Source organism: Burkholderia sp. SJZ089, from assembly GCF_007828315.1.
In the GTDB taxonomy this organism is placed as follows: Bacteria; Pseudomonadota; Gammaproteobacteria; order Burkholderiales; family Burkholderiaceae; genus Burkholderia; species Burkholderia gladioli.
Window position 1 is genome coordinate 110,284 of sequence record NZ_VIUM01000017.1, and the last position, 56,034, is coordinate 166,317.

The 56,034-nt window shown below is 68.8% G+C and carries 51 protein-coding genes (2 of these 51 cut by a window edge); 26 read left to right on the top strand and 25 right to left on the bottom strand.

Annotated elements, in window-relative coordinates; all coding sequences use genetic code 11:
- Positions 1-945, bottom strand: the 5' portion of a protein-coding gene (locus FB600_RS27805; protein WP_096749821.1) for a zinc-binding alcohol dehydrogenase family protein. 33 nt of this gene lie to the left of the window's left edge; only the first 945 of its 978 coding nucleotides appear in the window; its start codon is at positions 943-945; its stop codon lies beyond the left edge, outside the window.
- A gap of 142 nt (positions 946-1,087) precedes the next feature.
- On the opposite strand from FB600_RS27805, the gene FB600_RS27810 reads away from it, so the two are divergent.
- From FB600_RS27810 to FB600_RS27825, 4 genes are all read left to right on the top strand, one after another.
- Positions 1,088-2,017 carry a LysR family transcriptional regulator gene (locus tag FB600_RS27810; protein ID WP_096749820.1) on the top strand — a complete coding sequence of 310 codons (930 nt, stop codon included), beginning with the start codon at positions 1,088-1,090 and terminating at the stop codon, positions 2,015-2,017.
- Positions 2,018-2,117: 100 nt separating this feature from the next.
- A complete protein-coding gene (locus tag FB600_RS27815) occupies positions 2,118-2,600 on the top strand; it encodes an LEA type 2 family protein (RefSeq protein WP_017921200.1) in 483 nt (160 codons plus the stop codon).
- 198 nt (positions 2,601-2,798) lie between these two features.
- Positions 2,799-3,932, top strand: a complete 1,134-nt coding sequence (locus FB600_RS27820; RefSeq protein ID WP_145757703.1) for a methyltransferase — start codon at positions 2,799-2,801, stop codon at positions 3,930-3,932.
- 111 nt (positions 3,933-4,043) lie between these two features.
- On the top strand, positions 4,044-4,898 hold the full coding sequence (locus FB600_RS27825) for a class I SAM-dependent methyltransferase (RefSeq protein ID WP_098154606.1): 855 nt from the start codon (positions 4,044-4,046) through the stop codon (positions 4,896-4,898).
- Between the two features lie 69 nt (positions 4,899-4,967).
- Here the strand turns inward: FB600_RS27825 and FB600_RS27830 are convergent, their stop codons facing one another.
- Together FB600_RS27830 and FB600_RS27835 are read right to left on the bottom strand one after the other, a co-directional pair.
- Positions 4,968-5,546, bottom strand: coding sequence for a DUF1415 domain-containing protein (locus FB600_RS27830; RefSeq protein WP_013696483.1), 579 nt, complete (start codon positions 5,544-5,546; stop codon positions 4,968-4,970).
- Between the two features lie 101 nt (positions 5,547-5,647).
- Entirely contained in the window at positions 5,648-6,265 is a 618-nt protein-coding gene (locus FB600_RS27835) for a TetR/AcrR family transcriptional regulator (protein ID WP_013696484.1), read from the bottom strand.
- A 178-nt stretch (positions 6,266-6,443) separates the two neighbouring features.
- Here FB600_RS27835 and FB600_RS27840 point away from each other — a divergent pair, with 178 nt between their 5' ends.
- The 3 genes from FB600_RS27840 to FB600_RS27850 all read left to right on the top strand — a co-directional run bounded on the left by FB600_RS27840 (position 6,444) and on the right by FB600_RS27850 (position 10,177).
- Complete coding sequence (locus FB600_RS27840) at positions 6,444-7,727, top strand: MFS transporter (protein WP_013696485.1); 1,284 nt, start codon at positions 6,444-6,446, stop codon at positions 7,725-7,727.
- A gap of 243 nt (positions 7,728-7,970) precedes the next feature.
- On the top strand, positions 7,971-8,573 hold the full coding sequence (locus FB600_RS27845; protein WP_017921196.1) for a nitroreductase family protein: 603 nt from the start codon (positions 7,971-7,973) through the stop codon (positions 8,571-8,573).
- 344 nt (positions 8,574-8,917) lie between these two features.
- A complete protein-coding gene (locus FB600_RS27850) occupies positions 8,918-10,177 on the top strand; it encodes an Hsp70 family protein (protein ID WP_096749817.1) in 1,260 nt (419 codons plus the stop codon).
- A 282-nt stretch (positions 10,178-10,459) separates the two neighbouring features.
- Here FB600_RS27850 and FB600_RS27855 read toward each other — a convergent pair whose 3' ends face one another.
- Positions 10,460-10,663 carry a cold-shock protein gene (locus FB600_RS27855; protein WP_012734504.1) on the bottom strand — a complete coding sequence of 68 codons (204 nt, stop codon included), beginning with the start codon at positions 10,661-10,663 and terminating at the stop codon, positions 10,460-10,462.
- Positions 10,664-11,097: 434 nt separating this feature from the next.
- On the opposite strand from FB600_RS27855, the gene FB600_RS27865 reads away from it, so the two are divergent.
- Complete coding sequence (locus FB600_RS27865; protein WP_098181344.1) at positions 11,098-12,696, top strand: APC family permease; 1,599 nt, start codon at positions 11,098-11,100, stop codon at positions 12,694-12,696.
- A gap of 130 nt (positions 12,697-12,826) precedes the next feature.
- Here FB600_RS27865 and FB600_RS27870 read toward each other — a convergent pair whose 3' ends face one another.
- From FB600_RS27870 to hemA, 6 genes are all read right to left on the bottom strand, one after another.
- Complete coding sequence (locus FB600_RS27870) at positions 12,827-13,636, bottom strand: DODA-type extradiol aromatic ring-opening family dioxygenase (protein ID WP_025100898.1); 810 nt, start codon at positions 13,634-13,636, stop codon at positions 12,827-12,829.
- 133 nt (positions 13,637-13,769) lie between these two features.
- Entirely contained in the window at positions 13,770-14,369 is a 600-nt protein-coding gene (locus FB600_RS27875; protein WP_025100899.1) for a UbiX family flavin prenyltransferase, read from the bottom strand.
- Between the two features lie 13 nt (positions 14,370-14,382).
- Positions 14,383-14,694, bottom strand: a complete 312-nt coding sequence (gene grxD, locus FB600_RS27880; protein ID WP_012734508.1) for a Grx4 family monothiol glutaredoxin — start codon at positions 14,692-14,694, stop codon at positions 14,383-14,385.
- A gap of 164 nt (positions 14,695-14,858) precedes the next feature.
- Positions 14,859-15,707, bottom strand: a complete 849-nt coding sequence (gene prmC, locus FB600_RS27885; RefSeq protein WP_098154604.1) for a peptide chain release factor N(5)-glutamine methyltransferase — start codon at positions 15,705-15,707, stop codon at positions 14,859-14,861.
- A 14-nt stretch (positions 15,708-15,721) separates the two neighbouring features.
- Positions 15,722-16,804: a peptide chain release factor 1 gene (prfA, locus tag FB600_RS27890; RefSeq protein WP_013696492.1), complete on the bottom strand. Its 1,083-nt coding sequence runs from the start codon at positions 16,802-16,804 to the stop codon at positions 15,722-15,724.
- A gap of 92 nt (positions 16,805-16,896) precedes the next feature.
- Complete coding sequence (hemA, locus tag FB600_RS27895) at positions 16,897-18,183, bottom strand: glutamyl-tRNA reductase (RefSeq protein ID WP_036048432.1); 1,287 nt, start codon at positions 18,181-18,183, stop codon at positions 16,897-16,899.
- Between the two features lie 548 nt (positions 18,184-18,731).
- Here hemA and FB600_RS27900 point away from each other — a divergent pair.
- Genes FB600_RS27900 through FB600_RS27910 form a run of 3 tightly spaced genes read left to right on the top strand, consistent with a single transcriptional unit; the run spans position 18,732 to position 21,505 of the window.
- Positions 18,732-18,983: a hypothetical protein gene (locus FB600_RS27900; protein ID WP_096749815.1), complete on the top strand. Its 252-nt coding sequence runs from the start codon at positions 18,732-18,734 to the stop codon at positions 18,981-18,983.
- 27 nt (positions 18,984-19,010) lie between these two features.
- Positions 19,011-20,825, top strand: coding sequence for an aminopeptidase P family protein (locus FB600_RS27905; protein ID WP_145757702.1), 1,815 nt, complete (start codon positions 19,011-19,013; stop codon positions 20,823-20,825).
- Between the two features lie 56 nt (positions 20,826-20,881).
- Positions 20,882-21,505 carry an HAD family hydrolase gene (locus FB600_RS27910; protein WP_098154602.1) on the top strand — a complete coding sequence of 208 codons (624 nt, stop codon included), beginning with the start codon at positions 20,882-20,884 and terminating at the stop codon, positions 21,503-21,505.
- A gap of 97 nt (positions 21,506-21,602) precedes the next feature.
- Here FB600_RS27910 and ettA read toward each other — a convergent pair whose 3' ends face one another.
- On the bottom strand, positions 21,603-23,270 hold the full coding sequence (ettA, locus tag FB600_RS27915) for an energy-dependent translational throttle protein EttA (RefSeq protein WP_013696497.1): 1,668 nt from the start codon (positions 23,268-23,270) through the stop codon (positions 21,603-21,605).
- A gap of 398 nt (positions 23,271-23,668) precedes the next feature.
- Here ettA and FB600_RS27920 point away from each other — a divergent pair, with 398 nt between their 5' ends.
- From FB600_RS27920 to FB600_RS27940, 5 genes are all read left to right on the top strand, one after another.
- Positions 23,669-24,013: an MmcQ/YjbR family DNA-binding protein gene (locus tag FB600_RS27920; protein ID WP_145757701.1), complete on the top strand. Its 345-nt coding sequence runs from the start codon at positions 23,669-23,671 to the stop codon at positions 24,011-24,013.
- Between the two features lie 312 nt (positions 24,014-24,325).
- Positions 24,326-25,729 carry a GABA permease gene (gene gabP, locus FB600_RS27925; protein ID WP_145757700.1) on the top strand — a complete coding sequence of 468 codons (1,404 nt, stop codon included), beginning with the start codon at positions 24,326-24,328 and terminating at the stop codon, positions 25,727-25,729.
- Between the two features lie 254 nt (positions 25,730-25,983).
- A complete protein-coding gene (locus FB600_RS27930; RefSeq protein ID WP_080562287.1) occupies positions 25,984-26,787 on the top strand; it encodes a glycosyltransferase family 2 protein in 804 nt (267 codons plus the stop codon).
- A gap of 96 nt (positions 26,788-26,883) precedes the next feature.
- Entirely contained in the window at positions 26,884-27,780 is an 897-nt protein-coding gene (locus FB600_RS27935; RefSeq protein ID WP_098181342.1) for a beta-1,4-mannosyl-glycoprotein beta-1,4-N-acetylglucosaminyltransferase, read from the top strand.
- Complete coding sequence (locus FB600_RS27940) at positions 27,780-29,123, top strand: O-antigen ligase family protein (protein WP_096749812.1); 1,344 nt, start codon at positions 27,780-27,782, stop codon at positions 29,121-29,123. The genes FB600_RS27935 and FB600_RS27940 overlap by 1 nt, the downstream gene beginning before the upstream one ends.
- Before the next feature lie 97 nt (positions 29,124-29,220).
- Here the strand turns inward: FB600_RS27940 and FB600_RS27945 are convergent, their stop codons facing one another.
- From FB600_RS27945 to FB600_RS27960, 4 genes are all read right to left on the bottom strand, one after another.
- Positions 29,221-30,708, bottom strand: a complete 1,488-nt coding sequence (locus FB600_RS27945; protein WP_098181341.1) for an efflux transporter outer membrane subunit — start codon at positions 30,706-30,708, stop codon at positions 29,221-29,223.
- A 65-nt stretch (positions 30,709-30,773) separates the two neighbouring features.
- Entirely contained in the window at positions 30,774-33,866 is a 3,093-nt protein-coding gene (locus tag FB600_RS27950; protein WP_145757699.1) for an efflux RND transporter permease subunit, read from the bottom strand.
- Entirely contained in the window at positions 33,863-35,002 is a 1,140-nt protein-coding gene (locus FB600_RS27955) for an efflux RND transporter periplasmic adaptor subunit (RefSeq protein WP_098154600.1), read from the bottom strand. The genes FB600_RS27950 and FB600_RS27955 overlap by 4 nt, the downstream gene beginning before the upstream one ends.
- Positions 35,003-35,041: 39 nt before the next feature.
- Positions 35,042-35,623: a DMT family transporter gene (locus FB600_RS27960; RefSeq protein ID WP_096749809.1), complete on the bottom strand. Its 582-nt coding sequence runs from the start codon at positions 35,621-35,623 to the stop codon at positions 35,042-35,044.
- Positions 35,624-35,718: 95 nt separating this feature from the next.
- On the opposite strand from FB600_RS27960, the gene FB600_RS27965 reads away from it, so the two are divergent.
- The 6 genes from FB600_RS27965 to ribD all read left to right on the top strand — a co-directional run bounded on the left by FB600_RS27965 (position 35,719) and on the right by ribD (position 42,649).
- Positions 35,719-36,624 (top strand): LysR family transcriptional regulator, encoded by a 906-nt coding sequence (locus FB600_RS27965; protein ID WP_025100566.1) that lies wholly within the window; start codon positions 35,719-35,721, stop codon positions 36,622-36,624.
- 585 nt (positions 36,625-37,209) lie between these two features.
- Positions 37,210-37,947, top strand: coding sequence for a class I SAM-dependent methyltransferase (locus tag FB600_RS27970; protein ID WP_096749808.1), 738 nt, complete (start codon positions 37,210-37,212; stop codon positions 37,945-37,947).
- Positions 37,948-38,068: 121 nt separating this feature from the next.
- Positions 38,069-38,707 (top strand): GTP cyclohydrolase II, encoded by a 639-nt coding sequence (ribA, locus tag FB600_RS27975; RefSeq protein ID WP_013696509.1) that lies wholly within the window; start codon positions 38,069-38,071, stop codon positions 38,705-38,707.
- Positions 38,704-40,395, top strand: a complete 1,692-nt coding sequence (locus FB600_RS27980; RefSeq protein WP_096749807.1) for a WD40 repeat domain-containing protein — start codon at positions 38,704-38,706, stop codon at positions 40,393-40,395. The genes ribA and FB600_RS27980 overlap by 4 nt, the downstream gene beginning before the upstream one ends.
- A gap of 119 nt (positions 40,396-40,514) precedes the next feature.
- Positions 40,515-41,498, top strand: a complete 984-nt coding sequence (locus FB600_RS27985; RefSeq protein WP_096749806.1) for a formylglycine-generating enzyme family protein — start codon at positions 40,515-40,517, stop codon at positions 41,496-41,498.
- Positions 41,495-42,649: a bifunctional diaminohydroxyphosphoribosylaminopyrimidine deaminase/5-amino-6-(5-phosphoribosylamino)uracil reductase RibD gene (ribD, locus tag FB600_RS27990; protein ID WP_373421859.1), complete on the top strand. Its 1,155-nt coding sequence runs from the start codon at positions 41,495-41,497 to the stop codon at positions 42,647-42,649. Before FB600_RS27985 ends, ribD begins: the two co-directional genes overlap by 4 nt.
- 31 nt (positions 42,650-42,680) lie before the next feature.
- On the opposite strand, the gene FB600_RS27995 is transcribed toward ribD, so the two are convergent.
- The 4 genes from FB600_RS27995 to FB600_RS37830 form a co-directional block, all read right to left on the bottom strand.
- Positions 42,681-43,079: a nucleotide pyrophosphohydrolase gene (locus FB600_RS27995; protein WP_096749805.1), complete on the bottom strand. Its 399-nt coding sequence runs from the start codon at positions 43,077-43,079 to the stop codon at positions 42,681-42,683.
- Between the two features lie 126 nt (positions 43,080-43,205).
- Positions 43,206-44,300, bottom strand: coding sequence for a redox-regulated ATPase YchF (gene ychF, locus FB600_RS28000; RefSeq protein ID WP_013696515.1), 1,095 nt, complete (start codon positions 44,298-44,300; stop codon positions 43,206-43,208).
- Between the two features lie 394 nt (positions 44,301-44,694).
- Positions 44,695-45,060: a hypothetical protein gene (locus tag FB600_RS28005; protein ID WP_096749803.1), complete on the bottom strand. Its 366-nt coding sequence runs from the start codon at positions 45,058-45,060 to the stop codon at positions 44,695-44,697.
- Positions 45,061-45,189: 129 nt separating this feature from the next.
- A complete protein-coding gene (locus FB600_RS37830) occupies positions 45,190-45,312 on the bottom strand; it encodes a hypothetical protein (protein ID WP_036030550.1) in 123 nt (40 codons plus the stop codon).
- A gap of 501 nt (positions 45,313-45,813) precedes the next feature.
- On the opposite strand from FB600_RS37830, the gene FB600_RS28015 reads away from it, so the two are divergent.
- The 4 genes from FB600_RS28015 to FB600_RS28030 all read left to right on the top strand — a co-directional run bounded on the left by FB600_RS28015 (position 45,814) and on the right by FB600_RS28030 (position 50,525).
- On the top strand, positions 45,814-46,995 hold the full coding sequence (locus FB600_RS28015) for a UbiH/UbiF family hydroxylase (protein ID WP_096749802.1): 1,182 nt from the start codon (positions 45,814-45,816) through the stop codon (positions 46,993-46,995).
- 127 nt (positions 46,996-47,122) lie between these two features.
- Entirely contained in the window at positions 47,123-47,848 is a 726-nt protein-coding gene (locus FB600_RS28020; protein WP_096749801.1) for a DsbC family protein, read from the top strand.
- A 142-nt stretch (positions 47,849-47,990) separates the two neighbouring features.
- The gene (locus FB600_RS28025; RefSeq protein WP_098154585.1) at positions 47,991-49,781 is read left to right on the top strand and encodes a M61 family metallopeptidase; all 1,791 of its coding nucleotides are present in this window, start codon (positions 47,991-47,993) and stop codon (positions 49,779-49,781) included.
- Between the two features lie 144 nt (positions 49,782-49,925).
- Positions 49,926-50,525, top strand: coding sequence for an FMN-dependent NADH-azoreductase (locus FB600_RS28030; RefSeq protein ID WP_145757698.1), 600 nt, complete (start codon positions 49,926-49,928; stop codon positions 50,523-50,525).
- A gap of 132 nt (positions 50,526-50,657) precedes the next feature.
- Here the strand turns inward: FB600_RS28030 and FB600_RS28035 are convergent, their stop codons facing one another.
- From FB600_RS28035 to trpE, 6 genes are all read right to left on the bottom strand, one after another.
- Positions 50,658-51,518, bottom strand: coding sequence for a uracil-DNA glycosylase (locus FB600_RS28035; RefSeq protein ID WP_145757697.1), 861 nt, complete (start codon positions 51,516-51,518; stop codon positions 50,658-50,660).
- A gap of 3 nt (positions 51,519-51,521) precedes the next feature.
- Complete coding sequence (locus tag FB600_RS28040; protein WP_025100552.1) at positions 51,522-52,148, bottom strand: CYTH domain-containing protein; 627 nt, start codon at positions 52,146-52,148, stop codon at positions 51,522-51,524.
- An 11-nt stretch (positions 52,149-52,159) separates the two neighbouring features.
- The gene (gene trpC / locus FB600_RS28045) at positions 52,160-52,945 is read right to left on the bottom strand and encodes an indole-3-glycerol phosphate synthase TrpC (RefSeq protein ID WP_096749797.1); all 786 of its coding nucleotides are present in this window, start codon (positions 52,943-52,945) and stop codon (positions 52,160-52,162) included.
- Positions 52,946-53,023: 78 nt separating this feature from the next.
- Entirely contained in the window at positions 53,024-54,055 is a 1,032-nt protein-coding gene (gene trpD, locus FB600_RS28050; protein WP_096750669.1) for an anthranilate phosphoribosyltransferase, read from the bottom strand.
- An 11-nt stretch (positions 54,056-54,066) separates the two neighbouring features.
- Positions 54,067-54,657 carry an anthranilate synthase component II gene (locus tag FB600_RS28055; protein ID WP_017919761.1) on the bottom strand — a complete coding sequence of 197 codons (591 nt, stop codon included), beginning with the start codon at positions 54,655-54,657 and terminating at the stop codon, positions 54,067-54,069.
- A gap of 13 nt (positions 54,658-54,670) precedes the next feature.
- On the bottom strand, positions 54,671-56,034 hold the 3' portion of the coding sequence (gene trpE, locus FB600_RS28060) for an anthranilate synthase component I (RefSeq protein ID WP_145757696.1). Its footprint extends 130 nt past the window's final position; the window shows 1,364 of its 1,494 coding nt (coding positions 131-1,494); its start codon lies off the right edge, out of view; the stop codon is at positions 54,671-54,673.

A 56,034-nucleotide genomic window follows, 5' to 3' on the forward strand; every position in this document is an offset into this window, starting at 1 on the left:
CGTCAATACCGCGCGATACGCGTCCTGCGCGCGGCCCAGCGCGTAGACGTGCTCGGGCGTGATCGGGAACGGCCGCAGCGTGCCGGTCTCGAAGGCGGGCGCCAGCTCGTCGAGGATGCGCGCGCAGGCCGTGCCGTCGAGCGCCAGCGAATCGACGCCGACAAAGGTGTGCTGGCCGCGGTAGAACGCGAAGATGTCGAAGGGCACGCTGCGCTCGATCGTGGAGATGAAGACCTGGCGCGCGCCGATCGCCATCGCCGCATTGGCTGCCGCGAAATAGGGGCTGCCGACCGTGTTGTAGACGATGTCGGCACCGCGCCCGCCGGTCATCTCGCGCACCGTGGCGGCGATGTCCTGGCTGGAGGCGTCGAGCACCGGCACCTCGGCGCTGGCATGGCCGCGATAGACGCCGGCGCTGCGCTCGACACCGATCACGCGCGCGCCGCGCGCGGTGGCGAGCTGGATGGCGGCCTGCCCGACCTTGCCGTTCGCGCCGAACACCAGCACCACTTCGTCCGCCTGAGGCATGCCGGCCCGGCGCAGGCCCTCGTAGGCGGTGATGAAGGGCACGCCCACGCCGGCTGCCTCGTCGAGCGTCATCGAGGCGGGCTTGCGGCGCACCTGGGCCGCTTCCACCAGCATCTGCTGAGCATGCGAGCCGTCGCGGCGGATTCCCAGTTCGCCGCCCGAACCCCAGACCGCCGCGCCGACCCAGTCGGCCGGGCCCAGGCGCACCACGCCGGCCCAGTCGCGGCCCGGGGTGCGCGGCCAGACCGCGTGCGGCATGTTGCCGAGCGCGGCCTTCACGTCGCTCGGGTTGACGCCGGCGGCGTGGATGTCGATCAGCATCTGGCCGTCGCCGACCACCGGCGAGGGGCTGTCTTGGATCGGCGCGAGCAGGGAATCGATGTCGCGGGCGGCGGTGTCGAGGACGATGCGTTGCATGGCGGAAACTCCTGTCAGTTGGGGCGATGACTGAATCGCTCAGTCGATGGATGCCAGTCTAGGCAGCCGCGATTGACGCGGAAATCCGCAAAGGTGCATCATCGCTTTGCGAAAAATGCAAAGCCAAACCCGGCTGCTTTCCATGGAATCGATCCTCTCCCCGCACCTGGCGCTGTTCGTCGACGTCGTCGAACTGCAGAGCTTCTCCGCTGTCGCGCGGCGTCACGACATGGCCGCCTCCTCGGTGGCGCGCCGCATCGACCAGCTCGAAGCCCAGCTCGGCCTGCGCGTGCTGCACCGGAGCACCCACGCGATGCGGCCGACCGAGGCCGGCCAGTTGCTCTACGAGCGCGCCAGGTCGCTGCTGGCCGGCATGCGCGGCCTGCAGGCCGAGCTGCACAAGCAGCGCGACGAGCCGGGCGGCCTGCTGCGCATCGACTGCCCGGCGCCGTTCGGCCGGCTGCACCTGATGCCGGCGCTGGCCGCCTTCATGCGGCGCCACCCGGCGATCGTGGTCGAGCTGGTGCTGACCGACAGCATGGTCGACCTGCCCGGCGAGCGGCTCGGCGCCGAGGTGGACCTGGCGCTGCGGATCGGGCCGGTGGCGGCGACCCGTTTCGTGGCCACCGTGCTCGCGCCGCAGCGCCGCGTGCTGTGCGCGAGCCCGGCCTATGTGGCCGCGCGCGGCGCGCCGCGCTCGCTCGAGGAACTGGCGCGCCACGACTGCCTGGCCTGGCACGGTTCGCCGCCGCCGGGCGCCTGGCGCTTCGGCGAGCATCGCCACGCACCCGACGCGCCGCGCTTTCGCAGCAATCATTCGGAAGCCCTGCTGGCGGCGGCGGTCGAGGGGCTCGGCATCGCCCATCTGCCGACCTGGCTGGCCGGCGTGGCGCTCGCCAACGGCGTGCTGGTGGCCCTCGAGGTCGGCGGCGCGGCGCCCGTGCTGGAGGACGCGACCATCCATCTGCTGCGCCAGCAATCGGGCGGCAGCGCGCGCACCCAGGTGCTGCTCGAATTCCTGCGCGACTGGTTCGCCGATCCGCCCTGGCAGCGCGTCGCGGCGGGGGCGTGAGGGTGTAAAGGCGGGCGGCCCGGGGCGGGCCGCGCCGGAACTACGCCGCCGCGCGGCGGTCCAGTCTGGATGCCGTTTCGATCGAAGGGAGGAGGGCTCCATGCAGCGTCGTGATGCGTTTCGTTGGCTGGCCGCCGGGGCGGCCTCGCTGCTGCTGGCCGGTTGCGCCACGCTGGGCCTGGATTCGCCGCGGATCGGCGTGGTCGGCCTGGAGCCGCTGCCGGGGCAGGGGCTGGAGATGCGCTTCAACCTGAAGCTGCGGGTGCAGAACCCCAACGACAGGCCGATCGACTACGACGGCATCGCCCTTTCGCTGGAACTGAACGGCCGCGCCTTCGCCAGCGGCGTGAGCGACGCGCGGGGCACGGTGCCGCGCTTCGGCGAGGCGGTGATCGCCGTGCCGATCACCGTCACCGCCTTCGCGGCCGCGCGCCAGGCTTTCGGCTTCGCCGACGCGGCGGCTTCGGGGCAGGTGCCCTACCGGTTGAGCGGCAAGCTCTCCTCGGGCATGCTCGGCGGCGTGCGCTTCAGCGATGCCGGTTCCCTGAGCCTGCCGGCGATGTCGGGCTACGGCGCTTATTGAATGCGAGTCGAGCAGGTCTCGAGCGCAAGCCGCGCGGCGCCCGATTCCGGCGTGCCGCGAGCCGAACCAGGGCCGCGCCGGCCGCCGTTGTCACACCGCCGCGCTTGGGCCATCCGGCGCGGCGGGCGATAATCCGGGCTGCCGCGAACCGGTCCCGCCCGGTTCGTGCCCGTTTTTCCCGCTTTCGCCCGAGTTGCCGTGACCGATTACCCGCCCCTCCACTTCATCGATGCAAACGGCGCCGAGCGCGCGCTGCGCTGGCGTTCCGAGGCCGGTGCGCCGCCGCCCAAGCGCGTCGTGGCGGCCGACGACACGACCACGGCGGACGCCGCCTACCGGCTCGCCTGCGAGGGCACCGCGCTGGTCTGGCAGGGCGATTTCCAGAACGCGCGCCAGTTGCTGCAGGCGCTGGCACGCCGCATCGACCGCCGCCACAAGAAGGCGCCCGAATCCTCGGTGGACGCCTTCAACCTGCATCGCCTCGCCCAATCGCAGCGCGCCCGCACGCTGGGCATGCTGCTGATCCCGCTGGAAGCCGATTACCAGATCGCGCTGCGCCGCGCGCCCGACCTGCGCGAGGCCTGCAGCGAGGCCTACGGGCCCGGCGGCGAGCCTTCGGTCGCCTCGCTGCGCGAGCTGCTGGGCCTGGTCGGCGCGCACGAATGGCGCAAGAAGGGCGTCGAGATCCCGGCCCTGGGCGCGCGCATCCATCCGCATTACGGGGTGTTCTCGCCGGTGCGCGGCGAGTACGTCGAGCTGGTCGCGCGCGCGCCGCTGCCGGCCGGTGCCGCCGCGCTCGCCTTCGATATCGGCACCGGCACCGGCGTGCTCGCGGCCCTGCTCGCGCAGCGCGGCGTGGCGCGCGTGACCGCCACCGACCAGGACCCGCGCGCGCTGGCCTGCGCCGCCGAGAATCTCGAGCGGCTCGGCCGCGACCGGCAGGTCGAGCTGCTGAGGACCGACCTGTTCCCGCCGGGCCGCGCGCCGCTGGTGGTCTGCAATCCGCCCTGGGTGCCGGCGCGGCCCAGCTCGCCGATCGAGTACGCCGTCTACGATCCCGACAGCCGAATGCTGAAGGGCTTCCTGGCTGGCCTGGCCGCCCATCTCGAGCCGGGCGGCGAGGGCTGGCTGATCCTCTCGGACTTCGCCGAGCACCTGGGCCTGCGCACGCGCGAGGCGCTGCTGGGCTGGATCGACGCGGCGGGGCTGGCGGTGCTGGGCCGCGACGACATCAAGCCGGTCCATCCCAAGGCCGGCGACGCCAGCGACCCGCTGCACCGCGCCCGCTCGGCCGAGATCACCTCGCTCTGGCGGCTCGGCGCGCGCGGCTGAGGCCGGCCTTCGGGCGAGTCGCGCGAATTTCGGTAAACTGCCGCCATTCCACCCGCATTCCTGCCGATGTCGCGCCGGTTTCACCGGTGCGGCCCCGGCCGTTCCCGCCCCATGTCGAACAAGACCTACGAAGTCCGTCCCGAGCAATCGGTCGAGCTGCTCAAGGAGCTGCACATCCTGACGCGCGACGGCAAGATGAATCAGGACAGCCGCCGCAAGCTCAAGCAGGTCTACCACCTGTACCAGTTCATCGAGCCGCTGCTGGAGAGCGTCGCCGCCGAGCGCGGCGGCGTGAGCCTGGTCGACCACGGCGCCGGCAAGTCCTATCTGGGCTTCATCCTCTACGACCTGTTCTTCAAGTCGCGTCCGGCGGCTGGCTCGCATATCTACGGCATCGAGACGCGCGAGGAACTGGTCGAGCGCTCCACCGCGCTGGCCGCGCGGCTCGGTTTCGGCGGGATGTCCTTCGAGACGCTGTCGGTGGCCGAGTCGATCGACTCGCCCAGGCTGCCTGCCAGCATCGACGTGGTGACGGCCCTGCATGCCTGCGATACCGCCACCGACGACGCGATCCGCTTCGCGCTCGCCAAGGAGGCGCGCCATATCGTGCTGGTGCCCTGCTGCCAGGCCGAGGTGGCCGGCGTGCTGCGCCGGAACAAGGGCAAGTCGCTGTCCAGCGCGCTGGCCGAGGTGTGGCGCCATCCCATCCACACGCGCGAGTTCGGCAGCCAGATCACCAATGTGCTGCGCTGCCTGCAGTTGGAGGCGCATGGCTACCAGGTCAGCGTCACCGAGCTGGTCGGCTGGGAGCATTCGATGAAGAACGAGCTGATCATCGCGCAGTACAAGAACCTGCCGCGCCGCAAGCCCAGCGAGCGCCTCGACGAGATCCTCGGGATGTTCGGCCTGGCCGAGCTGAACCAGCGTTTCTTCGCGCCGCGAGCCGGCGAGGCCGCCGGCGCCTGAGTCGCTAACTGAGTCGGTAATTGAGCCGGCAACCGAGTCGGCAACCGCGCCAGGCCTGCCGGGCCGCGCTCAGTTGCCTGCTTCGGGGCGGTCGTCCTGGCCGTCCTCCGTCATCCATTCCCGCCAGCCCGCGTGGCCGAGCCGCCGCAGCGTGGCCTGGTTGCGCTCGTAGATCTCGGCCGCGTCCGGGAAGGCCTCGACCGCGCGATCGATGCTGGCCTCGCGCAGCAGGTGCAGGATCGGATAGGGCGCGCGATTCGTGTAGTTCTCGATGTCCTCGGGCTCGCTGCCGTCGAACTGGTAGCGCGGGTGGAAGCTCGCGATCTGCAGCATGCCGTCGAGCCGCAGTTGTTGCAGCAATTGGTCGGCGAAGTGGATTGCGTCGCTGAAGTCGGCGAACTCGGCGAAGGCGAACGGGAAGATCACCAGGGTGGTGTCGATCGCCTCGGGATCGGCCTCGGCGAGCGCGCGCAGCTCGGTCTCCAGGTCGGCGAAGGCCTCCTCGAAGCGGCTCGCCCGGCTGAGCGCGTAACGCACCTGGCCCTTGACGTGCACGCTCTTGGCGAACGGGCACAGGTTCAGCCCGATCACGGCGCGCGTGAGCCAGTGGCGCGTGGCGGCGAGGATCTCGGCTTCGGATGGATTCATGGTCGGGGACGGTGGCGAGGCGGGGGCTGGCATTGTAGCGGGGCGGGCAGGGCGCGGCCGATCGTGCCGCCGCGCCCGCCACTCCCCCGCGCCGGCGGCCCTCAGGCGCAGGCCGCCTCGATCATCATCCGCACCACGCGCGGCGCGGCGCCGATCGGGCTGTCCTCGCCGCGATAGGTCTGGCTGGCCGCGTAGATGCCCTCGATCACCAGCGCGATGCCCTCGGCCAGCACGCGCGGCTCGCGCGCGCCGGCGCCCTGCGCGAGCGCCAGCAGCCGGCGCATCAGCTCGGCCTTGTTGTCGGCCACCGAGGCGCGCGCGGCATGGTTCGGATCGGGAAACTCGACAGCCACGTTGATGAACGGGCAGCCGCGGTAATCGGGCGCCGCCGCGCGCACCGCCAGCTCGTCGACGTACTTCAGCAACTGGGCCTTCGGATCGTCGGGCAGGCGCCGCGCGTCCTCGTCGAAGCGATCGAAATAGTGCTCGTTCTTGCGCTCGAGATAGGCCAGTACCAACTCGTCCTTCGAGGCGAACTGGCGATACAGGCTCATCTTGTTGACGCCGGCCTGCTCGACCACGGCATCCACGCCGACGGCCCGCACGCCTTCCCGGTAGAACAGCGTCTCGGCCGCGTCGAGCAGCTGGGCATGGGCGGTCGCGCCGGCCGTCGGCGAACGGCGCGAGGCGCTGGCGGATTTGGCGGAAGCTGCGCTCATGAACAATAACCTCGATTGATGCGGGTGAATTGAATTCGACGCTTGACATGTTACCGAGCGGTAACTACGATCGCAAGCTCTTGTGACTGAGCGGTAACGCCGCGGTCGCACCGTCAACGGGGTCAGTAAGCCGGCGCGCATCGCTCAGCCCGGCGCGGCCGCAACTGGAGTGGTTGGGATGAACTGGATTGCAGCGAGCGCTCGCGGGCGTTTCCATTACGGCTGGGTGGCGGCCGCGGTCGTGTTCCTGATCCTGCTCGCCGCAGCCGGCACGCGCGCCACGCCGAGCGTGCTGATGGTGCCGCTGGGCAACGAATTCGGCTGGAGCCGTGCCACGGTCTCGCTGGCGATCTCGATCAATATCGCGCTTTATGGCCTGACCGGGCCGTTCGCGGCGGCCGCGATGCAGCGCTTCGGCCTGCGTCCCACCATCCTCACCGCGCTGGTGGTGATGGGCACGGGCGTGGCCCTGTCGTCGATGATGACGGCCACCTGGCAGATGGTGCTGATCTGGGGCGTGATGGTCGGCAGCGCCACCGGCGTGGCCGCGCTGACGCTGTCGGCGACCTTCGTGAACCGCTGGTTCGTGGCGCGCCGCGGGCTGGTGATGGGCATGCTGACGGCCAGCTCGGCCACCGGCCAGATGGTGTTCCTGCCGATGCTGGCCTCGATCTCGGAGCATCACGGCTGGCGCCCGGTGGTGCTGGTGGTGGCGGTGGCGCTGGCGATCGTGGTGCCGCTGGTGATCTTCCTGCTGCCGGAGCGGCCCGCCGACGTACAGCTGCGCCCTTACGGCGAACCCGAGGATGCGCCGCGCGCGGCCGAGGCGGCGAAGCAGAATCCGCTCGCCACCGCCTTCGAGGCGCTGTTCAGCGCTGCGCGCCGTCGCGACTTCTGGCTGCTGTTCTTCAGCTTCTTCATCTGCGGCGCCAGCACCAACGGCTATATCGGCTCGCACCTGATCGCGATGTGCAGCGACTACGGCATGAGCGAGGTGCAGGGCGCCTCGCTGCTGGCGGCGATGGGCATCTTCGACCTGATCGGCACCACCGCCTCGGGCTGGCTGTCGGACCGCTACGACAGCCGGGTGCTGCTGTTCTGGTACTACGGGCTGCGCGGACTGTCGCTGATCTACCTGCCGCACGCCTTCGGCATCGACTTCTTCGGCCTGCCGCTGTTCGCGGTGTTCTACGGCCTGGACTGGATTGCCACCGTGCCGCCCACCGTGCGCCTGGCCACCGACATCTGGGGCAAGGAGCGCGCGCCGATCGTGTTCGGCTGGATCGTCGCGGGCCACCAGCTCGGCGCGGCCTTCGCCACGCTCGGCGCCGGCCTGCTGCGCGCGAGCCTGGGCACCTACACGCTGGCCTCGATGATCTCGGGCGGGCTGTGTATCGTCGGCGCGCTGATCGTGCTGCGCATCGGGCGCGGCCGTACGCGCAGCGTGCCGCAGGCGGCCTGAGGCGGGTGCGACGCGCGGGCAGAGGCTGGGAGCTGGGTTCCACAAGCAGGCCCGCGCAAGCAAGACCCGAGGCACGGCTCGCCAAGCCTCGCGCCGCCTGCATTTTCCGCCCGCGATGCGGCGCTGCCGCTCTCCCGCCCGCGCTGATTTGCAATCCCGAACCCCGACATACGCATCCGGCAGCGAACGGGTATCCTTGCGGTTCTCCGGGGCTTGTGCCCTTTTTCGACTATGAGGAACCGCATGTCCGTCAAACCTGCACCCACCGCTGTGTCGATCCACGAACTGATCGCGGGGCGCTGGAGCCCGCGTGCCTATTCGAACCAGCCGATCAGCGGCGAGCACCTGCATGCGCTGCTGGAGGCCGCGCGCTGGGCGCCGTCGGCCTATAACGCGCAGCCCTGGCGCTTCGTGGTGTTCGATCGCACGCGCGACGAGGCTGCCTTCAAGAAGGCCTTCGCCACGCTGGTGCCGTTCAACCAGGCCTGGAACGCGCCGGCCCCGGTGCTGATCGCGGTGACCTCGCATACGCTGACCTCGAAGGGCGAGCCGAGCACCACCGCGCTCTACGACGCGGGCGCGGCGGCGATGGCGCTGGTGCTGCAGGCGCATGCGCTGGGCCTGGCCGCCCACCAGATGAGCGGCTTCGATCCGAAGGCGTTTCGCGAGGCCTTCGCGGTGCCGGCCGACGTCGAGATCATCGCGATGATCTCGGTCGGCCACTACGGCGATGCCGACAAGCTCGACCCGGTGCTGCGCGATCGCGAGCGCGCGCCGCGCACGCGTAATGCGATTGGCGAGATCGCCTACCAGGGCGGCTGGAAGGTGCCTTTCGCGGGGGCCTGAGGCACCCGAGCTCCTGCGGCGGCTGGTAGCCCGCCCCTCAAGCCGGGCCGCGCCGCCGCAACCGGCCAGGACGCGCGCCGCGCCGTCATCACGACGGGCGGCGCGCGTTTTTCATGGTGCCGCGCGATGGCATCGCCGGGCGGCCGCGCTCGCGGCCCGCCGTGCCGCGGCCGCCGGGATCGTGCACCGGGCGCGGCAAGCCGCCGGCAGGGCCGGGCGCCGTTCGAACCGTCCCCGATTTCCCGCGTCGCGCACCCGCCGCAGCCCGTTGTAGGGCCGCGCGCTTCTGTGTTAAAAAGCCCCCCTTTCCGCTTCGCGCCCGTCCCGTCGGCGTTTCATTCCCCATGAGCTACTGCGCGATCGATTTCGGCACTTCCAACTCCGCCGTCGCCCTGCCGGACCCGGCGCGGGAGGGGGCGATGCGGCTCGCGCCCGTGGAAGGCGAGCACCGCACCCTGCCGACCTCCATCTTCTTCAACAACGACGAGGGCACGCGCGAGTTCGGCCGTGCCGCGCTGGCCTCCTACATCGACGGTTTCGACGGCCGGCTGATGCGCTCGATGAAGAGCATCCTCGGCTCGCCGCTGGCGGAAACCACCACCGACCTCGGCGACGGCAGCGGCATCGCCTATACCGAGGTGATCGCCATCTTCATGCAGCACCTGACGGGCAAGGCGCAGGCCTGCTCGGGCGGCACGATCGATCGCGCGGTGCTGGGCCGGCCGGTGTTCTTCGTCGACGACGATCCGCGCGCCGACCGCCTCGCCGAGCAGCAGCTCGCGGCGGCCGCGCAGTCGGTGGGCCTGAAGGAGGTGCACTTCCAGTACGAGCCGATCGCGGCCGCGTTCGACTACGAGTCGCGCCAGCCGGCCGAGACGCTGGTGCTGGTGGCCGACATCGGCGGCGGTACCTCGGACTTCTCGCTGGTGCGCGTCGGCCCCGAGCGCATGGCGCGGCTCGAGCGCAAGGACGACGTGCTCGCGCATCACGGCGTGCACGTGGCCGGCACCGACTACGACCGCCGCGTCGAGCTGGCCTCGATCATGCCGGCCTTCGGCTACCGCTCGCTGGACCCGGAAGGTCGCGAACTGCCGAACCGGATCTACTTCGACCTCGCCACCTGGCACCTGATCAACACCGTCTACACGCCCAAGCGGCTTGCCGAGCTCAAGCTGATGAAGCACCTGTATGTGGACACGCGCCAGTTCGAGCGGCTGGTGAGGGTGGTCGAGCAGCGCTTCGGCCACGCGCTGATGGCACGCGCCGAGGAGGCCAAGATCGGCGTGGCGGCGGGCGGGGAGACGATGATCGACCTGAACGAGATCGAGGAGGACCTGCAGATCGCCTTCGACGCGGCGCGCCTGGTGGAGGCCAGCGTCGACGACACGGCGCGCATCGTCGAGGCGGCGCGCGAGACAGTCCGGCTGGCCGGCATCGCGCCGCGCGATCTGGGCGCGCTCTACTTCACGGGCGGCTCGACCGGGCTGGCCTTCCTGTCGGGCGCGCTGGCGGCCGCCTTCCCCGATGCCGAGCCGGTGTTCGGCGATCGCCTCGCCAGCGTCGCCACGGGCCTCGGGATCCACGCGCGGCGGCTGTTCGGCTGAGCGCCGGCCGGCGCGCCTCGTGCGGGTCCGGACAGGGCTCGACATGGCTGCGCCGGGAGCGAGAATTGCATCCGGCGTCGAGCCGGCCCGCCAACCCGTCCAGCACGCCTCGATGACAAATCGGCGTGTCCGGCGCCGATTCCCTTGCCCCCGCGACGCGAACCACTGCACCACGATCGGAATCAATCCCGCCGGATCGCGGCCCGACACGAATTCGGGTCGGAAAAAACGAAAACCCCGCCGAGGCGGGGTTTTTTATTCAGGCGAAGATATCGCGCGAACTTACAGCGGCTTGATGTTCGCTGCTTGCAGACCCTTCGGGCCGGTCTTCACTTCGAATTCGACCTTCTGGTTTTCTTGCAGCGTCTTGAAACCGTCGACACGGATTTCCGAGAAGTGCGCGAACAGATCGTCGCCGCCGCCTTCCGGCGTGATGAAGCCAAAACCCTTAGCGTCGTTGAACCACTTGACGGTGCCGGTTGCCATAACTTGTTCCTAAAAATGTGAGACAGGGCGAAACGCCCGGGAGGTGCATGAAAATCAAGGAAGGGGGTAATGGGGCCGACCGGAGTACCGTTGATGGGCGAACTACGAAAGAACCTATTCACTCGCCACTTGAAATCCTGCTCGGCCGTTATACGTCCAAACGACCTTGCGGTCAACCTTCCACTGAGAATTCCTAGGGAAACTACTAGAAATACCACGAATAACGCTTACAAACCTTGCTGGGGCGCTCATTTTTTTGTAGGGGCTGATCGATTTTGCCGCCATCCGGGAGGTGCAACCGTATACACTACGCGCCGCACGGGCGGGTTGTCCTGGACCGGACAACCCGTCCCCCAAAGATGCCAGCGCGACCCCGGCCGAACGACCTTCGGCAGGCGTCCTGACAAGGCTTTTTGAGAGACATAGGAGAGGTTGTGAACAGTTCTATTCAACGGAACATCGGCCCGATCGCGCTCATGCTGACGGGCCTGGGGTCGATCATCGGCTCCGGCTGGCTTTTCGGGGCCTGGAAAGCAGCGAAGATCGCCGGCCCGGCCGCGATCTGCGCCTGGATCATCGGCGCGGTCGTGATTCTCGCGATCGCATTGACCTATGCCGAGCTCGGCGCGATGTTCCCGGAATCGGGCGGCATGGTGCGCTACGCGCGTTACTCGCACGGCTCCCTGGTGGGCTTCATCAGCGCCTGGGCCAACTGGATCGCGATCGTCTCGGTGATCCCGATCGAGGCCGAGGCATCGATCCAGTACATGAGCACCTGGCCCTATGCGTGGGCGCACAGCCTGTTCGTGGGCGGGGAGCTGACCACACCAGGCCTGTTGCTCTCGGCGGTGCTGGTGGTGATCTACTTCATGCTGAACTACTGGGGCGTGAAGCTGTTCGCGCGCGCCAACTCGGCGATCACGGTCTTCAAGTTCCTGATCCCGGGCCTGACCATCCTCGGCCTGATGCTCACCAGCTTCCACTCCGACAACCTCGGCATGACGAGCAACGACTCGTTCGCGCCGTATGGCTGGTCGGCGGTGCTCACGGCGGTCGCCACCAGCGGCATCGTGTTCGCGTTCAACGGCTTCCAGAGCCCGGTCAACCTCGCCGGCGAGGCGCGCAACCCGTCGCGCAGCGTGCCGTTCGCGGTGATCGCCTCGATCCTGATCGCGTTGGTGATCTACGTGCTGCTGCAGATCGCCTACATCGGCTCGGTCGATCCGGCCGAAGTCGCGAAGGGCTGGAAGCACTTCAACTTCGCCTCGCCGTTCGCGGAACTGGCGATCGCGCTGAACCTGAACTGGCTGGCCGTGCTGCTCTACGTCGACGCCTTCATCAGCCCGAGCGGCACCGGCACGACCTACATGGCGACCACCACGCGGATGATCTACGCGATGGAGCGCAACAACACGATGCCGAAGATGTTCGGCAACGTGCACCCGCTCTACGGCGTGCCGCGCAACGCGATGTGGTTCAATCTGCTGGTCTCCTTCGTCTTCCTGTTCTTCTTCCGCGGCTGGAGCTCGCTGGCGGCCGTGATCTCGGTGGCTACCGTGATCTCGTACCTGACGGGCCCGATCAGCCTGATGGCGCTGCGCCGCGCGGCCACCGACCTCGATCGTCCGCTGTCGATCCCGGGCATGAAGCTGATCGCGCCGTTTGCCTTCGTCTGCGCCTCGCTGATCCTGTACTGGGCGAAGTGGCCGCTGACGGGCGAGATCATCCTGCTGATGGTCGTCGCGCTGCCGGTGTACTTCTACTTCCAGGCCAAGTCGGGCTGGGGTGGCTGGGGTGCCGACCTGAAGGCCGCCTGGTGGCTGGTCGCCTACCTGCCGACGATGGCCGTGCTGTCGCTGATCGGCAGCAAGCAGTTCGGCGGCTCGGGCGTGCTGCCCTATGGCTGGGACATGCTGATCGTTGCGCTGATCGCGCTGGGCTTCTACTTCTGGGGCGTCAATACCGGCTACCGGACCCAGTACCTCGACGAGCGCGAGTCGCACGACGAGATCCTCGACGGCATCGGCGCCTGAGCGTCACCGCCCGCTGCTCCCGATCCTGACGACACCGCCGCCGCGGTGCCGGCAGGAACGAAAAAAAGCCCGCCCGGGTCATGCCCGGGCGGGCTTTTTCATCGGCGCTCGCCGCGCCCGGGGCCGTACCTCAGGCCGCGGGCTGGCTGGCCTGGGGCGACGACGCGAACACGTAGTTGGTCATCGCCAGCACGCGCTGGTAGGTGCCCAGTGACTGGATGCCGAGCTGGTAGTCGTCGTCGGCCGCGCCGAGCGCGGCGAACACCGGCAGCAGGTGCTCGTCGGTCGGGTGCATCAGGGCAGCGTGCGGGGCCTGGCGCCGGTAGTCGAGCAGCGCCTCGATGTCGCGATGGGCCAGGCGGTCCTCGAACCAGCCGGTGAATTCGTCCACGCGCGGGTCGGCCTCCTCCGGCGTCGCGCCGAAATCGGCCTGGCGCAGGTTATGGGTGATCTGGCCCGAGCCGATCACCATCACGCCGTCGTCGCGCAGCGCGCGCAGCGCACGGCCCACGCGGAAGTGGTGGGCGGCGTCGGCGCGCGGCTGGATCGACAACTGGGCAACCGGGATATCGGCCTCGGGGAACATCAGCAGCATCGGCACCCAGGCGCCGTGGTCGAGCCCGTAGTCGGTGGTCGCGGTCGGGATGCCGGCCGCCTCGAGCAGGGCCGCCGTGCGCTCGGCCAGCTCGGGCGCGCCCGGCGCCGGGTAGCGCAGTTCGTAGAGCGCGCGCGGGAAGCCGTGGAAGTCGTGGATGGTTTCGGGCCGCGCGCTGACGCTGACGGCCGGGGCCAGCGTGTTCCAGTGCGCCGAGAGCATCAGCACGGCGCGCGGGCGCGGCAGCTCGGCGCCCAGGTGCGTGAACGCCGCCGAGGGCAGCAGCGGGTCGATCGGCAGCGTCGGGGCGCCGTGGGACAGGTAGAGCGAGGGCAGGCGGGACATGGTCGGAGGTCCGGATGAGTCGAATTGGATTCGACTATAGAGACCGCCTTGGGTTTGATAAATCGCTCAAACGGGATTTGATTGATTCTCTATCGTTGCGAATCAATACGAGGTGGCGGCGAGGTGACGAGCCTTACTCGGTGCCGCCGCGGATTCCGGTCCAGGGCGCGGTGCGCGGCGCGCCGATGCCGAACAGGTCGATCACGCGCGTGACGGTCTGGTCGACCAGCTCGTCGATCGAGGCGGGCATCGCGTAGAAGGCGGGCAGCGGGGGGAAGACGATGCCGCCCATCTCGGTGACGGCGGTCATGTTGCGCAGATGGGCGAGATTGAAGGGCGTCTCGCGCACCATCAGCACCAGTCGGCGCCGCTCCTTGAGCGTGACGTCGGCGGCGCGGGCCACGAGATTGTCCGAGAGCCCGTGCGCGACGCTGGCCAGCGTCTTCATCGAGCAGGGCGCGACCACCATGCCGTCGGTCGCGAACGAGCCGGAGGCGATGCTCGCGCCCACGTCGCGTACCGAGTGGACCACGTCGGCCCGTGCATGGACCTCGTCCTTTGAGAGCCGCAGTTCGTGCTGGATATTGAGCCAGCCGGCCGCCGACACCAGCAGGTGGGTCTCGACGCCGCCCGCCGCGCGCAGCAGGTCGAGCAGGCGGATGCCGTAGATCGCGCCGGTCGCGCCGGTGATCGCGACGATCAGGCGCCGCGGCGGCGCGGGGCGTGCCTCCATCGAGGGCAGGAACTCAGGCGGCGGCGAACAGTTGCTGCAGTTCGCCCGACTGGTACATCTCCATCATGATGTCCGAGCCGCCGACGAATTCGCCCTTCACGTAGAGCTGGGGGATCGTCGGCCAGTTCGAGAAGCTTTTGATCCCCTGGCGGATTTCCTCGTCCTCGAGCACGTTGACGGTCTTGATCTGGTCGACGCCGCAGGCCTTCAGGACCTGGATCGCGCGGCCCGAGAAGCCGCACATCGGGAACTGCGCGGTGCCCTTCATGAAGAGCACGACCGGGTTTTCGTCGACGATTTGCTTGATGCGTTGTTGGGTATCCATGATGAACCTTGTGCTGATGCGGGGCAGAGAACGGGAATGATACTGGATTTCGGCAGGGCCGACCGGCGCCGGGCCGGGGGCAGAAAGCAGGGCCGGGACAGGGCCGGCGGGTGCTCCGGGCATCTCGCGGAGGCAACGACCGCGGGCAAGCCGCGCCCGGGCGTTCAGCCGGGCAGGCGCCCGCCGGTGCAGCGCTCGATGGCCGCCAGGTCGGTGAGCGAGGCCACCGCCTCGAATCCGGCGGCGGCGAGGATCGCGCGCACCGCCTCTGCCTGGTCGTAGCCGTGCTCGATCCAGAGCGCGCCGCGCGGCAGCAGAAAGGCCGGCGCGCCGGCCGCGATCGCGCGGATCGCCTCGAGGCCGTCAGCCTCGTCGGTCAGCGCACCGCGCGGCTCGAAGCGCAGGTCGCCCTGCTCGAGATGCGGGTCCCGGCACGCGATATAGGGCGGGTTGCTGACGATCGCATGAAAGCGCTGCAGCGGATCGAGCGCGCCGTACCAGTCGCTCTCCAGGAACCGCAGGGCGCCGCCCGGGCGTGCCGGGTCGAGCAGCCTGGCCGCGTTGCCGCGTGCCACCGCCAGCGCGGCGGCCGAGCGGTCGAGCGCCTGGACACGCGCGTCGGGCCGCATCGAGGCGATCGAGACCGCCACCGCGCCGCTGCCGGTGCCGAGGTCGAGCACGGCCGGCGCGGCGATGCCCTCGATCGCGGCGAGCGCGCTCTCGACCAGCAGCTCGGTATCGGGCCGCGGAATCAGCACGTCGGGCGTGACCGCGAATTCGAGGCCGAAGAACTCGCGCGAGCCGACCAGTTGCGCCACCGGCTCGCCGGCCAGGCGCCGCGCCGCGAGCGCGAGATAACGCTCGGCGTCGGCCGCCGCGAGCGGCGCGTCGGCGCGCGTGATCAGTTGGGTTCGGCTCCAGCCCAGCGCGTGGGCGAGCAGGATCCGTGCGTCGACGGCATCGAGCGGCGTGGCGCGCAGCAGTTCGGCGGCGGTGGCGGGCGAGGCGGGCATGAGACGCGCGCCGCTCAGTCGCTTTCGCCGAGCGAGGCCAGCAGCTCGGCCTGGTGCTCGCTGACGAGGGTCGCGATCATCTCGTCGAGATCGCCGTCCATCAGGGCCTCGAGCTTGTAGAGCGTGAGGTTGATGCGGTGGTCGGTCATCCGGCCCTGCGGGAAGTTGTAGGTGCGGATCCGCTCCGAGCGGTCGCCCGAGCCGATCAGGCTCTTGCGCGTGGCCGCTTCCTTGGCGTGCTGCTCGTGGTACTGCTTGTCCTTGATGCGGGCCGCCAGCACCTTCAGCGCGCGCTCCTTGTTCTTGTGCTGCGAGCGGTCGTCCTGGCATTCCACCACGATGCCGGTCGGCAGGTGGGTGACGCGCACCGCCGAATCGGTCTTGTTGATGTGCTGGCCGCCCGCGCCCGAGGCGCGGAAGGTGTCGATGCGCAGGTCGGCCGGGTTGATCTCGACCTCGGCGATCTCGTCGGCCTCGGGCATCACCGCCACGGTGCAGGCCGAGGTGTGGATACGGCCCTGCGTCTCGGTGGCCGGCACGCGCTGCACGCGATGGCCGCCCGATTCGAACTTCAGGCGCGAATAGGCGCCCTGGCCCGCGATGCGCACGATCACTTCCTTGTAGCCGCCCAGGTCCGAGGCGCTCTCCGACATCATCTCGACCTGCCAGCGCTGCCGCTCGGCATAGCGCAGGTACATGCGCAGCAGGTCGCCGGCGAACAGCGCCGACTCGTCGCCGCCGGTGCCGGCGCGGATTTCCAGGAAGATGTTGCGCTCGTCGTTGGGGTCGCGCGGCAGCAGCATCTTCTGCAGCTCGGCTTCCAGGCGCGCCATGCGTTCGCGCGCCTCGCGGATCTCTTCTTCCGCGAACTCGCGCATCGCGGCGTCCGACAGCAGTTCCTGGGCGGTCGCCTCGTCGCCGCGCGCGAGGCGCCATTGCGCGTAGTGCTCGACCACCGGGCCGATTTCCGCGTGTTCGCGGGTCAGCTTGCGGTACTGGTCGAGATCGGCGGTGACGTTCTCTCGGCTCAGCAGTTCGTTCAGTTCGGCCAGCCGGTTCGAGAGCTGGTCGAGCTTGCTTTGCATGCTCGTTTTCATGGTGTGGAGCGACGCTCCCGGGCGAGGATTCGAAAAGGAAGGCGGATGCGGCCGAAGCGCCGCGGGTGGGGCAGATGCGGCGGCGGGCGCCGCTAATGGTCGGCGCGCGGGCCGTGCGCGTAGAACCCGCGCATCAGGTCGATCAACTGGTCGCGCTCGGTGCCGCTGGTGCGGTTCAGCGCGCTGGTCGGGCCGTGGATCAGCTTGTTGGTGAGCGCCTGCGACAGCGCGTCGAGCACCGCGGCCGGATCGTCGCCGCGCGCCAGCATCTTCTGCGCGCGCTCGACCTCGGCGCGGCGCAGCGCGTCGGCCTGGGTATGCATGTGGCGGATGATCGGCACCACGCTGCGCGTGTCGAGCCACTGCATGAAGTTCTGCACGCGCGTCTCGATGATCGCCTCGGCCTGCGCCACGGCGGCCTGCCGCGAGGCATTGCCCTCGCGCACGATTGCGCCGAGATCGTCGACCGTGTAGAGGAACACGTCCTTGAGCTTGCCGACTTCCTGCTCGATGTCGCGCGGCACGGCCAGGTCGACCATGAAGATCGGCCGGTGGCGGCGCGCCTTCACCGCGCGCTCGACCGCGCCCAGGCCGATGATCGGCAGCGTGGAGGCGGTGCAGGACACGATGATGTCGAATTCGTGCATGCGCGCGGGCAGGTCGGCCAGCGGCATGGCGCGGCCGCCGAAGCGCTCGGCCAGTTTGGCGCCGCGCTCGGCGGTGCGGTTGGCGATCACCAGCTCGCGCGGACCTTGCGCGGCGAAGTGGGTGGCGCACAGCTCGATCATCTCGCCCGCGCCGATGAACAGCACCTTCTGGTCGGCGAGGCTCTCGAAGATGCGCTGCGCCAGGCGCACCGCGGCGGCGGCCATCGACACCGACTGGGCGCCGATCTCGGTGGTGCTGCGCACCTCCTTGGCGACCGCGAAGGTGCGCTGGAACAACTGGTTCAGGTAGGTGCCGAGCGCGCCGGCCTCGGAGGCGGTGCGCACCGCGTTCTTCATCTGGCCGACGATCTGGGTTTCGCCGAGCACCATGGAATCGAGGCCGGACGCGACGCGGAAGGCGTGGCGGACGGCCTCGGATTGCGGCAGCGCGTAGACATGCGGCGCGAGCTCGTCGGCGGGAATGCCGTGGAACTCGGCCAGCCAGCGCACGGCGGCATCGCGCGCGGCGCGATCGTCGGTGGCGCAGTACAGCTCGGTGCGGTTGCAGGTGGAGAGGATCGCGGCTTCGGGCGTGTTGGGCGCCTGGCGCCCCAGGAACACGCCGGTCAGGGTGGACAGGGCAGGCTTGATCTGTTCGAGCGGAAACGCCACACGTTCGCGCAAGGCGACGGGTGCCGTGTGGTGATTGATTCCGATCGTGAGGAGCTGCATATCCGGGGGCTATCGTTTAGGTTCGCATTATAGCGTCTTGCCGCTTTTGTCACCGGCAAGGCCCAGGCCGGGCCGCCAGGCCGCCTGTCCCGACCGGGGCGATTCGCCGCAAGCCCCGCCAGGACGCGCTCTCGAGCCTGCCGGCCCTCGCCCGATGTACGCCTGGGCGCCGCCAAGACCCTGCTCACGACAGGGTGGCGCGACTCCAGGTCGCAGCAATCGGCCAGGCCGACGATTGGAGGGTACGATGCGCCCGAAACCGTCGATTGGCAACCGTCCGGCATTCGATTCCGCCCACTTTTTCAGGATAGTTGGAATTTGTGTGGACATATGAAGGAGGACGCCGCTGCGGCACTTATGTCCACTTGCCTTACGTTTGACCAACCCCTTACACTCGTTCGCTAGGTAGGGCAATGTCGCGGACGGCCGCACTCTCGTACTCACTTTTATAATCCGGATCACCGGAGACGGCCGACGCATGCCCTGCGACGACAGGTGTTTCGTTCACGCCCGGGGCAAGCTCGGATGATTCGAAAAAAAGGCGCTGGATGAACTGGTTTGGAATCGTGGTGCTCGGTCTCGCCATCGGCGGCCTGGGCTGGTGGCTGCATCCGGCGCGTGCCGGGCGCCGCGGTTGGCGCACCGCGCTGGTCGCCGGCCTCGCGGGCGCGGCGGCCGCCAGGATGGCCGGCAACCTGACCGGTCTGTTCCACGACGGCGGCACGCTCGAATGGCCCGTCTGCGCCGTCGCCGCACTTGTCCTCGTCACCTTGACCACCGGCGCGCTTGCCCGCCGCTGAACTCCCCCCACACGGATGGAACCCATCATGAACGTCCGTCATCCCGACGTCTCCCCCATTCCCGCTCGCATCGCCCTGTTGCGCGGCGCGATGGCGCGCGAGGGTGTCGCCGCCTGTCTCGTCCCATCCGCCGATCCGCATCTGTCCGAGTACCTGCCCGAGCACTGGCAGGCGCGCCGCTGGCTGTCGGGCTTCACGGGCTCGGTCGGCACCCTGGTGGTGACGGCCGATTTCGCGGGCCTGTGGGTCGACAGCCGCTACTGGGTGCAGGCCGCCGCCGAACTGGCCGGCACCGGCGTCGAACTGATGAAGATGATGGCCGGCCAGCAGAGCCAGCCGCATGTCGAATGGCTGGCCGAGCACGTGCCGGCCGGCGCCGCGGTGGGCGTGGACGGCGCGGTGCTCGGAGTGGGCGCCGCGCGGGCGCTGTCGGCGGCGCTGGCCGCGCGCGGCGTCGCGCTGCGCACCGATCTCGACCTGCTCGACGCGATCTGGCCCGAGCGGCCGGCGCTGCCGGTCGAGCCGGTGTTCGAGCACGTCGCGCCGCACGCGCAGACGCGCCGCGCCGACAAGCTCGCGCAGATCCGCGAGGCGATGCGCGCCTATCGCGCCAGCGCGCATCTGATCTCGACGCTCGACGACATCGCCTGGCTGTTCAACCTGCGCGGTGCCGACGTCAGCTATAACCCGGTGTTCATCGCGCATGCGCTGATCACGCCCGAGCGCGCCACGCTGTTCGTGATCGACGGCAAGCTCGATGCCGCGCTGCAGGCGGCGCTGGCCGCCGACGGCGTCGAGGTGCGCCCCTACGAGGCGGCCCTGGACGCGCTCGCGGCGCTGCCGGCCGATGCCGCGCTGCTGATCGATCCGCGCCGCGTGACCTTCGGCACGCTGCAGGCGGTGCCCAAGGCGGTGCGCCTGGTGGAAGCGGTCAATCCCTCGACTTTCGCCAAGTCGCGCAAGACGCCGGCCGAGATCGAGCACGTGCGCGCGACCATGGCCCAGGACGGCGCTGCGCTGGCCGAGTTCTTCGCCTGGTTCGAGGCCGCGCTCGGCCAAGAAACCGTCACCGAGCTGAGCATCGACGAGCAGCTCACCGCCGCGCGCGCGCGCCGGCCGGGCTTCGTCTCGCCGAGCTTCGCCACCATCGCCGGCTTCAACGCCAACGGCGCGATGCCGCATTACCGCGCCACCCCGGAAGCGCACCAGACCATCGAGGGCGACGGGCTGCTGCTGATCGACTCGGGCGGCCAGTTCGTCGGCGGCACCACCGACATCACGCGGGTGGTGCCGGTCGGCACGCCGAGCGAGGCGCAGCGCCACGATTTCACGATCGTGCTGAAGGCGATGATCGCGCTGTCGCGCGCGAAATTCCCGCGCGGCATCCGTTCGCCGATGCTCGATGCGATCGCACGCGCGCCGATGTGGGCGGCCGGGCTCGACTACGGGCACGGCACCGGCCACGGTGTCGGCTACTTCCTGAACGTGCACGAGGGCCCGCAGGTGATCGCCCACTACGCGGCGGCCGATCCGCATACCGCGATGGAGGAGGGCATGATCACCTCGAACGAGCCCGGCGTGTATCGCCCGGGGCAGTGGGGCGTGCGCATCGAGAACCTGGTGGTGAATCGCGCGGCGGCGCAGACGCCGTTCGGCGATTTCCTCGAGTTCGAGACCCTGACGCTGTGCCCGATCGATACGCGCTGCGTGCAGCTCGAGCTGCTCGACGCGGGCGAGCGGGCCTGGCTCAACGACTATCACGCCACGGTGCGCGAGCGGGTCGCTCCGCTGGTGACGGGCGCGGCGCTGGCCTGGCTCGAGACGCGCACGCAGCCGATCTGAGGTCCGGGCGCCGGGCCGGCCCGGCGCCTGCGAGGCAAGAACCGGAGAAAGCGGGCATGACCATCAAGGCGGTGGTATTCGATTTCGGCGGCGTGCTGATCGACTGGAATCCCGATTACCTGTACCGGCAGCTGATTCCCGATCCGGCCGAGCGGCGGCGCTTCCTTACCGAGGTCTGCGGGATGGACTGGGTGGTGCGGCAGGATGCCGGCCAGTCGCTCGAGGCGGGCACGGCCGAGAAGCTCGCCGCGTTTCCCGAGCACGAGGCGCTGATCCGCGCCTTCTACGCGCGCTGGCCCGAGATGATCGCCGGCACCTTCGAGCCGGGCGTCGCGCTGGTCGAGCGGCTGCACGAGGCGGGCATGCCGCTCTACGGGCTGACCAACTGGTCGGCCGAGACCTTCCCCCATGCCTGGGAGCGCTACGCCGTGCTGCGGCGCTTTCGCGACATCGTGGTATCGGGCCGGGTGCGGCTGGCCAAGCCCGATCCGGCGATCTACCGCGAGATGGCCGCCCGCATCGAGGCCAGCCAGCCCGGCATCGCGCCGGCGGAGCTGGTGTTCATCGACGACAACCCGCACAACGCGGCGGCCGCCGCCGCGCTCGGCTGGCACGGCATCCATCACACCGATTTCGAGCGCACGCTGGCGCGCCTGCGCGAGCTCGGCGTGGCGGCCTGAGCGGCCCACGTTCCCTGTTGCCGGCGTGACATGAAAAAACGGGCGAACCCGCGAGGGCTCGCCCGTTTCGTTCGTCATCGGCCAGGGGCCGCGGCCCTCAGCGGCTGATCGGCTTGAAGCGGATCCGCTTCGGCTTGGCCGCTTCCTCGCCCAGGCGCGCGCGCTTGTCGGCTTCGTATTCCTGGTAGTTGCCGTCGAAGAACACCACCTGCGAATCGCCCTCGAAGGCCAGGATGTGGGTGGCGATCCGGTCCAGGAACCAGCGATCGTGCGAGATCACCATCACCGAGCCGGCGAACTCCAGCAGCGCGTCTTCCAGCGCGCGCAGCGTTTCCACGTCGAGGTCGTTCGAGGGTTCGTCCAGCAGCAGCACGTTGCCGCCCGCGATCAGCGTCTTGGCCAGGTGCAGCCGGCCGCGCTCGCCGCCCGACAGGTTGCCGACGATCTTCTGCTGGTCGCCGCCCTTGAAGTTGAAGCGGCCGATATAGGCGCGCGACGGCGTTTCGTACTTGCCCACCGTCAGCACGTCGGCGCCGCCCGAGATCTCCTCGAACACCGTCTTGTCGCTGGCCAGCGCGTCGCGGCTCTGGTCGACATAGGCCAGCTTGACGGTCGGGCCGTGCACGATCTCGCCCGAATCCGGCTGCTCCTTGCCGGTCAGCATGCGGAACAGGGTCGACTTGCCGGCACCGTTCGGGCCGATGATGCCGACGATCGCGCCGGCCGGGATCTTGAAGCTGAGGTCGTCGATCAGCAGGCGATCGCCATAGGCCTTGCTGACGTTCTTGAACTCGATCACCTCGTTGCCCAGGCGCTCGCCGGCCGGGATGAAGATTTCCTGCGTCTCGTTGCGCTTCTGGTATTCCTGGCTGCTCAGTTCCTCGAAGCGGGCGATACGCGCCTTCGACTTGGCCTGGCGACCCTTCGGGTTCTGGCGCACCCACTCCAGTTCCTTCTTGATCGCCTTCTGGCGCGCCGATTCGGTGGCCTCTTCCTGCTTCAGGCGGTCTTCCTTCTGGTCCAGCCAGCTCGAGTAGTTGCCCTTCCAGGGGATGCCGTGGCCGCGGTCGAGTTCGAGGATCCACTCGGCCGCGTTGTCGAGGAAGTAGCGATCGTGGGTGACCGCCACCACCGTGCCGGGGAAGCGCGTCAGGAACTGCTCGAGCCACTCGACCGATTCCGCGTCGAGGTGGTTGGTCGGTTCGTCGAGCAGCAGCATGTCGGGCTTTTCCAGCAGCAGCTTGCACAGCGCCACGCGGCGCTTCTCGCCGCCCGACAGGTGCTCGATCTTCGCGTCCCAGGCCGGCAGGCGCAGCGCGTCGGCCGCGATCTCGATCTGCTGCTCGGGGCTGCCGCCGTCGGAGGCGGCCAGGATCGCCTCGTACTTGGCCTGCTCGGCGGCCAGCGCGTCGAAGTCGGCGTCCGGCTCGGCATAGGCGGCGTAGATCTCGTCGAGTTTCTTCTGCGCGCTGAACACGTCGCCGAGCCCTTCCTCGACCGCCTCGCGCACCGTCTTGCTCGGGTCGAGCTGCGGTTCCTGCGGCAGGTAGCCGATGTTCAGGTTCGGCATCGGCGTGGCTTCGCCCTCGATGTCCTTGTCGACGCCCGCCATGATGCGGATCAGGGTCGACTTGCCCGAGCCGTTCAGGCCCAGCAGGCCGATCTTCGCGCCGGGGAAGAACGACAGCGAGATGTCTTTGAGAATCTGGCGCTTGGGCGGCACGATCTTGCCGACCCGGTTCATGGTGAATACGTATTGGGCCATCTGCGTCGTTGAAACTCGTGAAGGTTGGGGCCGCCGCCGGCCGCGCGGGGCGGCGGAACGGGCGACGGAGGGTCCGCTGCGGACAGGGGCGCCGCGCGCGAGGCCGCGGCGCTGCCGCGCGCATGCGCGGCGGGACCGCGTATTGTACTGCGCGGCGTGCGGGGGCCGCGAGCGCTGGCGAAGGCGGCGGAGGTCGCGAGGGCTGTTACGGCGGTGAGCGCCGTGAAGGTGGGCGGCGGTGAAGGCAGGAAGGCGGTAAGGCCGGTGAACAGGGCGAAGGAGGCCGGCGCCGGGCGACGACGGTGCCCAGCTTGCCGGCCAGGCGGCGCGCGGCGCTATCATCGACGGCGGGCGGCACGCGCGATGCCGCCGAGCGGCATTCCCTGGCTGGAGGCGCCATGACCTACGACGAACTGAGCCGGATCGCGCTCGCCTGGGCCGCGGTCGAGGTGGGCAGCTCCTACGGCACGCCCGCCCTGAAGGTGCGCGGCCATCTGCTCGCGCGCCTGCGCGAGGACGGCGACACGCTGGTGGTGAGCGGCGTGGGTCCCGACCAGCGCGCCCACCTGATCGAGAGCGAGCCCGACATCTATTACGTGACCGATCATTACCTGGGCTGGCCGGCCGTGCTGGTGAGGCTCTCGCGTGCCGACCCGGTGGAGCTGGCGGCGCTGCTGCGACAGCGCTGGCGCGAGATCGCGCCGAAACGCGAGGTCGCCGCATTCGACGCCAGCCACGACTGAGTCGAGCGGCCGAGGCAGTCGCCGCAGCTTGGCTGCGGCAAATTGGCCCCATCGATCGGCCGCAATTGGCTCTCATTCGATTCACCTGCGCCTGCTTACACTTTCGTCATTCCGAACGCCGCCCTTGCAGGGCGCGCACCGGCAACCGGGCCGCCAGCGGCCCGCTTCGCCAGCCGGGCGTGCATCGCGGGCCCTCCCTTCCAGCATGACCGAGCGCCATCTCCGCGCGGCCAAGGCGTGGCGGGCGGGTTCGCGCCTTGCGCGGGCGTTCGGCTCCGGGTCGTCGCGACCCCATCGAATCCAGGAGGAGACATGGCAGCAGAAAACGGTTCGGGCCTCGGCACCGGCCTCAAGCAGCGGCACGTGACGATGATGTCGATTGCCGGCGTGATCGGCGCGGGCCTGTTCGTCGGCTCGGGCCACGCGATCGCCGAAGCCGGGCCGGGCGCGCTGATCGCCTACGCGATCGCCGGCGCGCTGGTGGTGCTGGTGATGCGCATGCTCGGCGAGATGGCGATCGCCCAGCCCGACAGCGGTTCGTTCTCGACCTATGCCGATCGCGCCATCGGCCACTGGGCCGGTTTCTCGATCGGCTGGCTGTACTGGTGGTTCTGGGTGCTGGTGATCCCGATCGAGGCGACCGCCGCGGCCACCATCCTCAACGCCTGGTTCCCCGGCGTGGCGACCTGGATCTTCGCGCTCGGCATCACCTCGGTGCTGACCGTGACCAACCTGTTCTCGGTCAAGAACTACGGCGAGTTCGAATTCTGGTTCGCGCTGATCAAGGTGATCGCGATCCTGGTGTTCCTCGCCATCGGCGGCGCGGCGATTCTCGGCCTGCTGCCGGGCTCGCAGGTTTCCGGCGTCTCGCGGCTGGTCGATCTCGGCGGCTTCGTGCCGAACGGGCTGGGCGCGGTGCTGGCGGCGATGCTGACCACCATGTTCTCCTTCCTCGGCACCGAGATCGTCACGATCGCCGCGGCCGAGGCCGACAATCCGCGCCAGCAGATCGTGCGCGCCACCAACTCGGTGATCTGGCGTATCTCGCTGTTCTATCTGGGCTCGATCTTCGTGGTGGCGGCCCTGGTGCCCTGGAACGACCCCCTGCTGGCCTCGCACGGCTCCTACCAGCGCGCCATGGAGCTGATCGGGATTCCGCACGCGAAGGCGGTGGTCGACGTGATCGTGCTGGTGTCGGTGGCGAGCTGCCTCAATTCGGCGCTCTACACCGCCTCGCGCATGCTGTTCTCGCTGGCCACGCGCGGCGACGCGCCGGCCGCGCTGCGCCGCACCGACCGCAGCGGCACGCCGCGCGCCGCGGTGCTGGCCTCCACCGCGTTCGGCTTCCTGACCGTGATCGCCAACTACGTGATGCCCGAGCAGGTATTCGGCTTCCTGCTGGCCACCTCGGGCGCGATCGCGCTGCTGGTCTACCTGGTGATCGCGATCTCGCAGCTGCGCATGCGCCGCATGCTCGACGCCGAGGGCACCGCGCTGGCCCTGCGCATGTGGATCTTCCCCTGGCTGACCTGGGCGGTGATCCTGTTCATCGTCGCGGTGCTGGCGGTGATGCTGTCCCAGCAGGCGCACCGCCTGGAGGTGGGCGCGACCGCCGTGCTGGCGCTGGGGGTGGTGGTCGCGTCCTGGCTGAACCGCCGTGCGCGCGCCGCGGCGCGCCCGGCCGGCGGCGCCAGGATGGCGCCCGGCCCGCACTGAGCGGCGCGCTCCGCCCGAACCCGCCCAAATCAGCCCGCGCGAGCGGGCTTTTTTCATGGCGCCGGGCGGCGCGGCGGCGAAAAATCGTGTATTTTCCGGCACTTCCGGATCATCGACTTGCCAGTTTCGGCCGGCTTGCCGACAATTGACGCCCGTCGGCGGTCCGGCCGCCGACACGCCGGGCGTCGAGGACACGCCAGCCCGCGCAGGCTACACCCACGGGGAGAAGCACTCTGAACGCCCACGACTATTCCATCACCTTTGCCGTCTACAACCAGGTCGACTACACGCGTCAGTGCATCGACAGCATGATCGCCCACGGCACGCCGCTCGATCGCGTGGTGGTGGTCGACAACGCCTCGACCGACGAGACCCGCGCCTACCTGGAGACGCTGCCGCTCGGCGGCCGGATCCTGAACCGCGACAATCTCGGCTGCGGCACGGCATGGAACCAGGGCGCGCTGCACCAGCAGGCCGAGTGGACCGTGGTGATGAACAACGACGTGCTTGTCTCGGCGAACTGGATCGAGAACCTGATCGGCACGGCGATCCGGCACGGCCTGAAGGTGGCCTCGCCGGCCCTGCTCGAGGGCGCGCTGGACTACGACTTCCAGGGGCTCGCGCCGCAATGGAGCGAAACGATGCGCGAGGTGCGGCGCGACGGGATCTGCCACGCGGTCTGCCTGGTGGTGCATCGCAGCGTCTGGATGGAGGTCGGCTACTTCCGCGCCGCGCCGGCCCTGCTCGGCTACGAGGACACGCTGTTCTTCGCCGAGCTGGCGCGCGCCAATATCGCCTCGGCGATCGTCGGCGCCTCCTGGCTCCATCATTACGGCTCGATCACGCAATCGGCGATGAAGCGCGAGCGCGGCCTGTCCGGCAAGCAGGGACTGGGCATGCGCCGCAACTACCGGCTGCTCAACCAGAGCTGGCTGTCGCGCAAGCTCGATAAAATGCAGCGTGTGCGCCGCCTGCGCGACTGGCGCGACGGCGAACTGGCCCGGCACGGCATGACCGTGCACGGCGTGCGCAAGCAGTCCGAGTTCGAGTGGCTCTGAGCCACCCGCACCGGCCCGCGAGGGTCCCGCGACGCGGCACCCGAGCGCCTTGCACGTGTTCCTTCCCTTCTTTTGCTCCGGCAGCCGTTGCCACCGATGAATCCGTCCCGTCCGAAGATCTACGACTGTTTCTGCTATTTCAACGAGGACATGCTGCTCGAGCTGCGGCTCGAGACCTTGTGGGACCACGTCGACTATTTCGTGATCGCCGAGTCGCGCTACACGCAGGTCGGTGATGAAAAGCCGCTGAATTTCGACAGCGAGCGCTTCGCGCGCTTTCGCGACAAGATCCGCTATCTCGCGATCGACCACCTGCCGCCGGGCGAGCCCGACATGTGGAAGAACGAGAACTACCAGCGCAGCTACCTGATCCACGGCCTGCACGACGCGGCGCCCGACGACCTGATCGTGGTGTCCGACCTCGACGAGATCCCGCGCCCGGAATGCCTGCGCCAGTACGATCCGCGCCGCTACCTGCGCGCCGACCTGCACCAGTACTGCTACGCCTATTTCCTGAACAACCGCCTGATGGACGGCGAGGGTTTCGCCGACTGGATCGGCACGCGCGTGACCAGCTACCGGCACCTGACGCAGTTCTTCGGCAACGTCAACGCGGTGCGTTCCTACAAGTCGGCGGGGCTCTTGCGCTCGCTCAAGCGCGCCTGGTTCCGGCGCCGCAAGGTCCAGCACATCCACGACGCGGGCTGGCATTTTTCGTGGGTCACCAGCCCCGAGGCGATGATCCTCAAGATGAAGAGCGTCGCCGACCAGAAGTTCATGCGCGACGAGTTCCAGGACGTCGCCTATATCGAGAGCCGGATCCGCTCCGGGCAGGACGTGCTCGACCGGCCGCTGCGCTATGTGCCGCAAGCGCTCGAACCGCGCCAGTTTCCGCGCGGGATCGTCGAGGCGCGCGAGCGCTATGCGCGCTGGCTGATCGACGCGCCGGCGGGCGCGGGCGCGACGTCAACGGTCAAGGGAGGCCGTGAATAATGCAGCAAGTCAATCAACGAACCGCCGTCGACGCTACACGCGAGTCGGCACTCCAGCGCCTGGTGGCCGATGTGGTCGGCCGTCCTGGCGCCCTCTGGCTCGACGCGGCGCTGGTGCTGGCCAGCTTTGCCGCAGTGTTGCTATACATGTCGCTGCGCGGCGCCGCCAACTTTTGCTTGATCGTGCTCGCCCTGCTGTCGCTGGTCGACCTGCCCGCCGCCTGGCGCGACGCGAGCCACGGCATCAACCGGCGTGCGCTGCTGATCGCGGCATTGGCGCTGGCTGCGCCGATCATCTCGGTCGCGGTCGGCCAGGCGCTGCGCGGTGAGTGGATCGCGAGGGCCTTCGACGCACCCTCGCGTCTACTGGTGGCGGTCCCGGTACTCGTGGTGTTCCATCACAAGCGCATCGACCTGGTACGCATCGTCGGGCTGGCCGCGCCGATCGCCTTGCTCGGGCTGATCGTGCAGGTGCATTTCGATCCGCATGCGGTGGCAGTCTGGGGCGGCCGCTATGCGACCTACTTCGTCGATACCGATACCTTCGGCGTCTACGTGCTGATGCTCGCCATGCTCGGCGCCTTCTCGGTCGGTTCTGCGGGGCGGGTGGACGGCTCGGGTGTGCGTGCACTCGCCTGGATCGGCCTGATCGCGGGCGGCTACCTGGTGATGGGCTCGCAGACGCGCACCGCCTTCCTGCTTGCGCCGATCGCGGTGGTGCTCTGGTTCGCGCTGCGCCGCCCGACCCTGAACATGAAGACCATCGGGCTGGTGCTGGTCGCGGTGGCGGCTTGCGTGATCGCCTTCGGCGTATTCAGCGGCGCGGCCCAGCGGCTCGTCAGCGTCTATACCGAAACCTCGCAGTGGATGAACCAGTCGAATCCCGATACATCGGGCGGCATGCGCTTGACGATGTGGAAGATCGCGGTCGCGCTGTTCGTGCACAATCCGCTGCGCGGTTATGGCGACGTCGGGTTCCGTGCCTATCTCGACGCGCCGTGGATCACCTCGTTCGCCAGCGAACGGGCGCGGATGATGATCTACGCGGGGCCGCACAACGAACTGCTGGCCAACCTGCTGCGCTCGGGCATTGCCGGCGGGATGGCGGTGGCGATGCTGTTCGCGGTGCCGCTGGTGCTGCTGATGCGTGCCCGCCGCGCCAATCCGCGTGCGCGCCATACGGCCGATACCGGTCTGGCCTTCATGATCTGCCTGATGGTGGCCTGCGTGATGTTCGAGATGTTTACGCTCAAATACACCGCGACCTTCAATGCGCTGATGATCGCGGGCCTGCTGGCCCAGGCGCTGGCCGAACGGGCCGAGCCCGACGAGGCCACGGCCTGAATGGCCTCGCGCGACGCCTGAGATCGCGAACGGCGCCGGTGATGTTGCCCGGCGCCGTTTTTGTTTTCCTCGTTCCTCTTTTATCCGGTGACCGCGCTCAGCGGGCCTTGGCCGCCGGCTTGCCGTAGTCGACCGGTGCATCGGCCTCGCGCGGCTGGTCGCCGTTGTGCTCGATCCAGCCGCCGCCCAGCGCGCGATACAGATCCACCAGGTTGGTCCAGCGCGCCAGGCGCGCCGAAATCAGCGAGGTCTGCGCCGTGTACAGGTCCGTCTGGGCCGTCAGCACCGTCAGGTAGCTGTCCACGCCATTGCGGTAGCGCAGGTCCGACAGATCGTAGCGACGCTGCTGCGCCTCTTCGTTGCGCGCCAGCGCCGCGATCTGCTGGTCATACGTGCCGCGTGCCGCCAGCCCGTCCGACACTTCCCGGAACGCCGTCTGGATCGCCTTCTCGTAGTTCGCGATCTCGATGCGCTTCTGCACGTGCGCCAAGTCGAGGTTCGCGATGTTCGAGCCGCCCTCGAAGATCGGCAGGGCGATGTTCGGCGCGAACGACCAGGCCGCCGTGCCGGCCTTGAACAGGCCGCCCAGCGTCGGGCTCGCCGTGCCGAACGCGGCCGTCAGCGAGATCTTCGGGAAGAAGGCCGCGCGGGCCGCCCCGATGTTCGCGTTGGCCGCCAGCAGCGTCTGCTCGGCTTCCATGATGTCGGGACGGCGCGTCAGCAGATCCGAAGGCAAGCCGGCCGGGATGTCGGTCAGCAGGCTCTGCGAATCCAGCGGCAGCCCAGCCGGCAGATCGTCGGGCAGCGGCTCGCCGATCAGCAGCACCAGCGCGTTCACGGCTTGCGCGCGGTCGCGCGCCTCGGCCTGCTGGTTCGCCAGCGCCTGCTCGACCACCGTCTGCGCCTGGCGCAGGTCCAGTTCCGAGCCGGTGCCGTTGTCGAACTGCAGCTTGGTCAGGTTGTACGAATCCTGGGCCGTCTTCAGCGTCTCCTCGGTGACCTTCAACAGGTCGTCCGTGGACTGCAGCGTCAGGTACTGGTCCGCCACCTGCGAGATCAGCGAGATCTCCGCCGCCTTGCGAGCCTGGGCCGTCGACAGGTACTGCGCCAGAGCCTGGTCCTTCAGGCTCTGGATCCGGCCGAACAGGTCCAGCTCCCACGAGGCGGAGAGGCCGACGTTGTAGTCACGCGAGATGAACGGCGAGCCCGTGGTCGACACACCGGCCGGCAGGCGCTGCGTATTGCCGGTGCCGGTGCCGTCCAGCGTCGGGAACAGCCCCGCGCGCGTGATCTGGTACTGCGCGCGCGCCGCCTCGATGTTGAGCACCGAGACGCGCAGATCGCGATTGTTCTTCAGCGCGATCTCGATCAGCGCCTGCAGACGCGGATCGGCGAAGAAGTTGCGCCAGCCGATGTCGGCGGCGGCCTGGCCATTGGCGCTGTGCGAGCCGTCCGCGCCCGGCTGCGTCGCGTAGACGCCGTCGGACGGGAAGCTGCCCGACACGGGTGCAGCGGGCCGCTGGTAATGCGGCGCCATCGTGCAGCCCGTGGCGGCGAACAGCAGGACCGCCGCGCCAGCTGTCATCGACGGTTTCAGGGCGGGGAAGGGGAAGCGGACGGCGAAGCGAGCGAAGGCGGACACGATGCGTCTCAATGCTGGGTGGCGAGCAGGCGTTCGCGCTCGGAGGCGCGCACGGCGCCGTGATTGCGCGCGAGGAAGGTGTAGACGGTGGGCAGCACGAACAGCGTGAACAGCGTGCCGACCAGCATCCCGGTCGAGACGGTGATGCCGATCGCGAAGCGGCTCGCCGCGCCGGCGCCGCTGGCGAACACCAGCGGCACCAGGCCGGCCACCATCGCGGCGGTGGTCATCAGGATCGGGCGCAGGCGCACCGCGGCGGCGCGCTCGATCGCGGCGAGCCGGTCCAGCCCCTCGTCGCGCTGCAGGTCGTTGGCGAAGCTGACCATCAGGATGCCGTGCTTGGTGATCAGGCCGATCAGGGTGACCAGGCCGATCTGCGTGTAGATGTTCAGCGTGGCATAGCCGAGGTAGAGCGGCACCAGCGCGCCGCAGACCGACAGCGGCACCGAGACCAGGATCACCAGCGGGTCGCGCAGGCTCTCGAATTGCGCGGCCAGCACCAGGAAGATCACGATCAGCGCGAACACGAAGGTGACGGTCAGGCGATTGCCTTCCTGCACGTATTGCCGCGATTCGCCGAGCCAGTCGATCGAATAACCGTGCGGCAGCGACTGCGCGGCCAGGAAGTCGACCGCCTGCCCCATCGTCACGCCGGCCGCCGGCACGGCCGACAGCGTGACCGCGTTCATCTGGTTGAACTGGTTCAGCATGCTGGCCTGGTTGCCGGTGGTGACGCGCACCACCGTCGAGAGCGGGATCATCGCGCCGCTGCGCGTCTTCACGTAGTAGCGTGCCAGCGTCTCGGGCGTGAGCCGCTCGCCGCGCGCGACCTGCGGGATCACGTCGTAGGAGCGGCCCTTGAAGTTGAAGCGGTTCACGTAGTTCTCGCCGACCAGCACGGCCAGCGTATCGGCGATGTCCTGCATGGTGACGCCGAGCGCGTTGGCCTGGCTATGGTCGATCGTCAGCCTGACGGCGCGGCTGTCGAAGGTGAGGTCGCTGTCGACGGTCGAGAACAGCCCGCTCTTGCCCGCGGCGGCCTTGAGCTTCTCGACCGTCTCGTAGAGCTGCGGGTAATCGGCCGGCGCGCGCACCACCATCTGCACCGGCAGGCCGCCGCTGGACGCCGGCAGCGAGGGCAGCAGGAAGGTGAAGATCTGCTCGCCCTCGATCGCGCTCGCGCCGTTCTGCACGATGCCCTGCAACTGCGCCGCGCCGCGCTCGCGTTTGGACCAGTCCACCAGGTTGACGCCGGCGAAGCCCAGGTTGCTGCCGTTGTAGCCGTTCAGGATGAAGCTGGTATCGGCTTCGGGGAAGGCGCGGAAGGCGCGCTCGAGCTCGGGCGCGTAGCGCTCCATGTAGTCGAGGTTGGCGTACTTCGGCGCCTTCATGACGGCCATGATCGAGCCCTGGTCCTCGGGCGGCGCGAGTTCGCGCTTGACGCCCGAAAACAGCAGCACGATGCCGGCCAGCACCACCACGCCCACCAGCAGCACCAGCGGCCGCGCGCCGAGGCTGGCGCGCAGGCCGCGCCGGTACCAGCCGGTCAGGCGCGCCATCACCTGCTCGATGCGCTTGACGATGGGCCCTTCGGAGAGCTGCGCGGTGAGCAGCAGCGAGCCCAGCATCGGCGAGAGCGTCAGCGCGATCACGCCCGACACGAACACCGACCCCGCCAGCGTGAAGGCGAACTCCTTGAACAGCGAGCCGGTCAGCCCGCCCATCAGCCCGATCGGCGCGTAGACCGCCACCAGGGTGCCGGTCATCACGATCACCGGCATCACGATCTCGCGCGTGCCGATCAGCGCGGCGCGCACCGGCGGCTCGCCCGCCTCGATATGACGGTGGATGTTCTCGACCACCACGATCGCGTCGTCCACCACCAGGCCGATCGCCAGCACCATCGCCAGCAGGGTGAGGATGTTCAGCGAGAAGCCGAACAGCAGCATCAGCAAGGCGGTGCCGACCAGCGACAGCGGGATCGTGAGGATCGGGATCAGCACCGCGCGGAAGCTGCCGAGGAACAGGAAGATCACCACCACCACGATCACCACCGTCTCGGCCAGCGTGGTGCGCACCTCGTCGATCGAGGCGTGGATGAAGCGGGCCACGTCGAAGCCGTCGGCGATGGTGAGGCCGGCCGGCTTGTTGCGCTCCATCGCCGGCAGCAGCGCGTCGATGCCCTGCACGATCTCCAGCGGGTTGCCCGAGGGCGTCGCGTTGACGGCGATGTAGACCGCGCGCCGGCCGTTCATCAGCGCGCTCGAATCGTAGTTCTGGCCGCCGATCTCGACGGTGGCCACGTCGCGCAGCCGCACCAGGCTGTAGCCGTTGTCGGCCGCGCGCACCACCAGGTCGCCGAACGCGCGCGCGTCCTGCAGGTCGGTGTTGGCGCTGATGTCGGCCAGCGTCAGCGCGCCCTTGATCTGGCCCGGCGCGGCCTGCACGTTGTTGGCCTTCAGCGCGGCCGACACGTCGCCGGCCGAGAGGCCGTGCGCGGCGAGCCGGTCGGCATCGAGCCAGACGCGCATCGCGAGGTTCTGGCCGCTGAGGATGTCGGCCGAGGCCACGCCCGGCACCGTGGTCACCAGCGGCTGCGCCACGCGCACGATGTAGTCGGTGATCTCGGGGATCGACAGCGTGTCGCTCGCGAAACCGAGGTACATCACCGCGGTCGGCGCGTCGGTCAGCTTGGTGATGATCGAGTCGTAGGCGTCGGCGGGCAGCTTGTACTTGACCTCCTGCACCTTGGCCATGATTTCCGTCATGGCGCGATTCGAATCGGCGTTCAGGCGCAGGCGCGCCTTGATCACGCTCTTGCCCTGGGTGGTGCTCGAGCTCAGGTAGTCGATGCCGTCGGCGGTCGCGATCGACTGCGCGATCGGAGTGGTGACGAAACCCTGCATCAGCGCCTGCGAGGCGCCCGGGTAGTCGGTCTCGACGCTGATGGTGGCGCTCTCCAGCGTCGGGTACTGGCGGATCGGCAGCGACATCAGCGCGCGCAGGCCGACCAGCAGGATCAGCAGGCTGACCACCAGGGCCAGCACCGGGCGGCGGATGAAGATGTCGGTGAAGGCCGGCTGCGTGCGCTGCGTGCTCATTGCGCCGTCTCCGTTTCCGTGTCGCTGGGGCCGGCCGCCAGGCTGGCCTGGTCGCCGTCGTGGCGGTCGTAGGCGATCTTCACGCGTGCGCCGGGCGCGACACGCACCTGGCCCGCGCTCAGCACCACCTCGCCGGCACGCAGCCCGTCGAGCACCTCGATGCGCCCGCCGCCGGCGATCCCGGTGCGCACCTTGCGGAACGCGACGGTGCCGACGCCCTGCGTGTTCGGCTTCTCGACCACCGCGACGGTATCGCCGTCCTGCGAGCTCTGCACCGCCGTGTCGGGCACGGTCAGCACGTCGGGCCGCGAAGGCAGCTCCAGGGTGACGTGCGCGTACATGCCGGGTCGCAGCGGGTGGCCGCGGTTGTCCAGGGTGGCCTGCACCGTCACGTTGCGGGTGGCGTCGCCCACGCGCGGCTCGATCGCCGTGACCTTGCCGACGAAATCGCGGCCCGGATAGGCATCGGCGGCCAGGTGCACGGCCTGGCCGGCGCGCAGTTGCCCCAGGTACTTCTGCGGCAGGGTGAAGTTGGCGTAGAGCGTGTCGAGGTCGGTCAGCGTGGCGATGGCCTCGCCCGCGTTCAGGTACTGACCGAGATTGACCTGGCGGATCCCGATCTCGCCGGCGAACGGCGCGCGCACCAGCTTCTGGCGGATCACCGCCTCGACCTGGCGCGCGTCGGCGCTGGCCGATTGATAGTCGAACTGGTGCTGGTCGAACACGCTGCGCGGCTCGGCGCCGACCGGCGCGAGCGTGCGCGAGCGCGCCAGCTGGCTCTTCGCGAATACCGCCCTGGCCTGCAGGCTGGCGAGCTGGGCGCGTTCCGGGTCGTCGTAGAGCTGGACCAGCGGCTCGCCCTGGCGGACCTGGCTGCCCGGCGTGAAGTGGATCGCAGTGACGCGGCCGGCCACCTCGGGCGCGAGCATCACCTGCCGCACCGCCAGCAGGGTGCCGATCGCGTCGAGCGTGGAGGGCGCGGTGCCGGCGCGCACCACGCTGGCCGTCACGCTCATCGGGGGGGAAGGGGGCGGCGCCTCGTTGGCGACCGCCTCGCGGCCGCTGCGCCACAGGAACAGGCCGCCGAACACCACCGCCATGGCGGTGCCGGCAAGAATCAGTTGCGACGATTTCATGGGTGTCTCGACTACGCGGAAATCGGCCCGCAGGCCGGATCAGGTGTGGGGATGCGCGCTCGTCTCGATCTCGCGGGCGGCGTGAGGGCTGGCCTCGGCGCTGGTGCCGGCGGCCGCGCCTGCCTGGCCGTCGGCCGGCCGCGGCGCCGGCGCGGGGGTGAACCACTGCACCAGCAGCATGCCGGCGAAGATCAGCAGCACGCCGGCCACCCGCCCGGGATTGGCGGGCTTCACGGGCAGTCCCATCAGCCCGTAGTTGTCGATCAGCAGCGAGGTCAGCATCTGGCCCGCGATCACGCTGACGATGAAGGTGGTCGCGCCCAGGCGCGGCGTCAGCACCAGGGCCGAGGTGATGTAGATCACGCCGGCGATGCCGCCGAACCAGATCCACACCGGCAGTTGCGTCGCGCGGCCGAGCAGCGGCGCATGCGCGTGCATCACGAACAGCGCGGGCAGCACGCACAGCAGGCTCACCAGCAGGGAGGCGACGGTGGCCCACAGCGGATGGCCGAGCGCGCGGCCCAGCGCGGCGTTGCTGCCCGCCTGCAGCGGCACCAGGGCGCCGGCCACCAGGGCAGCGCAGGCGAGGGTGGCGGTCGAGAGCGAAAGAGAGGTCGGCATCGTTCGTTCATCACGCGGTGGTTGTGTTCGGGCCGATTCTCTTATATTAATAATCTGAATGAAAATTCGTAGTAATTATCCCTGTAATTCAAATTATGAATAATCTAAAGCGGATCGATCTCAACCTGCTGGTGACCCTGCAGGCCCTGATGACGGAGAAGCACATCTCCCGCACCGCCATGCGCCTGCACAAGAGCCAGCCCGCGATCAGCCATGCGCTGGCGCATCTGCGCGACATCTTCGACGACCCGCTGCTGGTGCGGCGCGGCGGCGGCCTGGAGCTGACCTCGCGCGCCAGCGAGCTGATGCAGCCGTTGTCGGATGCGCTGGACCAGCTCGGCGCCCTGCTCGAGCCGCCCGAATTCGATCCCTCGCAGGCGCAGCGGGTGTTTCGCGTGTCGATGTCCGACTACGGCGCGCGCATCGTGCTGCCCAGGCTGGTGCGCATGCTGCGCGCGACCGCGCCGGGCATCGAGTTGGTGGTCAGCCAGGCGACCCGCGAGGCGATGCGCATGCAGGTGATGGACGGCGAGGTCGACCTCGCGCTCGGCGTGTTCCCGCCGCCGTCCACCGAGCTGCACACCGAGACGCTGTTCGTCGAGACCTTCGCCTGCCTGGCCGACGCGGCCAGCATGCCGGCCTCGCGCATGCTCGACCTGGAGGCCTGGCTGGCGCGCCCGCATGCGCTGGTGGCGATGCGCGCCGGCACCGACAACGAGATCGACCGCGCACTCGCGCAACTGCGCGCCGAGCGCCGCATCGCGGTGATCCTGCCGCACTGGGGCGTGGCCAACGAGCTGATCGTGGACACCGACCTGGTGCTGACGGTGGCGCGGCGCAACCTCGACGCGGTGCGTGCCGACACGCGGCTGTGCGTGTTCGACCCGCCGTTTCCGGTGGAGTCCTTCGAGTTCCAGCAGATGTGGCACCAGCGCCGGCAGGGCGACCCCGCGCACAGCTGGCTGCGCCAGGTGATCGCGCGGGTGGTGCGCGACCGCTGATTCCCGGCTCGCCGCTCCAGGCGATTTTCTCCGGATTTTCCGCCGCGTCCGCATTCCTGTTCCGAATTGAATTGCCGATCCCGTGCGAGGTATTGCACGGGATTTTTTCATTTTCGAATTATTTCGGATTCTGGATTGGATATTTGCGTCGCATGCTTTTTGTTATGTATTTCGCATGAATGTAAAAAATAAGATGAATTGATATCGCGAATGGGCGGCTTGCGATGCCTCGATCCGGTATCTCATGCCGATGCATGCATTCAGCTGTGATTCTGATTCAGCAAATCCGTCTGACGAATAGCGGAAGTGTGACGGGCTGTAAAAAATTCTCGAAATGAATGATGGCGATGCATCCAAAGAATTTCATGGGACCGATTCGCTTGGATACAATCCGCTCTCATTGAGTGAATTAAGTCAAATTCCAAACTATTTCGAGGGAATGCGGCGGCATTTTGTCATGCATATTCATGGCGTACATGCCGAATCATGAATCTGCTCGATAAGGAGGAGGCGAATATCGATAAATCTGGATAGTCAGCCGATTGACCCATCGATAGTGATTCCGTTGATATGGAAAGGTTACGAATGAGTACGACAGCTCGATACGATTCGATTGGCGGATTGTTTGAGGATTTCACGCAATCCGCCGCGCAGCGGGCCATCGAGGTCCGCACGATTTTCCACATGATTGGTGATGTTTCCGGCAAGTCGGTGCTGGATCTGGCTTGCGGATTCGGTTTTTTCGGGCGCGAAATCTACCGGCGCGGCGCGGCCAGCGTGGTCGGCGTGGACATCTCCGAGAAGATGATCGACCTGGCCCGCGAGGAATCACGCAAATACGGCGATCCGCTCGAATTCCACGTGCGCGACGTGGCGAACATGGAGCCGCTCGGGCAATTCGACCTGGTCAATGCCGCCTGGCTCTTCAATTACGCGGATTCGGTCGAGAACCTGCGCAAGATGTTCAAGGTGGTGCGCGCGAGCCTGAAGCCGGACGGCAAGCTGGTGGCCTATACCGTCGATCCCGATTTCTCGCTGGCCAAGGGCAATTTCGCGAAATACGGCGTGAACGTGCTCAACGAGCGCGCCTGGGGCCCCGGCCATCGCCACGATGCCGAGTTCGTCACCGAGCCGCCCAGCCCGTTCAGCTTCTACCGCTGGAGCCGCGCCGATTACGAAAGCGCGATCGCCGAGGCGGGGTTCCGCCACTTCGAATGGCAAAAGCCGCTGCTCGGTGCCGACGACATCGCCACCCACCCGCCTGGTTTCTGGGACGTGTTCCAGAACAACTGCCTGCAGACCGGCCTGATCTGCAGGCCCTGATATTCCAGAGGCGGCCCGATCCGCCCGATTCGTCCAGATTCTGCGCAAATCGGCAAGGCATGGCAGCCCGCTAGCGTCTCTGCCGATGCGCGCGCATCTCCTGAACCTGAGAGGCCGAGCCATGAATCAATCCGATGATCATTCCGGCGTGAGCATCCGCACACGCATCAAGGTGCCGATTCGTCCGCGTTCGAGCGCGACGGCATTTGAAACCGAGATGGTGACCTTCAACGGTCTTTGCGACGGCGCCGAGCATATCGCGCTGGTGTTCGGCAAGATCGGCGAGGCGCCGCTGGTACGCCTGCATTCCGAATGCCTGACGGGCGACGTGTTCGGCTCCGCGCGCTGCGATTGCGGCGAGCAGCTCGACGAGTCGGTCGCGCTGTTCGGCGAGCGCGGCGGCATCCTGCTCTATCTGCGCCAGGAAGGGCGCGGCATCGGGCTCTACAACAAGCTCGACGCGTATCGCCTGCAGATCTCGCAGGGGCTCGACACCTTCGCGGCCAATCGCGCGCTGAACTTCCCCGACGACCTGCGCGACTTCCGCGTGGCGGCCCAGATGCTCACGGCGCTCGGCGTCGGCGAGGTCTCGCTGGTCACCAACAACCCCGACAAGACCGCGCAACTGACCGATCACGGCATCAAGGTGCGCCAGGTGAAGTCGACCGGCGTGTTCGCCAACAGCGTCAACTTCGGTTATCTGCATGCGAAGGCGACCCAGCACCGGCATGCCATCAAGCTCAACGGAGAAATGCAATGATTGCCCATCGCAGCCCGATCAGCGGCATCGCCGCCCATCGCGACCAATACGTGCTGACGGCCGGCTACGACAACCAGGTGATCCTGTGGGACGCGAAGACGCAGCAGCCGCTGGCGCGCGCGATGCACGACCATCTCGCCAACCAGGGCGCGTTCTCGCCGAACGGCGACTACGTGGTGACCTCCTCGTCCGACTACACCGCGCGTCTGTGGACCGTGCCGAACCTGCGCCTGGTCGCGGTGTTCGCCGACCAGGAGGACGACGTCGAGATGAGCGTGTTCCATCCGTCCAAGCCGCTGGTGGCGACCGCTTCGCGCGACCATCGCGTGCGCGTCTATGACTTCTCCGGCCGGCTGGTGCAGACCTTCGCGGGGCATGCCGCCGACGTGATCTCGGTCGAGTGGATGAGCGATGCCGACGAGCTGGTCTCGTCGAGCGACGACGGCACCATCAAACGCTGGTCGCTCGCCACCGGCGGCCTGGTGGGTGACGTCGACCTGAACGGCATCGAGACCGACACCATCGTGATCGCCCCGGACAGCCGCATCTTCGCCGGCAACGACGAAGGCGAGATCATCATGATCGACGGCGATCGGCGCGCCACGCTCAAGGCGCACGACGCCGGCGTGAAGCGCCTGGTGCTCGACGGCCGGCGCGGCCTGCTGGTGTCGCTGTCCTACGACCGCACCATGCGGCTGTGGAAGGTCGGCGCGGGCATGCCCGAGGCCAGCGGCGGCACGCAACTGCCGCCCGAGGTCTGGCCGCGCTCCTGCTCGTTCGAGGGCGACGACCACATCGTTTTCTCGACCTTCCATTCCACCTATCGCCGCTACAACTGGAAGCTCTCGCGCTGGGACAGCCGCGAGATCGCGCCGACCCACGGCGCCAACGCGGCGATCGCGATCGACGGCAAGGTCTGGACCATCGGCGACGCGGGCGTGGTGCGCGTCGACGGCGTGGAGCACGCGAACACGCACAGCCTCTGCAACTTCCTGACGATGGCGGGCGAGGTGGTGTTGACGGGCGGCCAGCTCGGCAAGCTGTTCGACGCGCGCAGCGGGCGCGAGCTCTACCAGCACCGCTCGCCGCTCAACTGCGCGGCCAGCTTCGAGCACGAGGGGGTGACGCATGCGATCGTCGGCGCCTATACCGGCGAGGGCATCGTGCTGCGCATCGAGGGCGACAAGGTGCGGCACGTGCGCGACCTGCCGCTGCATCCGAACGCGGTGAAGGGCGTGGCGCGCTCGGGCGACCTGCTGTTCTCGGTGGCGGCCGATGCCTCGGCGACCTGGGTGCGCTGCTCGACGCTGGAGATCGTCGCCACGCTGCCCGATGCGCACGACAAGATCGCCAATGGCTGCGCCGGCCTCGGCGAGGGCTACTTCGCCTCGATCAGCCGCGATCTCAAGCTGCGGATCTGGTCGCCCGACCAGCAGGTCGAGCTGATCGACACGCCGCACACGCATTCGATCAAGTGCGTGAGCGCGAGCGGCGACGGTCGTTACGTCGCCACCGGCAGCTACTACGGGCGCGTGGCGATCTACGACCGCGTCGAGCGACGCTGGAGCTTCGATGCGCGCGTGAGCACGGCGGGCGTGTCCTCGTTGAGCTTCGATCCCTTGTCGCGGCATTTCCTCGCCAGCTCCTACGACGGCCAGGTCTACCGCGTGCCGGCGATCCCGCGCTGAAGCCGGCCCGGCCGGCGCCCGCTGCGGCGGCCGCTGGCCGGCCTTTCGTCCGAGCGCGCAACGGCTGCCGCACCGCGCGCGATTTGCCCATCCGATCCTGCAATCGACTGCTACCGACCATGACCATCACGTTGGCTGACAATCCGAACCGCCTCACCGATCGCGAGGCAATGGGCCTGCCCGAAACCTTCGTCGCGCGCACGCCGGCCGCGCTGCTCGCCGGCCACGAGGACCTGCTCGGCGCCGGCGCGCCCTGCCTGGTCGAGATCGTCGAGGATCCCGCCCAGCCGTTCGCGCGCCGTCATGCGGCGGGCGCCTTGCTCGGCCTGCTCGGCGATCCGCGCATTCGTCCGCTCGAGCCGGTGATGCGGCGCATCGAGGCGGCGCGGGCGAGGATCGGCCTCGATCCCGCCGAGCTCGGGCGCGTGCTGGCCGAGTGGGAGCGGGTCGGCGTGATCGAGCCCTGGATCGCGAAGGAATGCCCGGCCCACACCGTCGAGCTGGCCGCCTATGCGCTGATGCGCTATCCGGTCAGCAACCTCGAATACCGCCTGTTCCTCGAGGACACCGGCTCGACCGAGCTGCCGAGTTCCTGGGCCTTCGGCGTCTATCCGACCGAACGCTCGAATCATCCGGTGTGGTCGGTGTCGGCCGAGGCGGCCGACCACTATGCGCGCTGGCTCGCGCGCAAGACCGGGCGCGCGTTCCGGCTGCCGAGCGAGGCCGAATGGGAATACGCGGCGGCCGGCGGCGCGGCGCGCGAATATCCCTGGGGCGACGCGTTCGATCCGGCCGCCGCGAACACGGTCGAGGCGGGCCCGTTGAGCACCACCCCGGTCGGCATCTTTCCGGCCGGCCGCAGCGTGTTCGGCATCGACGACCTGGGCGGCAATGTCGAGGAATACGTCGCCGACGACTACCGCGCCTATCCCGGCGGCGATGCGATCGACGACGATCTCGCCCTGACCCAGGGCGCCTATCGCGTCGCGCGCGGCGGCAGCTTCACGCGCTTCGGCGACCTGGCGCGCTGCGCGCGCCGCCACGGACGCTACCAGCGCGACATCTACGCGATGGGTTTCCGGCTCGCGGAGACGCTGCGATGAGCGGCGCGCTGCGCAGTATCCAGGTCCACGACGATGCCTCGCGCGAGGCGCTCGATCGCGCCTGGATGGCCAGGGCGCTGGAGCTGGCGGCGCGGGGGCTGTATACGACCACGCCGAATCCGCGGGTCGGCTGCGTGATCGTCAAGCACGGGATCCTGATCGGCGAGGGCTACACCCAGCCGGCCGGCCACGACCATGCCGAGGTGCGCGCGATGAAGGATGCGCGTGCTCGCGGACATGAGCTGCGCGGCGCGACCGCCTACGTGACGCTCGAGCCGTGCAGCCATTACGGCCGCACGCCGCCATGCGCGAAGGGGCTGGTCGAGGCGGGCATCGCCACCGTGGTGGCGGCGATGGAAGACCCCAACCCGCAGGTATCGGGGCGTGGCTACGCGATGCTGCGCGAGGCCGGCATCGAGGTGCGCGGCGGCGTGCTCGAGGATGAGGCGCGCGAGCTCAATATCGGCTTCGTGTCGCGCATGACGCGCGCTCGGCCCTGGGTGCGCATGAAGATGGCCGCCTCGCTCGACGGCCGCAGCGCGCTGCCCGGCGGCGCGAGCCAGTGGATCACCGGCGCCGCCGCGCGTGCCGACGGCCATGCCTGGCGCGCGCGGGCCTGCTCGATCCTGACCGGCATCGGCACGGTGCGCGGCGACGATCCGCAACTGAACGTGCGCGGCATCGATACGCCGCGCCAGCCGCGGCGCGTGCTGATCGACGGCCGGCTCGACCTGCCGCACGAGGCGCGGCTGATGGCCGGTGCGCCGCCGCTGGTGTTCTGCGGTGAGCTCGATGCGCCGGCGCGCGCGCGTGCCGATGCGCTGCGCGCGCGTGGCGCCGAGGTGGTGTCGCTGGCCAACGCGCGCGGCTCGGTCGACCTGGCCGCCGTGCTGGGCGAATTGGGCTGCCGCGGCGACAACGAGCTGCACGTGGAGGCGGGGCGCACGCTGAGCGGGGCGCTGCTGCGCGCGGGGCTGGTGGACGAGTTGCTGGTCTATGTCGCGCCGAGCCTGCTGGGTGCCGATGCGGCGGCGATGTTCGAGCTCAGCGCGCCGGTCTCGCTGGAGTCGCGCGTGAAGCTGCGCTTCCATGACGTCGAGCGGGTCGGCGAGGATCTGCGGATCCTGGCGCGGTTCGAGGGTGTGTCTTGAGGTGAGGGCGAAATCAAGCGCGGCGGGGTTTTCAGGCAGGCGGCGCTGAATTGCCGTGATCGTCTTCGTAGTCGGAATACTTGCGCGAATCTCCGAATACCTTCTCCGCCGGGTATTTCCGGCGATTGATCGCCATCTTTTCCAGGAAGGCCGCGCGCAGGTCGACGTCCAGCCGGTCGGCGAGCTGGACCAGGTAGGCCAGCACGTCGGCCATTTCATGGCGCACCGCCTGCAGACCGGCTTCGCCGAGTTCGGCGGTCTCGCCCGAATTCAGCCACTGGAACGGCTCGAGCAATTCGCTCGCCTCGACGCTCAAGGCCGTGGCGAGGTTCTTCGGCGTGTGGAACCTGGCCCAGCCGCGCTCGGCGACGAATTCACGAAGGATGTCACGTGCCGTCAGCAGGCTGTCGCGCTCGTTCTGGTCGTTCACGGCTGGGCTCCTTGGGAAAAACCGGGTCGAGAAAACCGGTTCTCGAGTCCCGCTGGATAACAAAAAGCCCGCCGTCGGCGGGCTTCCCATGTTCGAGCCGGATCGCAACCCGTCCCGGCGCATGCCTTAGACGTTGAACAGGAAGTTCATCACGTCGCCGTCGTGCACCACGTATTCCTTGCCTTCGGCGCGCATCTTGCCGGCTTCCTTCGCGCCCTGCTCGCCCTTGTAGGCGATGTAGTCCTCGTAGCCGATGGTCTGCGCGCGGATGAAGCCGCGCTCGAAATCGGTGTGGATCACGCCGGCCGCCTGCGGGGCGGTGTCGCCGATATGGATGGTCCAGGCGCGCACTTCCTTCACGCCGGCGGTGAAATAGGTCTGCAGGCCGAGCAGCTTGAAGCCGGCGCGGATCACGCGGTCCAGGCCCGGCTCGTCCATGCCCATGTCGGCCAGGAAGGCTTCCTTGTCGGCATCGTCGAGATCGGCGATCTCGGCCTCGATCGCGGCGCACACCGCCACCACCGGCGCCTTCTCGGCCTCGGCGTACTTGCGCACGGCGTCCAGGTGCGGATTGTTCTCGAAGCCGTCGTCCTTGACGTTGGCCACGTACATCGCCGGCTTGGCGGTGATCAGGCAGAACGGCTTGAGGATCGCGCGCTCGTCCTCGGACAGGTCAAGGCCGCGCACGGCCTTGCCCTGGTCGAGGTGGGCACGAACCTTCTCGAGCGCGGCGGCCAGCTTGACCGCTTCCTTGTCGTTGCCCGACTTGGCGGCCTTCGAATAGCGCGTGAGCGCCTTCTCGACGGTGCCCAGGTCGGCCAGCGCCAGTTCGGTGTTGATCACCTCGATGTCGTCGAGCGGGCTCACGCGGCCGGCCACGTGGATCACGTTCTCGTCCTCGAAGCAGCGCACCACGTGGGTGATCGCGTCGGTTTCGCGGATGTTGGCGAGGAACTGGTTGCCGAGGCCTTCGCCCTTGCTGGCACCGGCCACCAGGCCCGCGATGTCGACGAACTCGACCACCGCCGGCACGATCCGCTCGGGATTGACGATCGCCGAGATCGCCTTCAGGCGCGCATCCGGCACCTCGACGATGCCGACGTTCGGCTCGATGGTGCAGAACGGGTAGTTCTCGGCGGCGATGCCGGCCTTGGTCAGCGCGTTGAACAGGGTGGACTTGCCGACGTTGGGCAGGCCGACGATGCCGCATTTGAGGCTCATGGGAAACCTTTCTGGATCAGATGTTGTGTGCTCGCGCGGGGCGCGCCCGGCAGCTTCGGGCCGATCGGCCGCGCAAGACGGAACCGGGGCGGGGCGGCAGGCGGCGCGACCGGGCGCTGGAGCCGGCGGTTTCGCGCGGATGCAGCCCGCGAAAGGCGCAATTGTATCGCGTTCGGATCGGGGGGATTTCAAGCGGGAGGGACGGCGGCGGCGGCGCGGGACGGAAACGGCGGCGCGGCGGGCGGGGCGCCGCCGACCAGGGGCGGGCGAGACGAGGGCAAGCCCGGTTACGGCGGGAGCCGCGCACGCCAGCATCGACAGGCTGCGCCGACGGTCGAACGACCGGAGCGTTGCCACCCCGGGAATTCGCCGTTCCTGGCGAGCGCGCCGCCCGTCAGTCGGCGACGCGTCGGTCGGCCAGCGCCGCTCGGCAGTCTTCCATCACCAGCGCGACGAGCCGCGACTGCATGTCGAGCTCATCGGTATCGATGATTTCCTCGACGGCGTCGCGCGCCCAGGCCTTCTCGACGAAGTCGCCGTGCTTCCTGGCGATGTCGAGCGCGACGGCGGCGAGCTTGGCGATGCAGAGCCAATCGGCTTCGCGCAAGTGGCGGTCGAGCCACTTGTGCGCGGCCTGCACCTGGAAGGATGCCGCAGGCCACGATTCGTTCAGGTAGAACGCGCCGAGATTTCCGACGGTGAGCCAGCACAGCAGCTCGACGCGGTCGTGTTGGGTGAGGTTGGGGTGTACGTCGCTCATGGCCATGCTCGAGATGGGGTTGAGAGTCGCTTTCCGTCACCGGTGATACGCGGGGCCGACGAATCAACAATAGCATGCCATGGACGATTGCACGCAAGCCCGGAATCGCCCGGACTCGCGCGCGGCGGATCAGTAGCGATAGTAGTCGCGATGGTGGTGGTAGCCGCCGTCCGGCACCACGATGCAGCCGCCGAGGGTGGAGCCGAGCAGCACGGCGAGCGAGGCGAGGAGGGCGATGCGTTTGAGTTTCATGATGGCGTTTCCCTTTGGTTCATCGATGGAGCCGACTGTAGCGGCGCCGGGCATGACAAGCGGTATGCGTTTGTAAGGAAACGTGTGGGTTGTAATGCTTGCGGGCCGTGCCTCACGGGGCGATCGCGGGGGCGGTTACGGATGAAATGGGTTCGGATCGCCGCGGCTTGTGGAGGGAGCAAAAAAAGGCGGGGGCGGGAAGCTCGGCACGGTGGATTCGCAGCGCCCAAGCGCCGTCTCGTTCAGTGCCGGAAGGGGGCGCCGGACTGGCGATCGAGCGCGGCGGCAAGGGCCGCGGAACCCGGGGGGCGATCTCGGGCAGGGTTTGTCCGTGTCGGTCGCGCGCGACAGTTTTCTCCGCTACCATGCCGCGCTTCGTCGTGCCGCTCGGCGCCGTCGTTCCGCAGCCTCGGCGAGTCGCTGGAGATCGCCGCCGAACTCCCGTTCGCGCTGATCTTCCGCAAGCCCGTGCCACATGGAAAAAACGGCCCCGCAGCTATAATGCGCGCCATGACTGCCCATCCTCAGACCTTCGACGTCGCCGTGGTCGGCGGCGGCCTTGTCGGCAAGACCGCGGCGCTCGCCATGACTCAGGCCGGCCTCAAGACGGCGCTGCTCGCGCAGCCCGCCGCGCCGCGCGCGGCCGACACGGCGTTCGACGCGCGCGTCTACGCGTTGTCGGCCAGCTCCCAGGCCTTGCTCGAACGCCTGCGCGTCTGGCAGGCGCTCGAGCACACGCGGCTCGCGCCCGTCTACGACATGCGCGTCTACGGCGACGCCCAGGCGGAGCTGCATTTCTCGGCCTTCCAGGCCGCGGTGCCGCAACTGGCCTGGATCGGCGAATCCTCGCTGGTCGAGCGGGCGCTGGATGCGGCGCTGCGCTTCCAGCCGAACCTGAGCTGGATCGACACGCGTGCCCAGGGGCTCGACATCACGCCCGAGCGCGCCACGCTGTCGCTCGCCAACGGCGAGGTGATCTCGGCCGACCTGGTGGTGGGCGCCGACGGCGCGCATTCCTGGGTGCGTTCCCAGATGGGTGCCAAGGTCAAGCGGCGCGACTATCGGCAGACCGGCGTGGTCGCCAATTTCAAGGCCGCCGAGCCGCACCGCGAAACCGCCTGGCAGTGGTTCCGCGACGGCGAGATCGTCGCCCTGCTGCCGCTGCCCGACGGTCACGTCTCGCTGGTCTGGTCGGCGCACACGGCGCATGCCGACGAACTGCTGGCGCTCGATCCGGCGCAACTGGCGGCCGAGGTCGAACGCGTCACGCATCGCCAGCTCGGCGCGCTCGATTGCGTGACGCCGGCCCAGGGTTTCCCGCTGGCGCTGCAGACCGTCGACCGGCTGATCGCGCCGCGCGTGGCCCTGGTCGGCGATGCCGCCCACCTGATCCACCCGCTGGCCGGGCAGGGCATGAATCTCGGGTTGCGCGACGTGGCCGCGCTGGCCGATGCCATCGCCTCGCGCGAAGCCTTCCGCGATCTGGGCGACACCGTGCTGCTGCGCCGCTACGAGCGCTCGCGCCGCGAGGACATCCGCGCGCTGATGGCGGCCACCGACGGCCTGCAACGGCTGTTCGCGCTGCCCGGCACACTGGCGCGCGTGGCCCGCAACACCGGCATGGCGCTGGTCGGCGCGCAGCCCTTCGTCAAGCGCTGGCTGGTCGCCTCGGCGCTCGGCTGAGCGCCGCCGCGATCCGATTCCGATCCTGATTTCGTGACGAACCGATCCGGCGCCGGCCGGTCGGACAGGGTTCGCCCACCGTCGTACACTAACGGACGTGCTCCGACAGACCCCCAAGGAAGAGTGAATGAAAACCACAGTCCGCATCGCCGCGCTCGTGCTGGCGACCGCCGCCGCCACGCTGGGATGCACCGCGCAGGCTGACCAGACCACCGACAAGCTGAAGACCACGCTGCAGGCGCGCCTGGGCGACGCGACCGTCAAGAGCATCGAGAAGTCGCCGATCCCGGGCCTCTACGAAGTGAATCTCGGGTCGCAGATCGTCTACAGCGATGCGGCGGGCGATTACGTTCTGCTCGGCGACCTGGTCGACACCAAGACGCGCAAGAACCTGACCGAGGCGCGCATGGCCGAGATCAACAAGGTCGATTTCGCCAGCCTGCCGCTCAACAACGCGATCAAGTACGTGAAGGGCAACGGCGCGCGCAAGATCGCGGTGTTCTCGGATCCGAACTGCCCCTACTGCAAGCGCTTCGAATCGACGCTGCAGTCGATGGACAACATCACCGTCTATACCTTCCTCTACCCGGTGCTGACGCCCGATTCGACGGTCAAGTCGAAGGCGATCTGGTGCGCCTCGGATCGCGCCAAGAGCTGGGAGAACTGGATGGTCAGCCATCAGCCGCCGAGCGGCGCCGGCAACTGCGACACCTCGGCGCTCGACAAGAACCTGGCGCTGGGCCGCGGCCTGAACGTGACGGGCACGCCCACCATCATCCTGGCGGACGGCACGCGCCTGCCGGGCGCGGTGTCCGCCGACCAGCTCAACAGCGCGCTGGCCGCCGTCAAGTGACGCGCCGGGCCCTAGCGCCCGAACCAGCAAGAGGCGCCGGCATTCGTCTGGCGCCTTTTTCGCATCTCGAACCCGCTTCACAACCTGCTTCACGAACCGTTTTGTTGCCGGCCCGTTTCGCCAACCTTTGCCGATGCCCCCGATGACCCCGATCCGCTATTCCATCGTCCCCAAGGACCCCGCCGCCCACCTGTTCGAAGTCACGCTGAGCGTCGCCGAGCCGGACCCGGCCGGCCAGCGCTTCATGCTGCCGGTGTGGATCCCGGGCAGCTACATGGTGCGGGAATTCGCGCGCAACATCGTCACGCTGCGCGCCTTCAACGAGGCCGGCCGCAAGGTCCGCATCGCCAAGGCCGACAAGCACAGCTGGCAGGCCGCGCCGGTCGAGGGGCCGCTGACGCTGCGCTACGAGGTCTATGCCTGGGATCTCTCGGTGCGCGCCGCGCATCTCGACGATACCGGCGGCTTCTTCAACGGCACCAGCGTGTTCCTGGCCGTCGAGGGGCAGGAGGCGGCGCCCTGCGTGGTGGCGATCGGCAAGCCCGAGGGCGAGACGGCGCGCCGCTGGCGCGTGGCGACGGCGCTGCGCGAGGCGCGCGGCACGCGACGCTACGCGTTCGGCGACTACGAAGCCGACAACTACGACGAACTGATCGACCATCCCGTCACGCTCGGCGAATTCGCGCTGGCGAGCTTCGACGCGCATGGCGTGCCGCACGACGTGGTGATCGCGGGCCGCGTCGCGCGGCTCGACATGGAGCGCCTGTGCGCGGACCTGAAGCGCGTCTGCGAGGCGCAGATCGCGCTGTTCGAGCCACGCACGAAGAAGGCGCCGATGGCGCGCTACGTGTTCATGACGCAGGCCGTCAGCGATGGTTACGGCGGCCTCGAGCATCGCGCCTCGACGGCGCTGATCTGCAACCGCACCGACCTGCCGGTGAAGGGCCGCCCGGAAACCAGCGAGGGCTACCGCACCTATCTGGGCCTGTGCAGCCACGAGTATTTCCACACCTGGAACGTCAAGCGGATCAAGCCGGCGGCCTTCGTCCCCTACGACCTGAAGCAGGAGAACTACACCTCGCTGCTGTGGCTGTTCGAGGGCTTCACCTCCTACTACGACGACCTGATGCTGGTGCGCAGCGGCCTGATGAGCCGCGAGGAATACCTGGCCGCGCTGGGCCGCACCGTCGGCGGCGTGCTGCGCGGCGCGGGCCGCACCAAGCAGAGCGTGGCGGAAAGCTCGTTCGACGCCTGGGTCAAGTACTACCGCCAGGACGAGAACGCCTCGAACGCGATCGTCAGCTACTACACCAAGGGTTCGCTGGTGGCGCTGAGCTTCGACCTGGCGATCCGCGCCGCGACGCGCAATCGCAAGTCGCTCGACGACCTGATGCGCCTGCTCTGGACGCGCTACGGCCGCGACTTCTATCAAGGCCAGCCGCGAGGCGTGGCCGAGGGCGAGGTGGCCGCGCTGATCGTCGAGGCCACCGGCGTCGACCTGGGTCGCTTGTTCGACGATGCCGTCTCGGGCACGCGCGACCTGCCGCTGGCCGAGCTGTTCGAGCCGTTCGGCGTGACGCTCTCGCCCGAGGCGGGCCCCGGCGCGAAACCCTCGATCGGTGCGCGCGTACGCGGTGGAGGCGATTGCACGCTGGCGGTGGTGCACGAGGGCGGTGCCGCGCATCGGGCCGGGCTGTCGGCCGGCGACGTGCTGGTCGCGCTGGACGGTTTGCGCGTGACGGGCAGCAACCTGGAGGGGCTGCTGGCGCGCTACCGCCCTGGTGACAGGGTCGAAGCCCATGCCTTCCGCCGCGACGAGCTGCGCACCACCACGCTGCGGCTCGACGCGCCCGACGTGGTGCGCTACAAGCTGGCGGCGGCCGACAAGCCGGCTGCGCGGCGTGCCTGGCAGAACGCCTGGCTGGGGCTGTAGCACGGTAAACCGGCGATGGGTCGCGGTGGATTGTCCCGCTGTTGCAACAATCCGTCGCCGGCGGCCCGCTTTTTCATGTCGGGGGGGATCCGCACAATGGGCCCCACTCGCGCTGCTTCCAGCGCAAACCCAACGGAGCCCGACATGACGACCATCCTGCAAATCAATTCCGCCGCCCGCTCGCAAGGCGCCCGCTCGACCCAACTGTCCGACGAACTGACCGCCAAGCTGGCCCAGTCCAACCCGGGCGCCAAGGTGGTGGTGCGCAATCTGCTCGCGAATGCGCAGCCGCACCTCGACGACACCGTGCTCGGCGCCTTCTTCACGCCGGCTGAACAACGCAGCGCCGAGCAGAACGCGATCGTCGCGAAGAGCGACGAGCTGGTCGCCGAACTGCAGGCCGCCGACATCGTCGTGATCGCCGCGCCGCTCTACAACTTCGGCATCTCCTCGCAACTGAAGACCTATTTCGACTGGATCGCCCGCGCCGGCGTGACCTTCCGCTACACCGCGAACGGCCCGGAAGGCCTGGTCACGGGCAAGAAGGTGTTCGTGGTCTCGGCCCGCGGCGGCAAGTACCTCGGCACGCCGAACGACACGCAGACGCCGTACCTGAAGACCTTCCTGGGCTTCCTGGGCATGACCGACGTCAGCTTCATCCACGCCGAAGGCCTGAACATGGGCCCGGACGCGGAAACGGCCGCGCTGGCGGCAGCCCGCGAAGCGATCGCCGCGGCAGCCTGAGGCGGCTTTCCGGAGCGTGCGCCGCGCCCCCCGGCGCGCGCTTCGGCTGCTGCCTTGAATGAAAACAGCCCGATCGGCATAGGCCGGTCGGGCTGTTTCGTTTGCGGCGGGAGGATCGGGCGTGGCCCGGCTTCAGGCCAGCGTGACGGCCTCGGCGGGCAGCCGCCAGTCGATCGGCGCCTTGCCGTGCTCGGCCAGGTAGTCGTTGGCCAGCGCGAAATGCCGGTTGCCGAGGAAGCCGCGGTGCGCGGAGAGCGGCGAGGGATGCGGCGACTCGAGCACGCAATGCGCGCTGGTATCGAACAGCGCGCGCTTGGCCTGCGCGTGCGCGCCCCACAGCATGAACACCAGAGCGCGATGGCGGCGCGCCAGTTCGCGGATCAGCGTATCGGTGCAGGGCTCCCAGCCGCGTTTCGCGTGGCTCGCGGCCGCGCCTTGCTCGACCGTCAGCACGGTGTTGAGCAGCAGCACGCCCTGGCGCGCCCAGGAGTCGAGGCAGCCGTGCTTCGGCGTATCGTGCCCGAAGTTCGCGGCGATTTCCTTGAAGATATTGCGCAGCGAAGGCGGCGGGCGTACCGCCGGCGGCACCGAGAAGGCCAGGCCGTGAGCCTGCGGCGTGCCGCGATCGTCGCCGTGATACGGGTCCTGGCCGAGGATCACCACGCGGACCTCGTCGGGCGAGGTCAGGCGCAGCGCGCGGAATACGTCGGCCGGGTAGATCGTCTTGCCGGCCGCGCGTTCGGCGTCGACGAAGCGGCACAGCGGGGCATAGGCGTCGCTCGACACGAAGGGCGCGAGCAGCTCGCGCCATGCGGTGGGCAGGGCCTCGAACTGCGCCTCGAGCGGCAGCGCCGCCGGTGCCGCGCCGGCGCCGACATCCGCCGCGATCACTGCGGTTTCGGTGTTGCCGGGCGTGGGCGTGGCCGGCTCGTCGAACAGTGACGCTTGCGAGACGTCGCGCGGCTTGGCGCGGGAGGGGGAACGGCTCGCCATGGTTCAGGCGTCGCGCAGGCGGTAGCCGCGCTGCGCCTTGCTCTGGTCGTCGGGCGCGAGGCCCGGCAGCGCGGCCTTGAGTTCGTTCGCGAGCGTGTGCAGCACGGCCTCGTCGCCCTCGATCAATTCGAGTTCGATCTCGCGGATCGGCGCGCGACGCGTGTCGCCGTCCACCTCGGCGATGATCTCGCCGAGATCGAGCCCGGCCTCGACGGTGCTGCCGTCACGGACGATGCGCCAGAGCGTGCGCGCGAAATCGGTGCGGAACAGCGCGACCAGCCGCGGCGCGGCCGCGCGCAGCGCGTCGGCCGCGGCCGGCACGTCGCAGACGGCCAGCAGCGCGTCGATCTCCAGCGCATCGCCGGCTACCGGCAGCTCCCATTCGTGGCGCGTGTGCAGGCCCTGCTCGGCCGAACCGACCGTCTTGAAGGTCTGCAGCCAGCCTTGCGGCGCGAGGCGCACGCGAATGGCGCTCTTGGCCCGTGCCAGGGCGAGATCGGGCGTGTCGTAATAGACGTTGGCGAGATGGATCTCGCGGCCCGCCGCGCCGGCGCAGGCGTCCAGCGCGCTACGGGCCGCGCCCTGCGCGCCGGCCGGCAGCGCCAGCTTGATTTCGGTTTCGATGGCCATCGCGATGCGCGTCAGAAGAACATCCGGGCGAGTTCCTCGCCCGGTTGCTCGGCGCGCATGAAGGCCTCGCCGACCAGGAAGCAGTGCACGTCGGCCGCCTTCATGCGTTCCACGTCGGCGCGCGCGAGGATGCCCGATTCGGTCACCACGATGCGATCGGCCGGCACCATGTCGAGCATGCCCAGCGTGGTCTCGATGGTGGTCTCGAAAGTGCGCAGGTTGCGGTTGTTGATGCCGATCAGCGGCGTCTTCAGCGTGAGCGCCTCGTTCATCTCGTCGCGGTCATGCACCTCGACCAGCACCGCCAGGCCCAGCGAATGCGCATAGGCTTCCAGGTCCTGCATCTGCGGCGTGTCGAGCGCGGCGGCGATCAGCAGGATCGCGTCGGCGCCCATCGCACGCGCTTCGAGCACCTGGTAGGCGTCGACGATGAAGTCCTTGCGCAGCACCGGCAGTTCGCAGGCCGCGCGGGCTTCCTTGAGATAACGCGCGCTGCCCTGGAAGAACTGCTCGTCGGTCAGCACCGACAGGCAGGCCGCGCCGTGCTGCGCATACGAGGCGGCGATCTCCGCCGGCACGAAATGCTCGCGCAGCACGCCCTTGGAGGGGCTGGCCTTCTTCACCTCGGCGATCACGGCTGACTGGCCGGCCGCGTGCCTGGCGCGCAGCGCGCCGACGAAGTCGCGCAGATCGCGGGTTTCGGCTTCCAGCCTGAGGGCTTCGAGCGGCGTGCTCTGCAGCGCGGCGGCGATTTCCTCGCGCTTGACGCCAATGATTCGGTTGAGGATGTCACTCATGGCAAATCCGACGGAATGGGGTTCGGACCGGGATCCGGGTGGATTGGCCGACCGGCTGGCCGGTCGGCACGCAGGGGTTCAGCGCGGAAACTGACGGGTGAAGCGTACCAGCTCGTCAACCTTGGCGCGCGCCGCGCCGCTGGCGATGGCCTCGCGCGCGAGGCCGATGCCCTCGGCGATCGAGGGCGCGATATTGGCCGCGTAGAGCGCGGTGCCCGCGTTCAGCGTGACGATCTCGCGCGCCACGCCGGGCTTGTTGTCGAGCGCCTCGAGCAGCAGCACGCGCGACTCGTCGGCATTCTCGACCTTCAGCGTGCGGTTCGACACCATCTGCAGGCCGAAATCCTCGGGATGGATCTCGTATTCGGTGACCTTGCCGTCGCGCAGCTCGCCCACCAGGGTGGCCGCGCCGAGCGAGACCTCGTCCATGCCGTCCTTGCCGTAGACCACCAGCACGTGCTCGGCGCCGAGCCGTTGCATCACGCGTACCTGGATGCCGACCAGGTCGGGGTGGAACACGCCCATCAGCTGGTTGGGCGCGCCGGCCGGGTTGGTCAGCGGCCCGAGGATGTTGAACAGGGTCCGCACGCCGAGCTCGCGGCGCACCGGCGCGATGTTCTTCATCGCCGGATGATGGTTGGGCGCGTACATGAAGCCCATTCCGGTGGCCTCGATCGAGGCCGCCACCTGCTCGGGCGCGAGGTCGATGTTGACGCCGAGCGCGTCGAGCACGTCGGCGCTGCCGGACTTGCTCGAGACGCTGCGGTTGCCGTGCTTGGCCACCTTGGCGCCGGCCGCGGCCGACACGAACATGGTCGCGGTCGAGATATTGAAGGTGTGCGAGCCGTCGCCGCCGGTGCCGACGATATCGACGAAGTTCGAGTTGTCGGCCACCTCGACGTGGCGCGCGAATTCACGCATCACGGTGGCGGCCGCGGCGATCTCGCCGATCGTTTCCTTCTTCACGCGCAGGCCGGTGATGATCGCGGCGGCCATCACGGGCGACATGTCGCCCCGCATGATCATCCGCATCAGGTGCAGCATCTCGTCGTGGAAGATCTCGCGGTGCTCGATCGTGCGCTGCAGCGCTTCCTGAGGGGTAATCGTCATCGCATCCCCGCTCATGCCGGCTGGGCCGCGCTCGCGCGCGCCTGCTTCAGGAAGTTCTGCAACTGCGCGTGGCCGTGCTCGGAGAGGATCGATTCGGGGTGGAACTGCACGCCCTCGATCGGCAGCGTCTTGTGGCGCACGCCCATGATCTCGCCGTCCTCGGTCCAGGCCGAGATCTCCAGGCAGTCCGGCAGCGTCTCTCGCTCGATCGCCAGCGAGTGGTAGCGCGTCACGTCGAAATGCCGGGGCAGGTCGGCGAACACGCCGCGGCCGTCGGTCTCGATGCGGCTCACCTTGCCGTGCATGATGGTCTTGGCGCGGATCACGCGGCCGCCGAAGGCCTCGCCGATCGCCTGGTGGCCGAGGCACACGCCCAGGATCGGCTTCCTGCCCGCGAACTCGCGCAGCACCTCGAGCGTGATGCCCGCGTGCTGCGGGTTGCTCGGGCCCGGCGACAGGCAGATCGCCTCGGGATCGAGCTCGGCGATCTGCGCGAGCGTGATCTCGTCGTTGCGATAGGTCCGCACGTCTTCGCCGAGTTCGCCGAAGTACTGGACCAGGTTGTAGGTAAACGAATCGTAGTTGTCGATCATCAGCAGCATGGTCAGTCTCCGTTCAGAAGTCGCTGTCGAGGCCGTCCTGCACCTGTTCCGCCGCACGCAGCACGGCGCGCGCCTTGTTCTCGGTTTCCTGCCATTCGGATTCGGGCACCGAGTCGGCCACCACGCCGGCCGCGGCCTGCACGTAGAGATTGCCGTTGTGGATCAGGCCCGTGCGGATCGCGATGGCCAGGTCCATCTCGCCCGAGAACGACAGGTAGCCGACCGCGCCGCCGTACAGGCCGCGCTTGACCGGCTCGAGCTCGTCGATCAGCTCCATGGCGCGCACCTTGGGCGCGCCCGACAGCGTGCCGGCCGGGAAGGTGGCGCGCAGCACGTCGTAGTTGGTCATGCCGGGCTTGAGCTTGCCTTCCACCGAGCTGACGATGTGCTGCACGTGCGAGTACTTCTCGATCACCATCTTGTCGGTCACGGCGACCGAGCCGGTGGTGGCGATGCGGCCGACGTCGTTGCGCGCCAGGTCGATCAGCATCACGTGCTCGGCGATTTCCTTCGGGTCGTTGAGCAGCTCGGTGGCGAGCGCGGCATCGCGCTCCGGCGTGTTGCCGCGCGTGCGCGTGCCGGCCAGCGGGCGGATCGTGACGATCTGGTCCTCGCCGCGCTTTTCCTGGCGAACCAGGATCTCGGGCGAGGCGCCCACCACGTGGAATTCGCCGAAGTTGTAGTAGTACATGTACGGCGAGGGGTTCAGCGAACGCAGCGCGCGGTACAGCGAGAGGGGATTGTCGCGATAGGGCTTGGTCAGGCGCTGGCCGACCTGGACCTGCATCAGCTCGCCCTCGGCGATGTATTCCTTGGCCTTGAGCACGGCGGCCAGGTAGTCGTCCTTCTTGAATTCGCGGAAGGTTTCGGTGCGCACGCTCGGCGAGGTCACCGGCGGCTGCACCGTCGAGTGCAGGCGCTGCTTGAGCTCGCGCAGGCGCTGTTTGGCGCGCGGATAGGCCTCGGGGCGCGACGGGTCGGCGTAGATGATCAGGTAGAGCTTGCCGGCCAGGTTGTCGATCACGGCGACTTCCTCGCTCAGCAGCAGCTGGATGTCGGGCAGGTGCAGGTCGTCGGGCGGCGCCGTGTCGGCCAGCTTCTTCTCGATGTAGCGCACCGCGTCGTAGCCGAAGTAGCCGGCCAGGCCGCCGCAGAAGCGCGGCAGGCCGGGGCGCTGGGCCACCTTGAAACGTGCCTGGAACTGCTCGATGAAGGCGAACGGGTCGCCTTCGTGCGTCTCCACCACCTTCCCGTCGGTGACCACCTCGGAGACGCCCTTGCTGGTACGCACCAGGGTGCGGGCCGGCAGGCCGATGAACGAGTAGCGGCCGAAGCGTTCGCCGCCGACCACCGATTCGAGCAGGAAGGAATTGGCGC

What these genes read in the sequence shown, in the direction of transcription:
- FB600_RS28055 (WP_017919761.1), bottom strand. Translation starts at nt 54,657, where the DNA reads ATGCTGCTGATGATCGACAACTACGATTCGTTTACCTACAACCTGGTC.
- FB600_RS27840 (WP_013696485.1), top strand. Translation starts at nt 6,444, where the DNA reads ATGAACTGGATTGCAGCGAGCGCTCGCGGGCGTTTCCATTACGGCTGG.
- FB600_RS28030 (WP_145757698.1), top strand. Translation starts at nt 49,926, where the DNA reads ATGACGACCATCCTGCAAATCAATTCCGCCGCCCGCTCGCAAGGCGCC.
- ribD (WP_373421859.1), top strand. Translation starts at nt 41,495, where the DNA reads ATGAGCGGCGCGCTGCGCAGTATCCAGGTCCACGACGATGCCTCGCGC.
- FB600_RS27960 (WP_096749809.1), bottom strand. Translation starts at nt 35,623, where the DNA reads ATGCCGACCTCTCTTTCGCTCTCGACCGCCACCCTCGCCTGCGCTGCC.
- trpD (WP_096750669.1), bottom strand. Translation starts at nt 54,055, where the DNA reads ATGACGATTACCCCTCAGGAAGCGCTGCAGCGCACGATCGAGCACCGC.
- FB600_RS28020 (WP_096749801.1), top strand. Translation starts at nt 47,123, where the DNA reads ATGAAAACCACAGTCCGCATCGCCGCGCTCGTGCTGGCGACCGCCGCC.
- FB600_RS27910 (WP_098154602.1), top strand. Translation starts at nt 20,882, where the DNA reads ATGACCATCAAGGCGGTGGTATTCGATTTCGGCGGCGTGCTGATCGAC.
- FB600_RS27920 (WP_145757701.1), top strand. Translation starts at nt 23,669, where the DNA reads ATGACCTACGACGAACTGAGCCGGATCGCGCTCGCCTGGGCCGCGGTC.
- FB600_RS28040 (WP_025100552.1), bottom strand. Translation starts at nt 52,148, where the DNA reads ATGGCCATCGAAACCGAAATCAAGCTGGCGCTGCCGGCCGGCGCGCAG.
- FB600_RS27830 (WP_013696483.1), bottom strand. Translation starts at nt 5,546, where the DNA reads ATGAATCCATCCGAAGCCGAGATCCTCGCCGCCACGCGCCACTGGCTC.
- FB600_RS28015 (WP_096749802.1), top strand. Translation starts at nt 45,814, where the DNA reads ATGCGCGCCATGACTGCCCATCCTCAGACCTTCGACGTCGCCGTGGTC.
- FB600_RS27850 (WP_096749817.1), top strand. Translation starts at nt 8,918, where the DNA reads ATGAGCTACTGCGCGATCGATTTCGGCACTTCCAACTCCGCCGTCGCC.
- FB600_RS27855 (WP_012734504.1), bottom strand. Translation starts at nt 10,663, where the DNA reads ATGGCAACCGGCACCGTCAAGTGGTTCAACGACGCTAAGGGTTTTGGC.
- prfA (WP_013696492.1), bottom strand. Translation starts at nt 16,804, where the DNA reads ATGAAAACGAGCATGCAAAGCAAGCTCGACCAGCTCTCGAACCGGCTG.
- FB600_RS27970 (WP_096749808.1), top strand. Translation starts at nt 37,210, where the DNA reads ATGAGTACGACAGCTCGATACGATTCGATTGGCGGATTGTTTGAGGAT.
- FB600_RS28025 (WP_098154585.1), top strand. Translation starts at nt 47,991, where the DNA reads ATGACCCCGATCCGCTATTCCATCGTCCCCAAGGACCCCGCCGCCCAC.
- FB600_RS27835 (WP_013696484.1), bottom strand. Translation starts at nt 6,265, where the DNA reads ATGAGCGCAGCTTCCGCCAAATCCGCCAGCGCCTCGCGCCGTTCGCCG.
- FB600_RS27825 (WP_098154606.1), top strand. Translation starts at nt 4,044, where the DNA reads ATGTCGAACAAGACCTACGAAGTCCGTCCCGAGCAATCGGTCGAGCTG.
- gabP (WP_145757700.1), top strand. Translation starts at nt 24,326, where the DNA reads ATGGCAGCAGAAAACGGTTCGGGCCTCGGCACCGGCCTCAAGCAGCGG.
- FB600_RS37830 (WP_036030550.1), bottom strand. Translation starts at nt 45,312, where the DNA reads ATGAAACTCAAACGCATCGCCCTCCTCGCCTCGCTCGCCGTGCTGCTC.
- FB600_RS27985 (WP_096749806.1), top strand. Translation starts at nt 40,515, where the DNA reads ATGACCATCACGTTGGCTGACAATCCGAACCGCCTCACCGATCGCGAG.
- FB600_RS27875 (WP_025100899.1), bottom strand. Translation starts at nt 14,369, where the DNA reads ATGGAGGCACGCCCCGCGCCGCCGCGGCGCCTGATCGTCGCGATCACC.
- FB600_RS28005 (WP_096749803.1), bottom strand. Translation starts at nt 45,060, where the DNA reads ATGAGCGACGTACACCCCAACCTCACCCAACACGACCGCGTCGAGCTG.
- FB600_RS27905 (WP_145757702.1), top strand. Translation starts at nt 19,011, where the DNA reads ATGAACGTCCGTCATCCCGACGTCTCCCCCATTCCCGCTCGCATCGCC.
- FB600_RS27935 (WP_098181342.1), top strand. Translation starts at nt 26,884, where the DNA reads ATGAATCCGTCCCGTCCGAAGATCTACGACTGTTTCTGCTATTTCAAC.
- FB600_RS28035 (WP_145757697.1), bottom strand. Translation starts at nt 51,518, where the DNA reads ATGGCGAGCCGTTCCCCCTCCCGCGCCAAGCCGCGCGACGTCTCGCAA.
- FB600_RS27945 (WP_098181341.1), bottom strand. Translation starts at nt 30,708, where the DNA reads ATGACAGCTGGCGCGGCGGTCCTGCTGTTCGCCGCCACGGGCTGCACG.
- ettA (WP_013696497.1), bottom strand. Translation starts at nt 23,270, where the DNA reads ATGGCCCAATACGTATTCACCATGAACCGGGTCGGCAAGATCGTGCCG.
- FB600_RS27940 (WP_096749812.1), top strand. Translation starts at nt 27,780, where the DNA reads ATGCAGCAAGTCAATCAACGAACCGCCGTCGACGCTACACGCGAGTCG.
- FB600_RS27900 (WP_096749815.1), top strand. Translation starts at nt 18,732, where the DNA reads ATGAACTGGTTTGGAATCGTGGTGCTCGGTCTCGCCATCGGCGGCCTG.
- ribA (WP_013696509.1), top strand. Translation starts at nt 38,069, where the DNA reads ATGAATCAATCCGATGATCATTCCGGCGTGAGCATCCGCACACGCATC.
- prmC (WP_098154604.1), bottom strand. Translation starts at nt 15,707, where the DNA reads ATGCCCGCCTCGCCCGCCACCGCCGCCGAACTGCTGCGCGCCACGCCG.
- FB600_RS27965 (WP_025100566.1), top strand. Translation starts at nt 35,719, where the DNA reads ATGAATAATCTAAAGCGGATCGATCTCAACCTGCTGGTGACCCTGCAG.
- FB600_RS27955 (WP_098154600.1), bottom strand. Translation starts at nt 35,002, where the DNA reads ATGAAATCGTCGCAACTGATTCTTGCCGGCACCGCCATGGCGGTGGTG.
- FB600_RS27845 (WP_017921196.1), top strand. Translation starts at nt 7,971, where the DNA reads ATGTCCGTCAAACCTGCACCCACCGCTGTGTCGATCCACGAACTGATC.
- FB600_RS27980 (WP_096749807.1), top strand. Translation starts at nt 38,704, where the DNA reads ATGATTGCCCATCGCAGCCCGATCAGCGGCATCGCCGCCCATCGCGAC.
- ychF (WP_013696515.1), bottom strand. Translation starts at nt 44,300, where the DNA reads ATGAGCCTCAAATGCGGCATCGTCGGCCTGCCCAACGTCGGCAAGTCC.
- FB600_RS27810 (WP_096749820.1), top strand. Translation starts at nt 1,088, where the DNA reads ATGGAATCGATCCTCTCCCCGCACCTGGCGCTGTTCGTCGACGTCGTC.
- FB600_RS27815 (WP_017921200.1), top strand. Translation starts at nt 2,118, where the DNA reads ATGCAGCGTCGTGATGCGTTTCGTTGGCTGGCCGCCGGGGCGGCCTCG.
- FB600_RS27870 (WP_025100898.1), bottom strand. Translation starts at nt 13,636, where the DNA reads ATGTCCCGCCTGCCCTCGCTCTACCTGTCCCACGGCGCCCCGACGCTG.
- hemA (WP_036048432.1), bottom strand. Translation starts at nt 18,183, where the DNA reads ATGCAGCTCCTCACGATCGGAATCAATCACCACACGGCACCCGTCGCC.
- FB600_RS27950 (WP_145757699.1), bottom strand. Translation starts at nt 33,866, where the DNA reads ATGAGCACGCAGCGCACGCAGCCGGCCTTCACCGACATCTTCATCCGC.
- grxD (WP_012734508.1), bottom strand. Translation starts at nt 14,694, where the DNA reads ATGGATACCCAACAACGCATCAAGCAAATCGTCGACGAAAACCCGGTC.
- trpC (WP_096749797.1), bottom strand. Translation starts at nt 52,945, where the DNA reads ATGAGTGACATCCTCAACCGAATCATTGGCGTCAAGCGCGAGGAAATC.